Annotated in this window: 52 protein-coding genes and 7 pseudogenes (1 of these 59 cut by a window edge); 21 read left to right on the forward strand and 38 right to left on the reverse strand. The window is 68.2% G+C overall.

Annotation, left to right across the window (positions count from 1 at the left end; translation table 11 throughout):
- Positions 1-82: 82 nt before the first annotated feature.
- The 3 genes and pseudogenes from NC4_RS43470 (at position 83) to NC4_RS44205 (ending at position 3,376) form a co-directional block, all read left to right on the forward strand.
- Positions 83-2,233, forward strand: coding sequence for an arabinosyltransferase domain-containing protein (locus NC4_RS43470; RefSeq protein ID WP_281186533.1), 2,151 nt, complete (start codon positions 83-85; stop codon positions 2,231-2,233).
- Between the two features lie 17 nt (positions 2,234-2,250).
- Positions 2,251-2,763: pseudogene (locus NC4_RS44200) on the forward strand (arabinosyltransferase C-terminal domain-containing protein); the annotation flags it as partial.
- Between the two features lie 28 nt (positions 2,764-2,791).
- Positions 2,792-3,376 carry an arabinosyltransferase C-terminal domain-containing protein gene (locus tag NC4_RS44205; protein WP_281186534.1) on the forward strand — a complete coding sequence of 195 codons (585 nt, stop codon included), beginning with the start codon at positions 2,792-2,794 and terminating at the stop codon, positions 3,374-3,376.
- Positions 3,377-3,446: 70 nt separating this feature from the next.
- On the opposite strand, the gene NC4_RS43480 is transcribed toward NC4_RS44205, so the two are convergent.
- The 4 genes from NC4_RS43480 to NC4_RS31390 form a co-directional block, all read right to left on the reverse strand.
- Positions 3,447-3,638, reverse strand: a complete 192-nt coding sequence (locus tag NC4_RS43480; protein WP_245722061.1) for a VOC family protein — start codon at positions 3,636-3,638, stop codon at positions 3,447-3,449.
- 3 nt (positions 3,639-3,641) lie between these two features.
- The gene (locus NC4_RS43485) at positions 3,642-3,911 is read right to left on the reverse strand and encodes a VOC family protein (protein ID WP_245722062.1); all 270 of its coding nucleotides are present in this window, start codon (positions 3,909-3,911) and stop codon (positions 3,642-3,644) included.
- Positions 3,912-4,068: 157 nt separating this feature from the next.
- Positions 4,069-4,857 (reverse strand): hypothetical protein, encoded by a 789-nt coding sequence (locus tag NC4_RS31385; protein WP_157555343.1) that lies wholly within the window; start codon positions 4,855-4,857, stop codon positions 4,069-4,071.
- Positions 4,845-5,804, reverse strand: coding sequence for a hypothetical protein (locus NC4_RS31390; RefSeq protein ID WP_439957572.1), 960 nt, complete (start codon positions 5,802-5,804; stop codon positions 4,845-4,847). Before NC4_RS31390 ends, NC4_RS31385 begins: the two co-directional genes overlap by 13 nt.
- A gap of 123 nt (positions 5,805-5,927) precedes the next feature.
- Between NC4_RS31390 and lspA the strand changes: the two genes are divergently transcribed.
- Genes lspA through NC4_RS31405 form a run of 3 tightly spaced genes read left to right on the forward strand, consistent with a single transcriptional unit; the run spans position 5,928 to position 8,253 of the window.
- The gene (lspA, locus tag NC4_RS31395) at positions 5,928-6,653 is read left to right on the forward strand and encodes a signal peptidase II (RefSeq protein WP_245722063.1); all 726 of its coding nucleotides are present in this window, start codon (positions 5,928-5,930) and stop codon (positions 6,651-6,653) included.
- A complete protein-coding gene (locus NC4_RS31400) occupies positions 6,650-7,576 on the forward strand; it encodes an RluA family pseudouridine synthase (RefSeq protein ID WP_067545663.1) in 927 nt (308 codons plus the stop codon). Before lspA ends, NC4_RS31400 begins: the two co-directional genes overlap by 4 nt.
- 2 nt (positions 7,577-7,578) lie before the next feature.
- Positions 7,579-8,253 (forward strand): hypothetical protein, encoded by a 675-nt coding sequence (locus NC4_RS31405; protein WP_245722064.1) that lies wholly within the window; start codon positions 7,579-7,581, stop codon positions 8,251-8,253.
- Positions 8,254-8,256: 3 nt separating this feature from the next.
- Here NC4_RS31405 and NC4_RS31410 read toward each other — a convergent pair.
- The 3 genes and pseudogenes from NC4_RS31410 to NC4_RS43495 form a co-directional block, all read right to left on the reverse strand.
- Positions 8,257-8,826: pseudogene (locus NC4_RS31410) on the reverse strand (NADPH-dependent FMN reductase).
- Positions 8,827-8,878: 52 nt separating this feature from the next.
- A complete protein-coding gene (locus tag NC4_RS31415; protein WP_067545666.1) occupies positions 8,879-9,778 on the reverse strand; it encodes a serine hydrolase in 900 nt (299 codons plus the stop codon).
- Positions 9,775-10,666: pseudogene (locus NC4_RS43495) on the reverse strand (LysR family transcriptional regulator). The gene NC4_RS31415 and the pseudogene NC4_RS43495 overlap by 4 nt, the downstream one beginning before the upstream one ends.
- A gap of 163 nt (positions 10,667-10,829) precedes the next feature.
- On the opposite strand from NC4_RS43495, the gene bla reads away from it, so the two are divergent.
- On the forward strand, positions 10,830-11,882 hold the full coding sequence (gene bla / locus NC4_RS31425) for a class A beta-lactamase (RefSeq protein WP_084529950.1): 1,053 nt from the start codon (positions 10,830-10,832) through the stop codon (positions 11,880-11,882).
- A 17-nt stretch (positions 11,883-11,899) separates the two neighbouring features.
- Here bla and NC4_RS31430 read toward each other — a convergent pair whose 3' ends face one another.
- On the reverse strand, positions 11,900-12,703 hold the full coding sequence (locus NC4_RS31430; RefSeq protein WP_245722065.1) for an acyl-[acyl-carrier-protein] thioesterase: 804 nt from the start codon (positions 12,701-12,703) through the stop codon (positions 11,900-11,902).
- A 198-nt stretch (positions 12,704-12,901) separates the two neighbouring features.
- Here NC4_RS31430 and NC4_RS31435 point away from each other — a divergent pair, with 198 nt between their 5' ends.
- Positions 12,902-13,816: an ADP-ribosylglycohydrolase family protein gene (locus NC4_RS31435; RefSeq protein WP_067545669.1), complete on the forward strand. Its 915-nt coding sequence runs from the start codon at positions 12,902-12,904 to the stop codon at positions 13,814-13,816.
- 10 nt (positions 13,817-13,826) lie between these two features.
- Here NC4_RS31435 and NC4_RS31440 read toward each other — a convergent pair whose 3' ends face one another.
- The 5 genes from NC4_RS31440 to NC4_RS31460 all read right to left on the reverse strand — a co-directional run bounded on the left by NC4_RS31440 (position 13,827) and on the right by NC4_RS31460 (position 21,463).
- Positions 13,827-14,663 carry a PhzF family phenazine biosynthesis protein gene (locus NC4_RS31440; RefSeq protein WP_067545671.1) on the reverse strand — a complete coding sequence of 279 codons (837 nt, stop codon included), beginning with the start codon at positions 14,661-14,663 and terminating at the stop codon, positions 13,827-13,829.
- A 138-nt stretch (positions 14,664-14,801) separates the two neighbouring features.
- Positions 14,802-17,315: an HAD-IC family P-type ATPase gene (locus tag NC4_RS31445; protein ID WP_067545674.1), complete on the reverse strand. Its 2,514-nt coding sequence runs from the start codon at positions 17,313-17,315 to the stop codon at positions 14,802-14,804.
- Positions 17,316-17,357: 42 nt separating this feature from the next.
- Positions 17,358-18,827, reverse strand: coding sequence for a serine/threonine-protein kinase (locus tag NC4_RS31450; RefSeq protein WP_067545677.1), 1,470 nt, complete (start codon positions 18,825-18,827; stop codon positions 17,358-17,360).
- A gap of 10 nt (positions 18,828-18,837) precedes the next feature.
- Positions 18,838-20,025: a DUF7373 family lipoprotein gene (locus NC4_RS31455; RefSeq protein WP_067545680.1), complete on the reverse strand. Its 1,188-nt coding sequence runs from the start codon at positions 20,023-20,025 to the stop codon at positions 18,838-18,840.
- Entirely contained in the window at positions 20,012-21,463 is a 1,452-nt protein-coding gene (locus tag NC4_RS31460) for a serine/threonine-protein kinase (protein ID WP_245722066.1), read from the reverse strand. The genes NC4_RS31455 and NC4_RS31460 overlap by 14 nt, the downstream gene beginning before the upstream one ends.
- 225 nt (positions 21,464-21,688) lie before the next feature.
- On the opposite strand from NC4_RS31460, the gene rarD reads away from it, so the two are divergent.
- Entirely contained in the window at positions 21,689-22,585 is an 897-nt protein-coding gene (gene rarD, locus NC4_RS31465) for an EamA family transporter RarD (protein ID WP_067545683.1), read from the forward strand.
- A 42-nt stretch (positions 22,586-22,627) separates the two neighbouring features.
- Here the strand turns inward: rarD and NC4_RS31470 are convergent, their stop codons facing one another.
- The 3 genes from NC4_RS31470 to NC4_RS31480 are packed head-to-tail and all read right to left on the reverse strand — an operon-like array spanning position 22,628 to position 25,369.
- Entirely contained in the window at positions 22,628-23,680 is a 1,053-nt protein-coding gene (locus tag NC4_RS31470) for an ABC transporter substrate-binding protein (RefSeq protein WP_067545821.1), read from the reverse strand.
- 5 nt (positions 23,681-23,685) lie between these two features.
- A complete protein-coding gene (locus NC4_RS31475) occupies positions 23,686-24,573 on the reverse strand; it encodes an ABC transporter permease (RefSeq protein ID WP_067545685.1) in 888 nt (295 codons plus the stop codon).
- On the reverse strand, positions 24,563-25,369 hold the full coding sequence (locus tag NC4_RS31480) for an ABC transporter ATP-binding protein (protein ID WP_067545688.1): 807 nt from the start codon (positions 25,367-25,369) through the stop codon (positions 24,563-24,565). Before NC4_RS31480 ends, NC4_RS31475 begins: the two co-directional genes overlap by 11 nt.
- A gap of 158 nt (positions 25,370-25,527) precedes the next feature.
- Here NC4_RS31480 and NC4_RS31485 point away from each other — a divergent pair.
- From NC4_RS31485 to NC4_RS31495, 3 genes and pseudogenes are all read left to right on the forward strand, one after another.
- Positions 25,528-27,214 (forward strand): annotated as a pseudogene (locus NC4_RS31485) (ATP-binding protein).
- Complete coding sequence (locus NC4_RS31490) at positions 27,196-27,876, forward strand: response regulator transcription factor (protein ID WP_067545691.1); 681 nt, start codon at positions 27,196-27,198, stop codon at positions 27,874-27,876. Before NC4_RS31485 ends, NC4_RS31490 begins: the two are co-directional and overlap by 19 nt.
- Before the next feature lie 136 nt (positions 27,877-28,012).
- Positions 28,013-28,405, forward strand: a complete 393-nt coding sequence (locus NC4_RS31495; RefSeq protein WP_067545694.1) for a VOC family protein — start codon at positions 28,013-28,015, stop codon at positions 28,403-28,405.
- A 91-nt stretch (positions 28,406-28,496) separates the two neighbouring features.
- Here NC4_RS31495 and NC4_RS31500 read toward each other — a convergent pair whose 3' ends face one another.
- Together NC4_RS31500 and NC4_RS31505 are read right to left on the reverse strand one after the other, a co-directional pair.
- On the reverse strand, positions 28,497-29,108 hold the full coding sequence (locus NC4_RS31500; RefSeq protein WP_067545824.1) for a class I SAM-dependent methyltransferase: 612 nt from the start codon (positions 29,106-29,108) through the stop codon (positions 28,497-28,499).
- Between the two features lie 39 nt (positions 29,109-29,147).
- Positions 29,148-30,521 (reverse strand): alpha/beta hydrolase family protein, encoded by a 1,374-nt coding sequence (locus NC4_RS31505; protein WP_067545827.1) that lies wholly within the window; start codon positions 30,519-30,521, stop codon positions 29,148-29,150.
- Between the two features lie 189 nt (positions 30,522-30,710).
- Between NC4_RS31505 and NC4_RS31510 the strand changes: the two genes are divergently transcribed.
- The gene (locus NC4_RS31510; protein WP_067545697.1) at positions 30,711-31,961 is read left to right on the forward strand and encodes a serine hydrolase domain-containing protein; all 1,251 of its coding nucleotides are present in this window, start codon (positions 30,711-30,713) and stop codon (positions 31,959-31,961) included.
- Between the two features lie 40 nt (positions 31,962-32,001).
- Here NC4_RS31510 and NC4_RS44880 read toward each other — a convergent pair whose 3' ends face one another.
- Together NC4_RS44880 and NC4_RS31515 are read right to left on the reverse strand one after the other, a co-directional pair.
- Positions 32,002-32,406, reverse strand: coding sequence for an aromatic-ring hydroxylase C-terminal domain-containing protein (locus NC4_RS44880; protein WP_369690806.1), 405 nt, complete (start codon positions 32,404-32,406; stop codon positions 32,002-32,004).
- Positions 32,407-32,442: 36 nt separating this feature from the next.
- A pseudogene (locus tag NC4_RS31515) lies at positions 32,443-33,444 on the reverse strand (FAD-dependent monooxygenase); the annotation flags it as partial.
- A gap of 110 nt (positions 33,445-33,554) precedes the next feature.
- Here NC4_RS31515 and NC4_RS31520 point away from each other — a divergent pair.
- Positions 33,555-34,118, forward strand: a complete 564-nt coding sequence (locus NC4_RS31520) for a TetR/AcrR family transcriptional regulator (protein ID WP_067545700.1) — start codon at positions 33,555-33,557, stop codon at positions 34,116-34,118.
- Between the two features lie 34 nt (positions 34,119-34,152).
- On the opposite strand, the gene NC4_RS31525 is transcribed toward NC4_RS31520, so the two are convergent.
- The 12 genes and pseudogenes from NC4_RS31525 to NC4_RS31575 form a co-directional block, all read right to left on the reverse strand.
- Complete coding sequence (locus NC4_RS31525) at positions 34,153-35,043, reverse strand: sigma-70 family RNA polymerase sigma factor (RefSeq protein ID WP_067545703.1); 891 nt, start codon at positions 35,041-35,043, stop codon at positions 34,153-34,155.
- 22 nt (positions 35,044-35,065) lie between these two features.
- On the reverse strand, positions 35,066-35,431 hold the full coding sequence (locus tag NC4_RS31530) for a DoxX family protein (RefSeq protein ID WP_067545706.1): 366 nt from the start codon (positions 35,429-35,431) through the stop codon (positions 35,066-35,068).
- Positions 35,432-35,475: 44 nt separating this feature from the next.
- Complete coding sequence (locus NC4_RS43500) at positions 35,476-35,667, reverse strand: hypothetical protein (RefSeq protein ID WP_245722067.1); 192 nt, start codon at positions 35,665-35,667, stop codon at positions 35,476-35,478.
- Between the two features lie 6 nt (positions 35,668-35,673).
- The gene (locus tag NC4_RS31535) at positions 35,674-36,639 is read right to left on the reverse strand and encodes a serine hydrolase domain-containing protein (protein ID WP_245722068.1); all 966 of its coding nucleotides are present in this window, start codon (positions 36,637-36,639) and stop codon (positions 35,674-35,676) included.
- A gap of 84 nt (positions 36,640-36,723) precedes the next feature.
- Positions 36,724-38,691 carry an acetate--CoA ligase gene (gene acs, locus NC4_RS31540; RefSeq protein WP_067545709.1) on the reverse strand — a complete coding sequence of 656 codons (1,968 nt, stop codon included), beginning with the start codon at positions 38,689-38,691 and terminating at the stop codon, positions 36,724-36,726.
- 47 nt (positions 38,692-38,738) lie between these two features.
- Positions 38,739-40,342 (reverse strand): annotated as a pseudogene (locus NC4_RS31545) (monocarboxylic acid transporter).
- Entirely contained in the window at positions 40,339-40,692 is a 354-nt protein-coding gene (locus NC4_RS31550; protein ID WP_067545712.1) for a DUF485 domain-containing protein, read from the reverse strand. The pseudogene NC4_RS31545 and the gene NC4_RS31550 overlap by 4 nt, the downstream one beginning before the upstream one ends.
- A 140-nt stretch (positions 40,693-40,832) precedes the next feature.
- On the reverse strand, positions 40,833-42,365 hold the full coding sequence (locus tag NC4_RS31555; RefSeq protein WP_067545828.1) for a sodium/solute symporter: 1,533 nt from the start codon (positions 42,363-42,365) through the stop codon (positions 40,833-40,835).
- A 16-nt stretch (positions 42,366-42,381) separates the two neighbouring features.
- Complete coding sequence (locus NC4_RS31560; RefSeq protein ID WP_067545833.1) at positions 42,382-42,681, reverse strand: hypothetical protein; 300 nt, start codon at positions 42,679-42,681, stop codon at positions 42,382-42,384.
- Between the two features lie 59 nt (positions 42,682-42,740).
- Positions 42,741-43,532, reverse strand: a complete 792-nt coding sequence (locus NC4_RS31565; protein WP_067545715.1) for a LytR/AlgR family response regulator transcription factor — start codon at positions 43,530-43,532, stop codon at positions 42,741-42,743.
- Positions 43,533-43,590: 58 nt separating this feature from the next.
- Positions 43,591-44,457, reverse strand: a complete 867-nt coding sequence (locus NC4_RS31570; RefSeq protein ID WP_067545718.1) for a MinD/ParA family ATP-binding protein — start codon at positions 44,455-44,457, stop codon at positions 43,591-43,593.
- Positions 44,458-44,761: 304 nt separating this feature from the next.
- Positions 44,762-45,556, reverse strand: coding sequence for a helix-turn-helix domain-containing protein (locus NC4_RS31575; RefSeq protein ID WP_067545721.1), 795 nt, complete (start codon positions 45,554-45,556; stop codon positions 44,762-44,764).
- An 87-nt stretch (positions 45,557-45,643) separates the two neighbouring features.
- Between NC4_RS31575 and NC4_RS31580 the strand changes: the two genes are divergently transcribed.
- Positions 45,644-47,050: an MFS transporter gene (locus NC4_RS31580; RefSeq protein WP_067545836.1), complete on the forward strand. Its 1,407-nt coding sequence runs from the start codon at positions 45,644-45,646 to the stop codon at positions 47,048-47,050.
- Between the two features lie 16 nt (positions 47,051-47,066).
- Here NC4_RS31580 and NC4_RS31585 read toward each other — a convergent pair whose 3' ends face one another.
- Positions 47,067-48,257, reverse strand: a complete 1,191-nt coding sequence (locus tag NC4_RS31585) for a histidine kinase (protein ID WP_067545724.1) — start codon at positions 48,255-48,257, stop codon at positions 47,067-47,069.
- A gap of 202 nt (positions 48,258-48,459) precedes the next feature.
- On the opposite strand from NC4_RS31585, the gene dnaE reads away from it, so the two are divergent.
- The gene (dnaE, locus tag NC4_RS31590; protein ID WP_084529954.1) at positions 48,460-52,011 is read left to right on the forward strand and encodes a DNA polymerase III subunit alpha; all 3,552 of its coding nucleotides are present in this window, start codon (positions 48,460-48,462) and stop codon (positions 52,009-52,011) included.
- 53 nt (positions 52,012-52,064) lie between these two features.
- On the opposite strand, the gene NC4_RS31595 is transcribed toward dnaE, so the two are convergent.
- Both NC4_RS31595 and NC4_RS31600 read right to left on the reverse strand, forming a co-directional pair.
- The gene (locus NC4_RS31595; protein WP_067545839.1) at positions 52,065-52,673 is read right to left on the reverse strand and encodes an MspA family porin; all 609 of its coding nucleotides are present in this window, start codon (positions 52,671-52,673) and stop codon (positions 52,065-52,067) included.
- Positions 52,674-52,766: 93 nt separating this feature from the next.
- Positions 52,767-52,988 (reverse strand): hypothetical protein, encoded by a 222-nt coding sequence (locus NC4_RS31600; protein ID WP_067545730.1) that lies wholly within the window; start codon positions 52,986-52,988, stop codon positions 52,767-52,769.
- Positions 52,989-53,074: 86 nt separating this feature from the next.
- On the opposite strand from NC4_RS31600, the gene NC4_RS31605 reads away from it, so the two are divergent.
- Positions 53,075-53,512: a nitroreductase family deazaflavin-dependent oxidoreductase gene (locus NC4_RS31605; protein WP_067545734.1), complete on the forward strand. Its 438-nt coding sequence runs from the start codon at positions 53,075-53,077 to the stop codon at positions 53,510-53,512.
- Positions 53,513-53,576: 64 nt separating this feature from the next.
- Here the strand turns inward: NC4_RS31605 and NC4_RS44210 are convergent, their stop codons facing one another.
- Entirely contained in the window at positions 53,577-54,593 is a 1,017-nt protein-coding gene (locus tag NC4_RS44210; RefSeq protein WP_067545737.1) for a serine/threonine-protein kinase, read from the reverse strand.
- The gene (locus tag NC4_RS44215; RefSeq protein WP_157555345.1) at positions 54,536-54,949 is read right to left on the reverse strand and encodes a serine/threonine protein kinase; all 414 of its coding nucleotides are present in this window, start codon (positions 54,947-54,949) and stop codon (positions 54,536-54,538) included. Before NC4_RS44215 ends, NC4_RS44210 begins: the two co-directional genes overlap by 58 nt.
- 38 nt (positions 54,950-54,987) lie before the next feature.
- On the opposite strand from NC4_RS44215, the gene NC4_RS39550 reads away from it, so the two are divergent.
- The 4 genes and pseudogenes from NC4_RS39550 to NC4_RS31625 all read left to right on the forward strand — a co-directional run bounded on the left by NC4_RS39550 (position 54,988) and on the right by NC4_RS31625 (position 56,528).
- Positions 54,988-55,365, forward strand: a complete 378-nt coding sequence (locus NC4_RS39550; protein WP_169814906.1) for an AfsR/SARP family transcriptional regulator — start codon at positions 54,988-54,990, stop codon at positions 55,363-55,365.
- An 18-nt stretch (positions 55,366-55,383) separates the two neighbouring features.
- Positions 55,384-55,728 (forward strand): annotated as a pseudogene (locus NC4_RS44220) (AfsR/SARP family transcriptional regulator); the annotation flags it as partial.
- Between the two features lie 42 nt (positions 55,729-55,770).
- The gene (locus tag NC4_RS44225; RefSeq protein ID WP_281186543.1) at positions 55,771-56,130 is read left to right on the forward strand and encodes an FHA domain-containing protein; all 360 of its coding nucleotides are present in this window, start codon (positions 55,771-55,773) and stop codon (positions 56,128-56,130) included.
- A gap of 59 nt (positions 56,131-56,189) precedes the next feature.
- Positions 56,190-56,528 carry a peptidoglycan-binding domain-containing protein gene (locus tag NC4_RS31625; RefSeq protein WP_067545743.1) on the forward strand — a complete coding sequence of 113 codons (339 nt, stop codon included), beginning with the start codon at positions 56,190-56,192 and terminating at the stop codon, positions 56,526-56,528.
- Between the two features lie 5 nt (positions 56,529-56,533).
- On the opposite strand, the gene NC4_RS31630 is transcribed toward NC4_RS31625, so the two are convergent.
- Positions 56,534-57,547 carry the 3' portion of a T6SS phospholipase effector Tle1-like catalytic domain-containing protein gene (locus NC4_RS31630; protein WP_067545746.1) on the reverse strand. 210 nt of this gene lie beyond the right edge of the window, so only the last 1,014 of its 1,224 coding nucleotides appear in the window; the start codon falls outside the window, past its right edge; it ends in the stop codon at positions 56,534-56,536.

A 57,547-nucleotide genomic window follows, 5' to 3' on the forward strand; every position in this document is an offset into this window, starting at 1 on the left:
GGATGGCGGGGGTGGGGGTTTCGGGCGAATGGGAGGTGACCGGGGAGCGGGGGGTCCGGATTGCCGCTTAATATCGGCGGTCGTGACCGACGTATTGGAGAGGGCGGAAGAGTCCGCTGGGAGAGCTGGGAGCGGGGCCGGGGTGCGGGCCCGCGGGGGGTGGGAGCGGCCGGTCGCGTGGATCGCGGGATTGGTAGCGGTGCTGGCGGCGGTGGCGGTGCCGCTGCTGCCGGTCAAGGTGGAGGCGGCGACGGTGTCGTGGCCGCAGGGGAATTCGGCACGCAGTGTGGAGGCGCCGCTGGTATCCTACGCGCCGTTGAGCTTCGACGCCACCATTCCGTGTACTGCTGTGACACAGCTCGCTTCGAGCGGTGGAACGCTGGTGGCGACCACCCCGAACGGTGCGCCCGACCGGTGGCGGTACGGGTTCCTGGCCTGGGTGACCCCGGCCAGCACGGCCGAGGACGGTACCGCGAAACCGGCCCGCCTGGAAGCGGTGCTACGCGACCAGACGCTGGTCAGCGCACCCCTGGAGGAACTGGGCGCGGGCTGTGAACTGGTGGTGCACGTGGGTATGACCCAGGCCACCGCCACCCTCACCGGCTCCACGGTCGCGCCGGTCACCCTGGACGGCGACTACCGCCCGCAGGTGGTCGGCATCTACAGCGATCTGGCCACCGCCGACGGGACGAAGGTCACCGCCCAGGTCGACAGCCGCTTCTCCTCCACGCCGAGCACGCTCAAGTGGGTGGCGATCTGGACCGCGGTGCTGGGCACCATCCTGGCCCTGTTCGCCCTGTATCGCCTGGACCGCCGCGACGGCCGCCGCGCGCGGCGCTTCCTGCCGCAGCGCTGGTGGACCTTCAAACCGGTCGACGGCGCGGTGCTGGGCACGCTGGTGCTCTGGCATTTCATCGGCGCCACCACCGCCGATGACGGCTACCTGTTCGGCATGGGCCGCGCCTCGATCCCGTCGGGCTATATGGCCAACTACTTCGCCTATTTCGGCGTCCCCGAGAACCCGGTCGGCACATACCATTCCCTCTTCGGCTACCTGGCGCTCGTCTCGCCCGCCAGCCCGTGGGTGCGGCTCCCCGCGCTGCTCGCCGGGATCATCGCGTGGCTGGTCATCAGCCGCGAGGTGATTCCGCGGCTGGGCGCGCGCATCGCGCGCAACCGGATCGCCGTGTGGACCGGCGCGCTGGGCTTCCTGGCTGTCTGGCTGCCGTACAACAACGGTCTGCGCCCCGAAGCGCCGGTGGCGCTGGCGGTCCTGTTGACCTGGGTCTCGGTGGAACGCGCCATTGAGACGCGCCGCCTGCTGCCCTATGCGATCGCGGCCCTCATCGGCGCGTTCGCCTGCACCGCGGGCCCGTCGGGCATTATCTGCGTCGCCCCCTTGCTCGCCGGAATCCGCCCGGTGTGGCGCATTGTCGACGCCCGCGCCCGCGCACTGAGCAACCCGGTGCCCGAGAACGCCGGATTCGCCGCCATACTGCGTGCCCGCGGCGTCTCCTACCTGGCGTTGATCACACCGGTGGCCGCGGCCGGAACCATGGTGCTGGCGGTCGCTTTCGGCGATCAGACCCTGGCCGCCACCCTCGAGATGCAGCACGTGCACGAGATCGTCGGCCCGAATGTCGAGTGGTTCAACGAGTATCTGCGCTACCAGTACCTGTTCATGCCCACCATCGACGGTTCGGTGGCCCGCCGCTTCGGCATGTTCATGCTGTGGCTGGGCATGGCCGTGTGCGCCTTCGTCCTGCTGCGCAAGGGCGGACGGGTTCCGTTCCTCGCCTCCGGTCAGGTGCGCCGCCTGCTGGGCAGCACCGTCGGCGTCATGCTGCTCATGATGACCACCCCCACCAAGTGGACCCACCACAACGGCATCTACGCCGGGCTGGCGGGCGCGGTGGCGGTGGCGGCCGCGGTGGCCGTGGGCCCGCGGGTCATGCGCTCGCCGCGCAATCGCGCGCTCTTCGCCGCCATGGTCGCCTTCCTGATGGCGATCACGTTCTCCACCATGAACGGCTGGTGGTATGTGTCGAACTGGGGCATTCCCTGGAACGACAAGCCCGTCGTGGTCGCCGGTATCGGCGTCAACAAGCTGTTCCTGCTGCTGGCGCTGCTGCTGCTCGTCGTGGCCGGGGGTTCCATGTGCGCGCCCCGGAACCCGGTGCCCCGCACCGTATCTCGGGCCGCGCCTGGAAGCTGGTCGCGATTCCGCCATTGACGGTGGTGGCCGCGTTCATGGCGCTGTTCGAGGTGGGTTCGCTGGCCAAGGGCGCGGTCGCGCAGTATCCGGGCTTCTCCCTCGCCAAGTCGAATGTCAATGCGGTGCTGGGCAAGCCGTGCGGTATCGCCAACGAGGTGCTGGTCGAAACCGATCCGAATGCGGGCATGCTGACCCCGCTCACCGGTGACGCCTTCAGCACCTTCACGGCCGACGCGGTCGGCTTCACCCCGGGTGGGGTGGCGACCGATCTGAAGGCCGACGACGAGGTCGACACCAGCGCCATCGTGTCCGCGCTCAATAGCGCGGAGCAGAACGAGTCCTCCGGAACCACCACGGCCGCACTGCCGTTCGGCTTGAACCCGGCCACCACCCCGGTGCTCGGCAGCAATGGCGCGACCGAGGCCGCGAGCCTCACCACGGGCTGGTACCGCCTGCCCGCGGCGACCGACCGCGCGGGCATCATCGCGATCACCGCCGCCGGTCGTGTCCGCTCGGTGGATCCCTACGGTGTGGTGACCACCGGTCAGCCCGTCGAAATCGAGTACGGCATCGCCGATGCCGCGGGCGGTGTGCAGGAGCTGGGCCGGGTGGCCCCCCATCGATATCGGCCCGGCGCCGACCTGGCGCAATCTGCGGGTCCCGTTCACCGATATCCCGGCCGAGGCCACCGTGATCCGCCTGGTCGCGAGCGACCGCGATCAGAATTGGAAGCAGTGGGTGGCGTTGACCCCGCCGCGGGTGCCGCAGACGCGCACCCTGCAGGAGGTCGTCGGCTCCGATGCCCCGGTGCTGTTGGATTGGGCGGTGGGCCTGCAGGTTCCGTGCCAGCGGCCCTATGAGCACCACAATGGGATCGCGGAGACCCCGGAGTGGCGGGTGCTGCCCGACCGGGGTGGCGCCAAGGATACGAACCGGTGGCAGAACCACGACAGCGGCGGCCCGCTGGGCTGGAGTTCGCTGCTGCTGCACCCGCAGACCATGGCCACGTACTTGAACAATTCGTGGCGTACGGACTGGGGTGAGCTGCAACGCTTCACCCGGATCGATCCCTCCGCCGTCCCGGTGCGGCCGAGCCTGCACACCGAAACCCATTCGGGGTTGTGGACTCCCGGTCCGATCAACGTATTGGGCTGGCGCTGACCGTATTCGGCCGCTGACAGCGATCCGCACCCGTTTCGGCATTGAAGCGGGTGCGGAGGCGGTTAGACGGTCAGCCCTGCATCATTTGGGCCATCCGCTTTTCCATTTCCTCCGGGGTGACGTCCTCGACGTGGGTGGCGATGGTCCACTTGTGGCCGAAGGGATCCTCGAACGCGGCGGTGCGGTCGCCGTAGAACTGGGTGGCCGGGGCCTGGGTTTCCTTGGAACCGGCGGCCAGGGCGGCGGCGTGGGTGGCATCCACGTCCTAGACGTAGGTGTAGAGGTTGACGGGGGTGCCGCCGACCGTCTTGGGATCGAGGAATCCCATATCGGGCGCGGGATCGCCCAGCATGACCAGTGATTCGCCGAACTGCAGTTCACAGTGCGCGATGGTGTTGTCGGGTCCGGGCATGCGGAAGCGCTCCGCGGCGCCGAACACCCGCTTGTAGAAATCGATGGCGTGTGCGGCGCCCTGTACGGCGAGCGCGGGGCTCACGACCGGGTAGCCCTCGGGAATCGGTTTGACGTCGGGCATCGGAATCCTCCGATCGAATTGTTATCGGACGGATCCGAGCCTAGGCCCGGGTGCCGACAGGAAATGCGCGATTCTCGTATTGATCAAACGAAATGCATTGTGTGCCGGAAAAATTCCACGATATGTTGCGCAGAGTTAATTCAGGGGGCTTGACGCACTACGGCCCCGCCGCGCCCCGCAGTTTGCGCACCTGGGCCGCGGTCAGGGCGCTGAGCTGCTGCGTATCCGGTTCCGAGGCCCCGGACATGGCGATCTGCACGACCGTCGAACCGACCAGGGCGAGACTCACCGCCGAATACAGAGTGAGTCCGCTACTGGTGGTGTTCACCCGGAAAGCGGTGGACGCATCACCTTCCGCAGGCTGATCCAAACCGCCCACCCGGAATTCCACCGCGGTATCGTCGGCGTCCTTTCCGGAATATGCCGTGCATTCCCGCAACAGCGTTTGCATGGCGGAAAACGCCTGTGCCGCTCCGCCGTTCGCATACGAGGCGGCATCGATGTCCACACTGGCGAAGTCCGGTCCGCTGAACTGCGCGACGGCCTCGGCCGCCGCGCCCGGCGCCTGCTCGGTCACCGGCGCCAGCACCTTCGCGCACTGCGCCGGATCGGTCTGCGCGCCCGCGCCGGAGCTCACGCCCGGCGGCGGATCGTTCAGCGCCGCATACCCGGCGGGCAGTTGCCCCACCTCCAGCAGATCATTGCGCAGCACCACCGAATCGGTGACGGGCGGAGCCGACGCACCCTGCGGGGGCGCCACCACGGGACCGAAACCCGGCAGCGGCGCGGCGGAATCATCGGCGCCGCAGGCCGATACGGTCACCGCCAGCACGCTGGCGAGCACGGCCGCCGCGGACGAGACGGCGCGCGGTCGTCGGATCGACGGGGAGAAGGTCACCGCCACATTCTGCCCGGCGTATGCGCCGTTCGCTGTCAGGCGCCCCACTGCACCTGGGTGCGCAGGGTCTGGCGGAGCGCCACCGCGCTCTGCGGATCCCGGTAGGTCTGATTGCCGCCGACCTCCACCGCACCGGAAACCGGTAGCGGCAGACCGAGATCGACGGTGATATCGCCCGCACCGTGCATGAGGTAGTCCACGATCTCCAGCTGGCCCGCCTCATTGGGCAGCTGCCACACCGTGGATTTCGGCGTCTGCACCACATTGAGGTGAATGGTGAGCAGATTGCCCTCGCGATGGGTGAGCGTCGCGGTGGTGACCTGCTCGAGCGGCACGCTGCCGGAGACCTGCTGGCGCACCGTCCATACCGCGCCTTCCCCGACGGGCGCGTCCGGGAAGCAGATGGACTGGTACACGGCTTGATAGAAGGCCTGTTCGAGTGCGGCGCGCGCCGCATCGGAGGTGGCGGGTTTGGGCGCCAGCCGCAGCGCGGTGATCGCGCCCAGCTCGTTGATATCGAATCCGACCTGGGAACCGTCGGCCGGGAGCAGCGCCTTGGCCAGGGCCGGATCGGGGGAGGACACATTGCCCAGGGTCAGGTCGACCCCATTGGTATCGGACTGCGCGGTGAGCGGAATGGTGACCGCGGGCGGCGAGAAGTCCCGCACCGCCTGCTCGTTGATCTGCTGCTCGATATGGTGATCGGTGCGCAGGGTCACCTGCTGCGCGGTGACCGGCGCGACCACCGGTCGCAGTGGCGAGCGCGGTTCGGCCCCGGCGTCGACGACCGTGGTGGTCACCGCCGCGATGGGCATGGTGACCTCGCCTACCTTGCCGATGCCGACGGGTTCGAGACCCTCGGCATCGGCTGTCGTCTCCGACCGGGCGCTGCAACCGGTACCCAGGGCTGAGAGGGCGACGGCCAGCACCATGAGCAAGAGCCCGGGGCGGGCGTGGCGCGGGGTGGCGTTGGCCGAGCTGGGGGAGGAAGACAACACCGTCACGTCAGACAGGTTACGGCCCGTTCCTGATAATCAGCTGGGATGCGGGAGGCGCGGTTCCGGGGGAGCGCCGCGGTGATCGGCGGGCGGGAAATTCCATAGGGAATGATGTCAACCGTGAGTACCGACCGCCCGCGCGAAACCGACGCAGACGAACCCGACGCCCCGCCCGGCGCGAGCGCACCCGCGGAGAACTCCGAGAAATCAGACAGCGCCGAGCACCCGGACCGTGCCGAGAACTCCGCGAGCGCCGAGGGGGCCGAGCGCGTCGAGTCCGCCGAGCGCGTCGAGTCCGCCGCGGGCGAGGACACGGCCGCCCGGCCGTTGCGGCTGCGGAATCTGCTGATCATCGCCGTGGTAATCTTCGCGCTGGATCTGCTGACCAAATGCATCGTGGTGGCGACCATCAAGCCCGGCCATCCGATCTATCTCATCGGTGACGTGGTGCGCCTGACGCTGGTCCGCAATCCGGGCGCGGCGTTCTCCATGGCGACCGGTATGACCTGGCTGCTGACGCTGGTCGCCACCGCCGTGGTGATCGGCGTGGTCCGCATCGGGCGCACGCTGCGCTCGCTGCCGTGGGCCATCGGGCTGGGCATGGTGCTGGGCGGTGCGCTCGGCAATCTCGTGGACCGGCTGTTCCGCGCGCCGGGTCCGCTGCAGGGCCATGTGGTGGACTTCGTGGCGGTCGGCTGGTGGCCGGTGTTCAATGTCGCCGATTCCGCCATCGTCTGCGGCGCGATCCTGCTGGTGGCGCTGACGGTGTTCGGGTTCGAACCCGACGGCAGCCGCGCCGGGCACGGGCACGAGGAGGACGAGAACGCGGAGGAGAAGACGGTATGAGGGAATCCCGCAGTATGCCGGTGCCGGACGGATTGGACGGCATGCGTGTCGATGCCGGGCTGTCCCGGCTGCTCGGGCTGTCGCGCACCGCGGTCGCGGCGCTGGCCGAGGAGGGTTCGGTGCAGCTCGACGGCATTGCCGCCGGGAAATCCGACCGGCTCACCGGCGGCGCCTGGCTCGAGGTCGAATTCCCGGAGCCCAAGCGCGAACTCACCGTCGAAGCCACCCCCGTCGAGGGCATGAAGATCCTCTACGCCGATGACGACATCGTCGCCGTCGACAAGCCGGTCGGCGTGGCCGCGCACACCGGCGTCGGCTGGACCGGGCCGACCGTCGTGGGCGGGCTCGCGGCCATGGGCTACCGCATCTCGACGTCCGGTGCGCACGAACGTCAGGGCATCGTGCACCGCCTGGATGTCGGCACCTCCGGTGTGATGGTGGTGGCGCAGTCCGAGCACGCGTACACCCAGCTCAAGCGCGCCTTCAAGTACCGCACCGTGGACAAGCGCTATCACGCTCTGGTGCAAGGACATCCGGATCCGTCCAGCGGCACCATCGACGCCCCCATCGGGCGCGCCCGCGGCAACGACTGGAAGTTCGCGGTCACCGCGGACGGCCGCCCGTCGGTCACGCACTACGACACCGTCGAGGCCTTCCAATCGGCGAGCCTGCTCGACATCCATCTGGAAACCGGTCGCACGCACCAGATTCGCGTGCACTTCTCGGCGATCCGGCACCCTTGCTGCGGTGACCTGACGTACGGCGCGGACCCGCGGCTGGCCGAACGCCTGGGCCTGGAACGGCAATGGCTGCACGCTCGTCAGCTGGGCTTCAACCATCCGGCCGACGGCCGCTGGGTCGAGATCACCAGCGAATACCCCGCCGATCTCGAACACGCCCTCGACGTGCTCCGTACTGTGTAACGGTGCCGCGCATCTGGAGTGAGCCCCGGGCTCGCCGTATCGGAGCCGTCGTCCTCGCGCTGGCGTTCGCGCTGCTGATCGTCTCGCTGGGCGTGGCCATTCCGCCACGCCCAGCGGTCATATCGACCGATCGGCTCGGGCCCGAGAACGGCGAGCAGATCCCGGACTACCTCGCGCGCGCCCAGGAGTCCTTGCGGGGCGCCGATACCGACGGGCACTGGGCCCTGATCTCCTTCACCGTGGGCATCACCGCCGACCGCATCCCCGAATACAGTGCGGGCCTGCGGATTTCCCAGGCGATCTACCACGTCTCGGTGCCCCGGGCGGCCATGCCGATCGTCGCGGTCACGCTGCCCGCGGGCGAAGCCGTGGCTGTCGCTTCGGTGAGATCCGCGGCGGCCCAGGCGGGATCCCTGCGCGGCTACGACGATCGCACCATCCGCGTGAATCGCCTGACCGCCACCCGCCTCGCCGCGAACTGCGCCTGCCTGGTCGGCCTGGTCGTGCACGGCACGCTCGACGAACTTCGAAACCTGGCCGGTCTGCCGGGAGTTCGCGCCGTCGAAGCCCTGCCCGCGGATGCTCCCGCGGGTGTCTTCGCGGTCGCCCCTCTCCTGCCCGAATACCAGACTTCCGCCAACCCGGGCCCGGACGACGCCCCCATTCCCGACAACTGACGGTTACGAGTTGGGGTATGGGGTGGTGGTGCGCGGGTGGCGCAGGGCTTTGGACCACCACGACAGCTCGTCGAGCATCGCTTTCGCGGCATTGTCCACTGACGGTGCGGGTTTCAGGGCGTCGTCGGCCGTGACGGAATTCCAGTACTGGGGCAGGCTGACGGTTTCGCGGATCGTCACCGCGCGGAGTTCGGCCAGGACGGGACGCAGGTGCTCGACGGCGCGGAGGCCGCCGGAGATGGCGCCGTAGCTGACGAAACCGATTGGCTTGGCGCGCTATTCGGGGCCGGCAGAGTCGATGGCGAGCTTGAGGGCGGCCGGATAGCTGTGGTTGTACTCCGGGGTGACGATGACGAAGGCGTCGGCGGCGTCCAGGCGGGCGGACAGGGCGTCGAGGGCGGGGGAGGCTGAATGGTCCAGGGGGATCGGGAAGTCGGCGAGATCGATGGTGTCCAACTTCATTTCGGGGTGGTCTTCGATGTGTCCGCCCATCCAGGAGGTCACGGTGGGTCCGAAGCGGCCTTCGCGGACGTTGCCACAGATGAGTGCGATCTGAAACTGGTCTGATGCCATGGGTTTACGCTAAAACCTCAATGAATATTGAGGTCAAATCGAGAGATTCGCGTCACTCGGGCAGCGGGCGGCGCAGGTCGGTGACGGCTATGCGGGCGGCCTCGGCAATGGCGGCGTCGACGGCGGGCAGTACCGGATCCGGCCGTGCCGCGCGGGTGAAAACCGCCACGGCGACCGGGATTTCGCCCGGGAACTCGATGACGGCGACCTCGTTGCGGATGATGCCGATGGTCCCGGTCTTGCCCGCGACGGCAATATCGCGCTGCGGGAATGCCGAGGTGATGCGATGCGTCCAGGCCTGGGCGCGCAGCACGATCTGGGTGAAATCGGTCTGCGCGGGCGACAGGACGGACCCGGACCAGAGCGCGGTCAGGAAGCGGGTCATCTCGTGCGGGGTGGTCGCGCTGGTGTACGACGGGTCGTAGGCGGATACCGACCAGGCTTCGTCATTGTCGGCCAGCGCGGCGAAAGCCTCCGCGGTGGTGTGGGTATCGGTGTCGCGGACCAGGCTGTCGAACACATCGGCGGTGCCGCCCACGATCCGGGTCTCGGTCAGCCCCAGTTCGGTCAGCAACGCGTCGATGGCGGGCAGCCCGATCTCGCCGAGCAGCACGTCGGCGGCGGCATTGTCGGACACGGTCATCATCGAGGTGGCCAGATCACGGCGGCTCATGGTGATCGGATCGCGGAAGGCGGCGATTCCCGTTGGACCGGGCGTGCATTCGGACGGCGTGACCGTAATGCGGGCGGCCGGGTCGATATCGCCGGTGTCGATCGCCCGGCAGAAGGCAATGAACAGCGGCAGCTTGTACACCGACGCCGTGACCACGCGTTCGCCGCCGCCGACGGAGATCTCGGTGGCCGAATCATCGCAGCGGCGCGCATGCAGCCAGCCCGTGCACCCCGCATCGGCGAATACGGCGCGAATGCGCTCCTCGATCGCTGAATTCATCGCAGCCGCTCCCGATAGAGAACCCGATCGATCACATCGGCGTGCACCGCCGCCTCCGGGCGGCGAATCACCCGCAGCCGCAAGGCAATCGCCTGCGGAGCCAGCCGCACCCAAACGACTCCGGGCGTAGCGCCGGGCGGTGTCGCGGTCAGCCCGAAACTGGTCCCCGCCGCCACCGCCGCGAACATGCTCCGATCATCCCGCGCCACCTCGGTCGCCGCATCCAGCCCGCGCTCGCGCAGCAGATCGACGACGGTGTCGAACGCGGCCGGATTCGCCGCCCGGGGCGGCCCCGCGAACGCCAGCCCGGCCAGCATCGGAAACGTCGGCCGCTCCACCCCCGCACTGCGATGATCCGCCGGAACCACCAGCCACCGCGGCAGTTTCACCACTGGTCCCGCCTCCACCCCGTCGACCAGCGCCGGATGCTCCACCACCGCGAAATCACGCACCCCCGCCCGCACGTCGTTCACCAGCTCGATGGTCGTGCCGATGGTGGTGGAAACCGCTGCGGGGGCGCCGTGTCCGGTGGCCGTGAGCTGGGTTCGGAGTGCGGTGACGCAGGCGGTGATGATGGAGTCGGGGAGCGCCGAGGCGGCGCCCCAGTGGATGGCGCCGCGGGAGTTGGCGAGGCGGTGGGATTCGGCGTGCAGGCGGTCGGCGTCATCGACCAGGAGGCGGGCGCGGGGGGAGGAGTTGGGTGCCCGCGGAGGTGAGGACGGCGCCCTGGCGGGTGCGGTGAATGAGGTCGACGCCGAGGTGTTGCTCGAGGCGGCGCAAGCCCTGGGAGAGCGGGGGCTGGGTCATGTCCAGCGCTGCCGCCGCGCGGCCGAAATGGCCCTCGTCGGCGACCGCGACGAAGAAGCGGAGGTGGCGGACTAGATCCATGCCGTCATTGAACCAGCCGGGATGGCGGCGGCCGGGTCGCCGGGGCGGGGCGACTCGGCGTATGGGCGAATCACGGTGTCCGGACCTGCGGCGATAGTGATCGCAACTGGTGCGGGGCGGGCTGGGATATTGGCGGCGGCACGTCGGGCGGTGCTGTGCTGCGATGGTGACTTTCGCAGTGTTCAACCGTCTCTGCCCGGCTCGCCGCCGGGCCTCTCAGTCCGTTCGCTCCGGCTCGGCCGGGGCCCGCACCGCGCGGGATGCCGCGCCGCACGCTGCACGGTTCCCGATCGCCTATCGCACGGCCGTCGCCACCGTGCTGGCCGTGTCCACGCTGTCGATGTCGGCGTGCTCGTCCTCGGAGGCGGGCACCACGCCGGGCTCGGTCGCGCCGAGTTCCGCCGCCGCCTCCGCCGCCACGTCGAGATTCGCCGACCTTGAGACGAAAGCCGGTGCACGGCTGGGGGTTTACGCCCTCGACACCGGGAGCGGGCATACCGTCTCCTATCGGGAGGGCGAGCGGTTCCCGATGGCGTCGACGTTCAAGGGCCTCGCGTGCGGGGGACTGCTGCGCGATCATTCGCTGGCGAGCGGGTATTTCGATCAGGTGATCCGGTATCCGGCCTCGGACCTGGTGGAGTTCTCACCCGAGACGGAGAAGCATGTCGAGGACGGGATGACCGTGAGCGCATTGTGCGATGCGGCCATCACGCTGTCGGACAATACGGCCGGTAATCAGCTGTTGAAACTGCTCGGCGGGCCCGCCGGATTCACCGCGTTCCTGCGCAGTATCGGGGATGACGTCTCGCGGCTGGATCGCTGGGAGACCGAGCTGAACACCGCCATCCCAGGCGATGAGCGCGATACGAACACGGCGGCCGCGCTCGTCTCCGACTATCGCAAGCTGGTGCTCGGGGATCTGCTGGGGCAGGCCGAGCGGAAGCGGCTGCAGGACTGGCTGATCGCCAGCACGACCGGCGGCAAGCGCATTCGCGCGGCCATGCCGGGCCACTGGGTGGTGGGCGACAAGACGGGCTCTCCGGCCTACGGTTCGGCGCTGGATGTCGCGATCGCCTGGCCGCCCAACAGCGCCCCGATCGTCATCGCGGTGCTGACCACCAAACCCCAGCAGGATGCGAAACCCGACAATGATCTCGTCGCCGATGCCGCCCGCGTCGCGCTCGAGACATTCGGGTACACACCCCGCGCGCGGTAGGTCCGGTGCGGTGAGCGCTACTTCCACCCCGTGGGAGTAGCGCTCAGCCGCGCCACCGCCCGCACATCGCCGTCGACGGCGAACCAGATGCCGAGCCCGTCCGTACCGCGCTCGGTGTGGATATCGAGGTTCTCGCCGTAGCGGATGGGCTTGTTGTACTCGAGCACGAACCGATGCGGTCCTCGCGTGAGATCGGCTGCGTCCGTCGCGAATTCGTGCACGGCATGCCAGTAGGCGGTGTTGTTGACATGCTGGAAGTGGTCCAGATCGGTGCGCCGCAAGGGAAATCGGACGCCGTCGGCCGCGGGCAGCGGCGCGTCGATCCACTGCTGCCAGCGCAGCCGCTGCTCGCTGGTGGTCGTGGTCATGAGGTCGAAGAACTTGTCCGACACCCGGGACGGGCTCATCGTCTCCTTGTTCATGTGGATCCAGAAGCCCTCGGTCTCCACCAGCCCGCCATTGTCGGAGTCGATTCGGCAACGCATAGTGCACCAGCGCGGTGAGATCCCCGAACACCACCGCCGCAATCGCAATTGCGCGGGCCAGGCGATGGGCCGCAGCACATCGATGACCGTGCGCCGCACGATCCAGTGCGGATGCGTGTCGAGAGCCCCGGTGTGCCGCAGGTGATCGACCCCGGCCTCCTGGATGTGCCGCGCGATGCCGTCGATGCGCAGGTTCTGGTCCTCGTCCATATCCACGGTGCCCAGCCGCTTGCCGATATCGAAGATGTGCCCGGATGACGGCACTGGGGCGAGCGGGCGCAGCATGGGATGCGCCGCGTCCGCCGGGGTGGCGGGTTGGGTGAGCTGATCCATCATCGGCAAACCTCCGAAATCTTCCATCGGCGTGGGGGAGCGGAGTGCGCTGAACTCGTGGTGGCGACGCTGCGCCGGACGATCACGAGCGTAGTGCAGGCGCGGCGCGGTCCCGGGTTCGGCGCGCCTCCGTGACCCCGGGCTGTCGTACCGTGGTGGCATAGTGGCGGGACTCGATCATCGATACGGATGGGGGAACGGATGAACCTGAGCGTGGAACAGGCCGATCGGGCGGCGGGGGTGCTGCTGGGTACGGCGGCGGGGGATGCGCTGGGCGCCGGATACGAATTCACCCATCCCAAGCCGGAGGTCGAGATCTTCATGAAGGGTGGGGGATCGTTCAACTGGGCGCCGGGTGAGTGGACCGACGACACGTCCATGGCGGTCGCGGTGGCGCTCGGCGCGGCGGAGGCCGGGAACCTGCACGAGCAGACGGGTTTGGACGCGGTGGCGGCGCAGTTCGTGGCGTGGTGGGATTCGGCGCCGAAGGATGTCGGGTTCCAGACCGGTCAGGTCTTGCAGTGGCGCAGTGCGACCGGCCGGGAAATGCAGATCCACGCACACGATCTGGGCGGATTGAAGGCGGGCAACGGGTCGCTCATGCGGACCGCGCCGGTGGCGCTGCTCTATCTGGACGATATCGAGCACTGCGCCAAGGCGGCGGCGCTGATCAGCTCGCTCACGCACTACGACCCGCAGGCCATGCAGGCGTGCACGCTGTGGTCCATCGCCATCCGGCACGCCGTCCTGCACGGGACGTTCGATGGTGTGCGCGAGGGACTTTCGTGGGTCGACTCCGGATTCTGGGGGCCGCTGCTGGATACGGCCGAGAACGGCACGCCCGCCGACTTCCCGAAGAACGGCTGGGTGGTGCACGCATTGCAGACGGCGTGGTGGGCCATCGCGCATTCCGATTCCCTACCCGGCGCACTGGAACTCGCGGTGCGGGCGGGCGGGGATACCGATACCACGGCGGCGATTGCCGGTGGCCTGCTCGGTGCGCGCTGGGGTGCTGCCGCCATTCCGGCCGACTGGCGGCCCATCCTGCACGGCTATCCGGGCATGCGCGCCGACGATCTCGCCGATCTCACTCGAAAGATCCTCGCGCACAACTGATATCGCACCGCTACTCGGGTCGGTCCGGCAGCCGCACCACGCCGTCGAGGTAGCGGCGGCAGCGTCCGGCGAGGCGGACCCGGTCTCCGGTGAGGGTGCATCGCATGGCGCCGCCGCGTTGCGAGAGCTGGCGCGCGGACAGGGTGGTGCGCCCGAGTTCCTTGCTCCACAGCGGGGTGAGCTGCGCATGCGAGGAACCGGTGACGGGATCCTCCGGAATGCCCTGTCCGGGCGCGAAGAGGCGGGAGACGAAATCGGCGCTGTCGCCGGAGGCGGTGAGAATGGCGGCGCGATTCAGCCGCGGGAAGGCCGAGAAGTTCGGGCGCGCGTCGCGTACCTCGTGTTCGGCGGTGAGCATGAGCACCACATCGGTGCCGTCGAAGGCGCGCAGCGGGCGCACCCCGAGGGCCGCCGCGAGCGCGCGCGGAACCTCGTCGTGCACATCGATTTCCACCGAGGACACCACCGGCAGATCCAGCACGAGATCGTCGCGGTCCCGGTCGACGCGCAGCCAGCCGCTGCGGGTGTAGAAGTGCACGCGGTCCGCGCCGGGATGCATATCGTCGAGAATCTGCTGTGCCGCCGCGAGCGTCGCATGCCCGCACATGTCCACTTCCACCGTGGGCGTGAACCAGCGCAGGTGAAACGCGGGCGAGTTGTCCGGCGGCGCACCGGCGTCCACGGGTAGCGCGGAGGTGTAGAAGGCCGTCTCGGCGAGATTGTTCTCCTCGGCGAGCTGTTGCAGCAGTGCATCCGGCAGCCAGGACAACAGCGGCATGACCGCGGCGGGATTGCCCGAGAACGGTGCGTCCGCGAACGCGTCGATCTGGTGCAGCAGGACCTCCATGCTGCTGAAGGTACCCGGATTTTCAATGACCGAACGGGACAAGGGGATTCACGGCGAGCCAAAGCATGCGACCAGTTGGTCCCGAGCTGTCCGCCCGGGACCCGCGTCATATGTTTCCGGTCCGGAAACCTTTTCGGCTCAGGGCTTCTCGCCGGGCGAGCTGGGCAGCAGGTGCGGTGCCTCGCCTTGTAGTCGCGCGCTGATCCACCACGCCAGCTCCACCAGCACGATGCCGATGCCGCCGCAGATGAACGCGGAGGTGGTGAGCGCGATATTGGACGGATCGAGTTTGAAGAACTCGCGGGTGAAGGGCAGCGAGAACAAGATCAGGTATCCGGCAACGGAACCCGCGACCAGCAGCACCTTCCACCACACCCAGGGCCGCGCCACGATGGCCAGCACCCAGACCGCGATAATGAGCAGGGTGATGAGCGCGGTGGTGCCCGCCTGCACCTTCTGCGTCTCGCTGGCCTCGGGGCCCTGATAGGCGAGCAGGTAGGCGATGAAGGTCATGACGCCGATGACGATGCCCGACGGAATGGCCAATCGCATGACGCGGCGGACGAATCCGGTGCGGGCGCGCTCGTTATTGGGCGCCAGCGACAGGATGAAGGCCGGGATGCCGATGGTGAACCAGGCCGCGATCGTCACGTGGCGCGGCAGGAACGGATAGCCGATGGCCTTGTAGTGGAAGATCTGCGAGCCCACGCCCGCAATGCCGATGAGGAAGGCCAGCACCACCGAGTACACGGTCTTGGTGAGGAACAGGTTGGAGACCCGCTCGATATTGCCGATGACCCGGCGGCCCTCGCCGACGACATACGGCAGCGTGGCGAACTTGTTGTCCAGCAGCACGATCTGCGCCACCGCGCGGGTCGCCGGGGAGCCCGCGCCCATGGCGACGCCGATATCGGCGTCCTTGAGGGCGAGCACGTCGTTGACGCCGTCGCCGGTCATGGCGACGGCGTGCCCGCGCGATTGCAGCGCGCCGACCATGGCGCGCTTCTGATCCGGGCGGACCCGGCCGAAAATGGTCTCGCGTTCGAGCACATCGGCGAGTTCGCTCTGGTCCGAGGGCAGGGTGCGGGCATCGACGGGATGATCGCCGCCCGGCAGCCCCAGCGAGGACGCCACCGCGCCGACGGAGACGGCATTGTCACCCGAGATGACCTTGTTGGTCACGTTCTGCGACGCGAAGTACTCGAGGGTCGCCTTGGCGTCCGGCCGGATGCGCTGTTCCAGCACCACCAGCGCGGCGGGAGTCACCTGGCCGGGCGCGTCCGCCGCGTCGACCGGCCGGTCGCTGCGTGCCAGCAGCAGCACGCGCAGGCCCTTGGCGCCGATTTCCTGTGCGACAGCGGCAGTTTCGGTTTCCGGATCCAGCAGCACATCGGGTGCCCCGAGCAGCCAGTTGCCGTGCTCGCCGAAGGAGAACCCGCTCCACTTCTTGGCCGAGGAGAACGGCGCGACCCCGGTGACCGGCCAGCCCGGTGCGTCCGGCAGCGCCTCGGCTAGAGCCACGACGCTCGCATTCGGCCAGGGATCCTTGGCCGCCATGGCGGCCAGCACCTGCCGCAATTCCTCGGTGCCGCCGATGGATTCGGCTCCCGCGGTCGCGGGCCCGCCGGACTCGGCATCGGGGGCGTCGCCGTTCTTCGACAGCACCGGCGCACCGTCCGGACCGACCACCCGAATCTCCGACAGTCGCATCCCGTTCTCGGTGAGCGTGCCCGTCTTGTCCGCGCACACCACATCCACGCGCGCCAGTCCCTCGATGGCGGGCAGTTCCTGGACCAGGCACTTGCGCCGCCCCAGCCGCACCACGCCGACCGCGAAGGCGATGGAGGTCATGAGCACCAGGCCCTCGGGCACCATCGGCACCAGCGCGGCCACCATCCCGTTGACGGCCTCGCGCCACGGCTCCTTACTGGAGACCAGCTGGTTGTAGATGGACAGCAGACCCGCCGGAATCAGCAGGTAGGTAATGACCTTCAGAATCGTGTTGATGCCATTGCGCAACTCGGAATTGACGAGGGTGAACTTGCTGGCCTCATCCGCCAGCTTGGCCGCGTACGCGTCCTTGCCCACCTTGGTGGCCCGGTAGGACCCGCTGCCCGACACCACGTAGGAGCCCGACATGACCTGCGCCCCAACGGTTTTGTCAATGGGATCGGCCTCACCGGTGAGCAGCGACTCGTCGACCTCGAGCAGCTCGGCCGCCACCACCTCGCCGTCCACGACGATCTGATCGCCCGGCCCCAGCTCGATGATGTCGTCCAGCACCACTTCCTGTGGCGCGACCTCCGCGGTCTTCCCGTCGCGGCGCACCACCGGTTTGGTCTGCCCGACAATGGCCAGCTGATCGAGCGTCTTCTTGGCCCGAACCTCCTGAATGATGCCGATCGCACTATTGGCAATGATCAGCAGCCCGAACATCCCGTCGATGACCGACCCGGTCGCCATGACGAGAATGAACAGCACACCCAGAATCGCATTGATACGGGTGAACACATTCGCCCGCACAATGTCCCGCACGGACCGCGAAGCCCGCTCCGGAACATCATTGGTCAACCCGTCCCGCCGCCGCTGCTCGACCTCGGCCGAAGTCAGCCCCATCGCGGGCAAGCTCTCGTGTGTCGCGGTGATCGACATGACCGACAGCCTAGAGTGCCCGGCTGAGAATGCACCTAAGCGCTAGATGGGCGCGGTGTTCCACCAGCGGTCCACGAGTTCCTGCCCGGTGGTGGCGCCGAGCACGCTGATGGTGCAGAATCCGCGCGCATCGTCGAATCCGATGACGAGCTCCCCGCTCTGCGGGAACTTGTCGTCGGCCGGGCTGTGGCTCCAGATGATGCGGCCTTTCCCGGACTGCCGTGTCCAGTCCTGTTCGCCCTCGATAATGTTGGTGGACGCCGCCCGCGGTGGCCACTGCGATGTCCGGTCCGCATTGCATCGGATGTAGAGGGATTGGACCGGGTTCCGGTCTCCCCGGCACATGAGCTGGCCGACGGCCGCCTCCTCGCCGAGTGGTACCGGGCGGAAGTCGTCCGCACCGATCGCGCTGCAGCTGACGCTGCCGACCACCGCCTCACCGGGTGTCCGCGGTACCAGATCCGGAAAGGTGTCGGCGATGTATTGATGAGCGGCCCAGGGGCCGGACGGTGCGCTCGTCCCCGGCGGTGTCGCGGTTGCGGTGCCCCCGGTCCCCGGCCCCCGGTCGGGCGCTCGGCTCACCCCGGCGATCACCGCGGCCAGCGCCGTCACGAGCAGCACGGTGCCGCAGGCCAGCGCGATACGGCGACGGCGGATGCGACGCGGTGTGGGCGCATCGGCTTTGCCGTGCAGTGCGGCGTGCGCGGCCGCGGCCAGCTCCCCGCAACTGTGGTACCGGTCGTCTGGATTTTTCGCCAGCGCCGCCGCGACCACCCGATCGAGCTCCCGGGGCAGCCCCGGAACGACGGTGCTCGGCGGTGGCGGCGGCTCGGTGAGATGTGCGTACATGACGGCTGCCGCGGTAGCCTGGGGGAACGGCGTTGCGCCGGTGAGCATCTGGTAGAGGGTGCACCCCAGCGAGTACACGTCCGCGCGGTGATCGACGGTGCCGCCGTTGATCTGCTCGGGCGCCGCGTAGGGCAGTGTGGCCAGTACCGAACCGTCCTCGGTGAGGGCCACGGAATCGTCGGCGGCACGCGCTATTCCGAAATCGGTGACGAGTACGCGGCCGTCGGTCTCGGCGATCAGGAGGTTGGCGGGTTTGACGTCCCGGTGCACCAGCCCGACGCGGTGCGCCTCGTCCAGTCCGGCTGCTGCCTCGCCGAGTATTCCGGCCGCCCGTTCGGGTGGCAGTGTTCCCCGCTCGATCAGCTGTGCCACATCGGATCCCGCGACGTACTGCATGGCGATCCAGTAGTGCTCCAGTTCGACCCCGCGGTCGTACACGGCGACGACGTTCGGATGATCCAGGCGCGCGGCGAGTTCCGCCTCCCGTAGAAAACGCGCGCGGAACTCCTGGTCGGCGCCCGCGCGGGCCGACAGGACTTTCACGGCATCCCAGCGCGGCAGTCGAGGATGCCGTGCGAGATACACGGAACCCATTCCGCCCGCCCCGAGTTTGCGTTCGATGCGGTAGCCCGCGAAAACCGTGCCGGGGCGAAGCTCTAGCATGTCCGGCTCCTCAGCGGCTGTTCACGAGCAGGACGTATTGGGCCGCGGCCCGCTGGCGCACATCGTCCTCGTCCTCGCTGAAGATGGTCGCGACATAGCGATCGACGGGGATGATGCAGTTGTAGCGCAGATAACGATCGAAGTCCGCCTGCTCCGCTGCGCGGCTGCGGAAGCATTTCACGTCGGGCGCCGCGGGCGCGGCGATCGAGTCGAACCCCTCGGCGCGCCGTCCGGCCAGGAAGTCGGCGAATTGTTTCGCGGCCGTGGCGCTTTTCAGCCGGCTCAAGACGTTCGTGATGCCGACGACGGCGCGCCGGTCGTAGCCCAGCTCGGCGGCCTTCGCCGGATCCCCGAGGATCGCGGCCGCGGCGTTGGGGCCGTACGTCACGCCGGAGGCCCGCAGTACTCCGTCGGCGATTTCGTCGACCGCCGGATAGTTCCATCGGCCGGTGCGCGCCGAGATCATCCGGCGCACCATGTCGTCGGGGTCGAGCGCCAGCGTCGCCAGTTGATCCACCGGAGTCGGCCGGAAGGTGTCGAGCAGCGTCAACTGCCGGTCGAAGGCCTTACGCGCCAGATCGGTGAGCGCGGTGAGATCGGGTGCCGGGAGTACGAGATACATCGATACGACGTAGCTGCCGTGCGCGATGGTCGTCCCGAGCGTGGGCACCGTCGGTCGCCAATGGCTGTGTGCGCCCGGATATCCGGAAATCTCGACCGCCACATTGTCGGGGCTGACCGCGAAGTCGGCGGCATCCAGTTCGGCGGCGGCCAGCCGTGCGGTCGACTCGTCGCGGAAACGCAGCAGGTTGATCGTGATGCTGCGTTGGCCCTCGGATTCGGTGCGGCCGGTCTCGGCACCGCCGCCGACGGCCTCGGCCACCATGTCGTATCGCTGCAGGACCGGCCGCACGGGCGTGGCCAATGTCGCCATCGCGAATCCGGAATTCGGTACCGGCTGTGGTATCTCGGTGTAATCCAGCTCCGCGGCGATATCGGCTGGACGTGCGAGCACCTCCGTCAGGCGCGTCGATTCGAGGATCCGGCCGTAGTACTCGCCGGTATTCGGCGGTGCGCTCAATGGTTGTGCGCTGTAGCCACCGAGATCGAGGGCGTCGAGGTCCGGGGACGGCTCACCACCGCAACCGGTGAGGGTGACCAGTGCGACGACCGCGAGGCAGAACTCAGATCGGCGCATTCGGCCACCAGGAGTCGTACAGGGCCTTGCCACTGGTGCCGCCGACTACGTCGATATAGCAGGCGTTGCGGGGTGCGTCATCGAAGAAGATGCGCAGATGACCGGTCACGGTGCCGTCCTTCGCCGGGGCCTCGAGCCAGAATATGTGCCCGCTGCCGGACGGCCTGGTCCACTGTTCCGTCCCGTATTGCTGCCCTCGGCCCGGCGGCTTCGCGGGCTTGGGCAGGCCGCTGGCGTAGCAGGACACCAGGAAGTTGGGGACGGGGCTGCCGGTATGTGAGCAGGTCAGCTGGAGTCGTGAGGCCGGGAGGTCGATCGCGGCATCGGGATTGTCGTCACCGTGGGGGTCACAATGGTGTCCCAGCGCCGTGGGCTCGGAGGGGGCGGCGGGCAGCAGATCGGGGAAGGTCTCGACCACCAAGCTGTACTGCTGCCACGGTTTGCCGCTGTCGTCTACGGGTGCGACCGGCGTCAGCGCGGCCGGTTCGCTACCCGATCGCATCGTGAACACCACTGCCGAGGCCGCGGCCAGCACCGAAACCGCCACGGCCGCACCTATTCCGATCGCCCGGCGGGTGCGGCGGGGAGGTTCGAGTTCGCCGCGCAGGGCCGCCGCGGCGGCCTCGGCGAGCGTACGGCAGTCGGGGTAACGATCGGCGGGATTCTTCGCCAATGCCCGCGCGATCACCCCGTCCATCCCACGCGGAATCCACGGCGCCGCACCGCTGGGCCGCGGCGGTGGATCCGACAGGTGCGCGTGCATCAGGGCCATCGGAGTTTCGCGTACGAAAGGCTTGTTGCCGGTAAGCATCTCGTAAAGCGTGCAACCGAGCGCGTACACGTCCACGCGATGATCCATGGCCGCACCGCGCAGCTGCTCGGACGCGGCGTACGCGAGGGTGGCGAGCACATCGCCGGCGACGGTGAGGGCGCCGGAATCGACTATGGGACGGGCGATTCCGAAGTCGGTGACCAGGACCCGGTCCGTCCCGTCCGGTCGCGGCGAGATCAGGATGTTCGCGGGTTTGACGTCGCGGTGCAGTAGGCCCGCGGCGTGCACGGCGTCGAGCCCGCGTGCCGCCTCGGCGATGATGTGCACCGCGCGCTGTGGCGTCAGCTCGGCCGGACCCCGCTTGATCAGTTGTGCGGCATCGAAGCCCTCGACGTACTGCATGGCGATCCACAGCGTTTCGGCCTCGATGCCACGATCGTGCACCGCGACCAGATTCGGATGCGCGAGTCCACCCGCGATCTCCGCCTCCCGGATGAATCTGGCCCGGAACTCGGCGTCGCCCCCGTTCCCGTCCGCGAGGACCTTCAGTGCGATTCGGCGCGGTAGTCGCGGATGCTGCGCGAGGTACACCGCGCCCATCCCGCCCGCGCCCAGCCGACGGACTATTTGGTATCCAGCGAAAATCTCACCTGGCAGCAACGACACCCCCCAAAAAAAGTCATCCTCGTCCAGTCGCGCGGATGCTAGCACCGGAATGCCCCGGTCCGCGCGGTGATCGATGGGTGCCGGGGCCGGACGACCGCTACGACAATCCGGTGATGATCGGATGATTATTCGATGTCGCTGGATCGTTGCACAGGCTAACGTTGAGGGGTGTCAGAGCTGTCCTCGAACCCGGGCGCCGGGGGTACCGAACTATCCGATGGCCGTATGGGGAGCGCGGGGCGTAGTGGGCGGGATGTGGGGGTGGCTTTCGGGGCGGGGGCCTATTTCATCTGGGGGGCGTTTCCGGCGTTCTTCGGGTTGCTGACGTTCGCGAGTCCGGTGGAGGTGTTGGCGGATCGGATTCTGTGGACGTTGGTGGTGTCATTGGTGGCGCTGGTGATTGCGGGGCGGATGCGGGAGTTGCGGCGGGCCGATGGGCGGACCTGGCGGCTGGCGGCGGTGGCCTCGTTCGCGATATCGCTCAACTGGGGCGTGTACGTGTACGCGATCATGTCGGATCAGGTGGTCGAGGCGGCGCTGGGGTATTTCATCAATCCGCTGGTGACGGTGGCGTTCGGGGTGCTCATCTTCCGGGAGAGGTTGCGCCGGATGCATTGGGCGGCACTGGGTTTGGGTGCGGTGGCGGTGGTGGTGCTGACCGTGGACTACGGGCGGCCGCCGTGGATCGCGCTGGCGCTGGCGTGCTCGTTCGCGACCTACGGGCTGGTCAAGAAGGTCATCCGCCTCGATGCGCTGCCGGGGCTGGCGGCCGAGGGGATCGTGGCCGCGCCGTTCGCCCTCGGCACCGTGATCGTGCTGGCGATCACCGGCCAGGCCACCTTCGGTTCGAGCGTGTCGCATTCGGTCCTGCTCATGATCACCGGCCCGTTCACCCTGGTCCCGCTGATCCTGTTCGCCCTGGCCGCACCGCGAGTCCCGTTGTCCACCATGGGCCTGCTGCAATACCTCACCCCCGCCTTGCAGATGGCCTGGGGCGTCCTCGTGGTCCACGAGGCCATGCCCCCCTCACGCTGGGCAGGCTTCGCCCTCATCTGGCTGGCCCTCGCCATCTTCACCGCCGACGCCCTGCGCCGCGCCCGCCGCACCCCCGTCCCCGCATGACTTCACACCCCGTGCGGGCACGGGGTGTGAAGTCGGCTCTGGCTATGGCGCTTTCGCCTGGAGAGCCTTTTCGACGAAGGCGTTGGTGTACGTCTTGTCGAGGTCGATGCGGTCGCGGACCGGTTTCACATTGCGGGAGTACTTGCCCAGGATGCGGAGGACGTTCTCGGCGCCTTCGCGTTTCATCAAGCCGTCGCCATTGAACATGACGATGGAGTCGCGGACGGACTTGGCGTAGAGCTCCGGATCGCCGCCCGCGTACTGGGAGGGCATCTTGGCGGCGATCTCCTCGGGAGAGTGGGTGTCGATCCACTGGAGCGTCTGGACGAAGGCATTGGCCAGCTTCTGGACGATATCCGGATGGGCTTCGACGGTTTCGCAGCGCATGTAGAGGGAGGCGGCGGGGTAGAGGCCGCCGAGGGCGGCGCGGGTGCCCTCCTCGTTGCGCATATCGATGAGGATCTCCGCCTCGCCCGAGGACACCATCTTGGCCACGGTCGGGTCGGTGGTCATGCCCGCGTCGATGCCATTGTGGTTCATGCCCGCGATAAAGGTCTGTCCCGCACCGACTTTCACGCGGGTGTAGTCCTCGGTGCTCAGGCCCGCCTGACCGGCCAGGCCCTGGGTGAGGAAGTCGGTGGACGAGCCCAGCGAGGTGACGCCCAGGTTCTTGCCCGCGAAGTCCTTGGGCGACTTGATGGTCGCCGCGTCCTCCTTGGACACCAGCTCGACTTCGCCAGGCACATCGGCGAATTGGACCACGGTCTGAATGCACTGATCCTTGGCCTGCAGGTCGATGGTGTGGTCGTAGAAGCCGACCACACCCTGCACATCGCCGGTGAGCAAAGCGGTTTCGGCATTCGCGCCGGACTGCTCGCCGAGCAGCTTCACATCGATATCGTTGCGTTCGAAATTGCCCAGCTGCTGGGTGAGCATGGCGGGCAGATAGATGACCTTCTCCAGACCGCCGACCATGATGGTGATCTGCGGACGGCCGTTCTCGACCGGAATGCGCCGGGAGTCACGACAACCCGTGACCAGCAGCAGCGAGGAGACGGCCAGGGCGATGACGGCGACGGACTTGCGGTACTTCATGGCGCTCACATCCCGTGCCCGGCGGAGCCCTGCGCGGGACGCCACTTCAGCAGCCGGTTCTCGGCCATGCCGATGATCCATTCGGCAATGAGCGCCACCGCGGTGATGATGATCATGCCCGCGTAGATGCCCGCCGCGTCGAAGGTGCCCTGCGAGTTCGAGATGAGCAGACCCAAACCCTTGCTCGCCCCGGCATATTCGCCGACCACCGCGCCGATGGGCGCGAAACCGAAGGCGGTGTGCAGGCTCGACAGAATCCAGGTGGTTGCCGAGGGCAGCACGATGGCGGTCAGCACCTGGCGGCGGCTCGCGCCCAGAATGCGCGCATTGTTGATGACATTGCCGTCCACCTCGCGGGCGCCGGTGAAGGCATTGAAGAACACCGCGAAGAACACCAGCACCACCACGGTGGCCACCTTGGAGCTCAGCCCCAGGCCGAACCAGATGATGAACAGCGAGGCCAGCACGATGCGCGGAACGGCATTGAGCGCCTTGATGAACGGTGCCAGCACATCGGCCCAGTAGCGGCTGCGGCCGAGCAGCACGCCCAGCACGACACCGGCCACGGTGCCGATGACGAAGCCGAGCACGGCCTCCTGCACGGTGGTGTACAGCTGCAGCCAGATGGACCCGAACTGTGTTCCCTCGGTGAACCATTCGACCAGCCGATCCCAGATGAGGGAGGGCTTGGAGTAGAAGAACGGGTCGATCCACAGCGAGGCGGTGAGCTCCCAGGAGCCCAGCCACAGGGCCACGAGGGCGATGCGCAGACCCCAGGTGCGCGCCTTGGCCTTGCGGGCGGAATTGCGGACCCGGGCGAGGATCTGCTCCTCGGTCTCCACCACGTATTCCGGTGTGGCGGTGGCGGTCTTCTCCATGACATCAAGCGACACGGGCCGCTCCCTTCGTGCGGGCCGCCTCGACCTGATCGCGCAGCGTTTCCCAGATTTCCTTGTAGAGGTCGCGGAATTCCTCGGTGAGCCGGACTTCCTCGACATTGCGCGGCCGCTCCAGGGTGACCCGGAAATCGCCGCACACGGTGGCCGGGCTCGCGGTCATGACGACCACGCGATCGGCCAGCGCGATGGCCTCCTCCAGATCGTGGGTCACGAAGATGACCGCCGATCCGGTGCCCGACCACACGCGCAGCAGCTCGTCCTGCATGAGCTGGCGGGTCTGCACGTCGAGCGCGCTGAACGGCTCGTCCATGAGCAGGATCTCCGGCTCGTTCACCAGGGTCTGCGCCAGCGCCACGCGCTTGCGCATACCGCCGGAGAGCTGATGCGGGTAGTAGCCCTCGAATCCGGCCAGACCGACCTTCGCCACCCAGGCCGCGGCGCGCTCGCGGGCCTGCTTCTTCGAGACGCCCTGGAAGTGCGGGCCCAGCGCCACATTGTCGAGCACGGTCTTCCACGGCAGCACGGCATCCTGCTGGAACATGTAGCCGATGCCGTCCGGAATGCCGCGCACATCGGCGCCGCGCACCAGGGTGCGCCCGGCCGAGGCGGGCTCGAGACCGGAGACGAGCGACAGCGTGGTGGACTTGCCGCAGCCGGTGGGGCCGACGACGGCGACGAATTCTCCGGGGGCGACCGTGAAGTTCAGGTCGCGCACCGCGGTGTGCACGCCACCGTTGGTCCCCGGGAAGCGCTTGGTGGCGCCCCGAAGTTCGATGAGCGGGTTGGTCATTTTCTAGCTCCTGTGTCCTGCCGCACATGCGGCGCGGAATGGAATCTAGGTAACCCGGGTCACACCGTGCCGAGTTGTGCGCACTACCCGCGCAAGTGGCAATTCGGACGTTTTGCGCGTTCTGCTCGAGGTTGCGATGCGTTGTCTAGACTGACGCCGTGTTCTCGCTCGGCCCCCGTTCCGTCCGCCTCCGGACCCAGATCGTGCTCTTGCAGATCGGCGTGGTCGGACTGACGCTGGGCCTGGCCTTCGGGGGTTCGCCTCCGTCAGCAATCAGCGGCTCGCGGACGAGTACGGCCAGCGGGCCCTGGCCATCGCCCGCACCGTGGCCTCGGATCCGGAGGTCCGCCGCGAGGTCGCGCACTACGCCGCGACCGCGCTGACGCCCGGCCCGGAATTGGAGCACGAGCTCTCCGACGGCGATCTGCAGCGCATTGCCGACGAAGCCCGCCTGCGCACCGGCGCCCTGTTCGTGGTGATCACCGACGACCAGGGCATTCGCCTGGCGCATCCGGATCGGGCCCGGCTGGGCGAGATGGTCAGCACCGACCCCTCCCGGGTGCTGGCCGGATCCGAGGTGGTCACGGCACCCTCGGCGAGTCCGTGCGCGCCAAAGTCCCTGTGCTGGAACCGACCGCCGGTGAGCGCGTGGTCGGCGAGGTGAGCGTCGGCATCTCCACCGCCGCCGTGCGGGAACAGTTGCTCGCTGATCTGAGCAAGGCGGGCCTGCTCGTCGGCGGCGCCCTGCTGGCGGGCATTGCCGCCTCGGTGTTGCTGGCCCGTCGCTGGCATGGTTTGACGCTCGGCCTGGAGCCCTCCGAGCTGCGCGAGCTGGTGCGCGAACAGGACGCCGTTCTGCACGGCATCGGCGAGGGCGTGGTGGCCGTCGACACCCGCTGGCGCATCACCGTCGTCAACGACGAGGCCCGCCGCCTGCTCGGCATCGACCCGGGCAATGGCGACGCCGTCGGCGAAATCGACCTCACCCCACGGATATTGGAAGCGTTCCGCACCGCCGACGGCCTGCCCGTCCAGGCCGCGGTGGGTGAGCGCATCGTGGTCGTCACCGCGCGCACCGTGACCCGCGACGGCCGTGCGCTCGGCGCGGTGCTCAGCGTGCGCGATCGCACCGATGTGGAATCCCTGACCCGCCAACTGGATGCGGTCCGCTCCATGAGCACCGTGCTGCGCGCCCAGCGCCACGAGTTCGCCAATCGACTGCACCTGCTCAGCGGCCTGCTGCACACCGGCCGCCCCGAGGAGGCGGCCCGTTATCTGGACGGTTTGCTGAGGTCGGGCCCGCTGGGCGCGGCCATGCCGGGCGTGGATGCCATCCGCGACCCCTACCTGCAGGCCTTCCTCGCGGCCAAGGCGGCCCACGCCCGGGATAAGGGCGTGCAGCTGCGCCTCGGGCCGAACACCTGGGTGGTCGGCAATCTCGTTGCGCCCGTGGATGTCACGACCGTGCTGGGCAATCTCCTCGACAATGCCATCGACGCCGCCCGCGCCGACGACACCGCCGACCGGAAAATCGTGGAGGTGGAACTGGTCGAGGAGGGCGATACGCTCCATATCGCCGTGGTCGACAGCGGCGGGGGAGTGCCACCGGAACTGGTGGACTCGGTATTCGCCGAAGGCGTTTCCACCCGCCCCGACAGCGGCTTGCCCGGCGGTCGCGGCGTCGGCCTGGCATTGTCGCGTCAGGTGGCGCGGGCCTTGGGCGGCGATGTCCGGCTGGCCGATCCGGCCCGCGGCGCCGAGTTCGAATTGCGGGGCGCGGAATTCATTGCCCGCCTGCCCTGCGTATTGAAGGAAGGTGAATCGGCGTGGGCCGAGGAGATCTGAACGTCCTGGTCGTCGACGATGACTTCCGCGTGGCCAATCTGCATTCCGGAATCGTCTCGGCGCTACCCGGATTCGCAGTCAGCGCCACGGTGAACACCCTCGCGGCGGCGCGCGAGGCCATTGCGGCCATGCCCTTCGACCTGGCCCTGGTCGATGTCTACCTGCCCGACGGCTCGGGCGTGGAACTCGTGCGCGAGATCCGCTTCGACGCCATGATGCTCACCGCCGCAACCGAATCCGAGACCGTCCGGGCGGCGGTATCCGCCGGTGCGCTCGGCTACCTGGTCAAACCCTTCGACCACGCCGTTCTCGCCGCCCGCCTGGCGGCCTATGCGCGCTATCGGCGCATACTGTCCGCCCCCGAGGTCTGCGCGGCCGAGGTGGAGTCCGCGCTGGCGGCGCTGCGCCCGGCCGCCGCCCCGGTCGGCGCGTCCGCCCCCGCCAACCCCGCCGCCCTGTCCCCGACGAAAGACCTTGTGCTACAAGCTGTCCGGAGTTCCGCCGCGCCCATGTCCGCCGCCCAGGTGTCGGCCGCCATCGGTATCTCCCGGGCGACCGCCCAGCGTTATCTGGCGGCTCTCGTCGCCACCGGCGGCCTGCGCATGCAGTTGCGCTACGGTTCCACCGGACGCCCGGAGCAGGAATACTCCGCTCCCCGCTGAATCCGATGTGGCCCCTGCCACATGGGGGTTGGCGAGCCGGGCGATGTTTCGATAACTTCGAAGGCGTGGCGGTGCTCCTGTCGGCCGACTTGTACCGGTCCAGGGTCGGGACCGCCACGAGCACAGGAGAAATCCAATAACTATTCAGTTCAACCACACCATTGTCGGATGCAAGGACAACCGGGAGTCGGCCGAATTCTGGGGCGACATTCTCGGATTGGCAGTGGGAGATCAGTGGGGGCCGTTCATCCCGATCGCGGTCGGTAACGGCGTCACTTTCGATCTCGCGACGGTGCCCCCGGATCTGCCGGGCGGCATTCAACCGCAGCATTACGCCTTCCTGGTGACCGAGGACGAATTCGATTCGGCCTACACGAAGATCCGGGACCGCGGACTCACCTACTGGGCGGATCCCCGCAAACAAGGCGTGAACGAGATCAACCACAATGACGGTGGCCGCGGAATCTACTTCGAGGATCCCAGCGGGCACTACATGGAGTTGATCACGGTGCCCTACGGCGGCTGGTAGCCCCAACTCTCGGGACTCTCAGGGGGCTGCGCCCCCCGAACCCCGCGCCCGCTGCGCGTACGCGCAGCGGGCGCTGCGCATTTCGGAGCGTTCACGCGGAGACGGCGACGCCCCGCGTCAAGGAACCCACCGTCTTCGGCCACTGGTAGAAGCGATCCGCCTCGCGAATCTCGAAGCCCGCCTCCTCGACGAGGCCGCGGATATCGCGATTCAGATGGCACCCGCCGAACAGCGTCTTCTGCACCGGATTCAACCGGTTCTGCCAGACCTGCACCTTGCGGTCCGGCGCGAGCCCGTGCTCGACGAAGTGAAAAGTGCCGCCTGGCACCAGCACTCGCCGCACCTCCGCCAGCGCCGCTTTCACATCCGGAATCGTGCACAGCGTCCAGGTGGACAGCGCCGAATCGAAACTGTCGTCCTCGAACGGCAGCGATTGCCCGTCCAGACCCGCCCGCTCGATCGGGACTGTGGCCTTGGCCAGCCGTCCGGCGGCCATGCGCCAGCCGAGATCGGCGGGCTCCACCGCGCTCACCGATTTCACCCCCGCCGGATAGAACGGCACATTGCGCCCGGACCCGAAGCCGATTTCGACCACGCGCCCGTGCAGCCCGGCGCAGGTCTGCTCCCGGACCGGATCGAGGAACTTCGCCCCGCACGATTGATCGACGATCCGGGGCAGCACCCGGTCTTCGTAAATTCCCACCACACCACTCTCCCAGCGGAGTCCGGTGTGCGCCACGATCTAGCGCGGCGGGGCCACCCCGCTCACCCAGGCTGTGAGGTAGTCGAGAACCTGCGGGTCGATGGTGGTGTCGATGGTGGCGTACTCCTCGGGCAGACCGGTGCCCGCCACCTGGAACAGGTGATTGAGACCGTCGAAGACATGCACGGTGGCCGCGGGATCGGCGGCCAGCAGGGCCCGCATGGGCGCCTCGTTCTGGGCGAGCGGCACCTGAATATCCTTGCTGCCGTACAGCGCGAGCACCGGAATCCGCAGCGCGGACAGCGCCGGAGCCGGGTCGTAGACCACCAAGGACGCCATGTACTGGGTCACTAGTGCGTCCACGGCCTCCGCGGGTGCGCGCTGCTCGGCCGGAAGTCCGGCATTGTGCTGGTGCGCGTACCGGATCGCCTCCTCCAGATCGCCGATGCGGAAGATATTGCACAGCCCGGACAGGAAGCCGATCTCGCTGGAGACCTCCTGCGGGGTGGCGCCCTCGGCGGCCAGCATGAGCTGGGTCTGTTCGAGAAGCACTTCCGCCCCGGTCACCGACGGTCCGGAGAGCAGGATCACGAAGGCCACGCCGCTCTCGGGCCGGGCGGCCGCCAGCGGGGCCAGATAGCCGCCCTCGCTGTGCCCGAGCAAACCGATGCGGTTGCCGTCGATCTCCGAGCGGGTCCGCAGGTAGGTCATTCCGGCGGCGATATCGTCGGTCAGATCCTGATAGGTGGCGTGGTCGAGATTGCCGCCGGTCCCGCCCACCCCGCGATCATCGGTGCGCAGCACGGCGTATCCGGCGCGGGTGAGCACGTCCGCGAGCAGCAGGAACGGCTTGTGCCCGAGGATGTTCTCATTGCGATCCTGCCGCCCGCTGCCGGTGATCAGCACGACGGCCGGATGCGGTCCGGGCGTCTGCGGCAGGGTCAGCGTGCCCGCGATGGTGATCTCCCGGCTGGGATAGCCGACCTCCTCCGACCGGTAGGGGAAGGGCGGCTGCGGGTCCTGCGGCCGCGGCGGCGTGAGCGCGCGGCCGGGTGTCAGCGTGAGCGGCAGTTGCTGTCCGGACTGGGTGAACTCGCCGATGATGCTGTTCGAATCCGCGTCGTAACTGCCCTGGAAGGACGGCTCGCCGGGCACCTGGGGAATCGCCCAGGTCACCAGGTTCCGGTCGGTCCGCACCCCCGTGAGCGGCAGGCTCATGACGTTCTGCACCGGAATGTCGATGGTGGCCCGGTTGTCGTTGGTGAAGTTGACCCCCACCGCCAGCGGGCTGTCGGGCACGTCGATGGTCCCGGTCCAATCCCCGGTCAGCCGCGGCGGCGGTTCCTGCCGGGACTGCGAACATCCCGGCACGAAGGCGACGATGACCAGCAGGGCCAGCAGCAGCGACCGCATAAGCCCAGGGTACGCACGGACCGAGTAGTCCGGACTCGATACGCGATTGTCCGCCGTGATCACGACACCGCCGGTCCAGGTCACATGTCCATCACCACTCGGACACTCGAAATAACCTCTGAGCCATGGGGAATAACTGTCTGGTCCAGTCATTGCCGCACGTCACATTCCGCTCGTACCGTGGTGAGGGTGAGCAATGTCGCTTCCTCTCCGGGACTCTCGGACCTCCCCGCCACGGTGGGCGGGTACGCGGTCGACGGATTCGGTCCGCTGGTACGAACTTTCGCGCGCCTGGTCGGCGGTCATCCGGGAGGTGGGGGAGCGCTCACGGTGCTGCGGCACGGCGAACCGCTCGTCGAGATCCGGGTCGGTGAGTCCGCACCCGGCCGGGAGTGGGAGCCGGACACCGGATCCATTGTCTTCTCGGCCACCAAAGGCATTGCCGCCACGGTCATCCACCGGCTCGCCGATCGCGGGCTCATCGACTACGACGCGCCCGTCGCCGCCTATTGGCCGGAATTCGCGGCCGGGGGCAAGGAGCGGATCACGGTGCGGCAGCTGCTCTCGCACCGTGCGGGCCTGTCCGGATTGCCGCCCATCGCGCGCGGCATCGACGACGTCCTAGACCACCGGCTGATGGAAGCGCGCCTGGCCGCCGCGGAACCCGATCACCTGCTGGGCATTCCGACCTATCACGCGCTGACCTTCGGCTGGCTGCTGGCCGGGCTCGCCCGCGCCGTCACCGGCCGCGGCATGGGCGAGCTGTTCCGCACCGAGATCGCCGAACCGCTCGGCACCGACGGCATTCACCTCGGCGCGCCGCCCGCCGGGAGCCCGACCTCGGCGGCCGTCCTGCTGGGCAATCGCCTGGCCCTGGTCGGCACCACCTATGTCTCCCTGATGCTGGGCCGCGCCTACGGCATCCCGGGCGCCGCGGGCGCGGCTGCCCGCGCGCTGTTCCTGCCCGGACTGGACGGTTTCCTGGAGGGCGATGTCCCGGCCATCCTCGACACCGAGCTCCCCGCGGGCAATGGCGTCTGCACCGCCACCGGTCTGGCCACCCTCTACAGCCCGCTGGCCAATGAGGGCATGATCAACGGCCGCCGCTTCCTGTCCTCGCACACCGTCAAGGCCATGCGCAGGATCGAGTCCTACCGCCTCGACCACGCCCTGTTCTACATCCCCATGCTCTGGCACATGGGCTACCACTCGCTCCCCATGCCGGGGGCGCGGGCCGGTTTCGGCCATATCGGCCTGGGCGGCTCCTTCGGCTGGGCCGATCCCGGCAGCGGAATCTCCGTCGGATTCGTGCACAACCGATTGGGCCTCGGTTCGCTCGGATCCGATCAGCTGGCGTCAGCGTGGGTGCTGCCGCTGGTGGTGCGGGGCGCACGTGCCGCGCGCCGCACCACCACAAGGACCGAGCGCCGCGCGGCCTGAGCCCCGCGACGCCCGGTGTGAACCGTCCCGCCGGTGTGCGCTATGCCGTGCGGACCCAATCCGTCAGGGCCGCATCCAGATCCACCGTGCCGGGCTCGCCCGCCCAGGCGATGTAGCCGTCGGGGCGAACCAGTATCGGGCGCTGGGCCGGATCGGCGGGTACGGCGACGCGGACGTGCTCGGCCTGGCCGTCGAGCGTGACCGGAGTGGAAGTCACCAGGACGTAGGCGCCCTCGAGCAGGGCTTCGTAGAGCCGCGGGGTATCGCCGGTGAGCGCGATATCCGAGGCGCGCGTGCCGACCAGATGGTCCGCGCCGTGCGGGTGCGGGTAGGTAAAGCCGATGCCCGAAATGGATCCGGCGACCTTGTGCGCGATGGGCGGCAGCGACAGCGCGCCCCCGGCAAGGGTGTTGCGGACCATGCGGCCGATCTTGGACTCTAGCATGGCGCCGCGAATGATGGCGCCGCTGCTGCGCAGCACCTCCTGGCCGATCGGATGCCGTTCGGCGTGGTAGGTGTCCAGCAGGCCGTCGGGGGCCCAGCCCTGTACGGCCGCGGCGAGTTTCCAGCCGAGGTTGGCGGCGTCCTGCAGACCGGTGTTCATGCCCTGGCCGCCCGCCGGTGAATGCACGTGCGCCGCATCGCCCGCCAGGAAGACCCGGCCCACCCGATAGGACTCGACCTGGCGTTCGTCACTGTGGAAGCGCGAGAGCCAACGCGGGTCGTGCATGCCGAAATCGGTGCCGAGGGCGCGCTGGGTGACATCGCGCAGCTCCTCGAGGTCGACCGGTTCGGTGTCGGGGACCTGGTTGCGGCGGTTCCAGGCGAAGATCCGGTACCAGCCGTCGCCGAACGGGGCGATGAAGGCGAAGGCGTCGCCCACGCCATTGACCGTCAGCACGGCGGTGGGCGGTTCGCTCAGCCGCACATCGGCCAGCATGATCGACTTCAGCACCGACTTGCCCGGGAAGTCCAGGCCCAGGGTCTCGCGCACCCGGCTGCGGTAGCCGTCCGTGCCGACCAAGTACTTCGCCCGCACGGTGCGTACCGAATCCTATTGCCGCACTTCGGCTTCGACGCCGTCACCGGTATCGGTGAAGGTGATCAGCTCGCCGCCGGGCACCAGGGTGGCGCCCAATTTCAGCGCGCGCTCGCGCAGTACGGACTCGACGTGGGTCTGCGGGGCGATGAGCAGGTAGGGGAAGCGGGTGTCGAGCAGATGGCCCAGATCGACATTGACGCTGGCGAACAACTGCAGCTTGTCGATGGTGGTGCCACCGGCGAGGACCTGCTCGGCAATGCCGCGCGCGTCGAACTGTTCCAGGGTCCGGGCGTGGACGGCGAAGGCGCGGGTGAGGTCCGAGCCGTGGGCGTGCTTCTCCACCAGGGTCACGGCGACCCCGGCCCGGGCGAGATCCCCCGCGAGCAGGAGTCCGGTAGGTCCGCCACCGATAACAAGGACATCGGTCTTTTCCGGAATCATAATGTGCTCCAAGCTTTTCGATCAGGTCAACTCGTGTTGGCCAACGCTTGTTGACAACTGTAAGCGGCCCGCCCTGGTTGGTCAACACTTGTTGGCCTACACTCGTTGACATGACTGCGGAACGAACCAGAAGGTCCGATGCGACCCGCGCCGCGATCCTGACCGCCGCCCGCGAACGCTTCGCCCGTGACGGCTACGAGCGCGCCACCATCCGGGCCATCGCTGCCGAGGCGGGCATAGATCCGGCCATGGTCATGCGCTACTACGGCTCCAAGGACAAACTCTTCGCCCTGGCCGCGGAATTCGATCTGCAGCTACCGGATTTCGCCGACGTCCCCGACGACGGCCTGGGCGAGGCACTGATGACATTCGCCATGCAACGCTGGGAATCCGATGAAACGCTCCCCGCCCTGCTGCGTGCCGCGGTCACCAATGAGGGTGCGGCAGAGAAGATGCGCGGCATCTTCGCCGGACAGGTGGTGCCCATGCTGCTGGCCCGCGGCATCGACCCGGCCGAGGCCGTGTCCCGCGGCGGCCTGATCGGCACCCAGTTGCTCGGTCTCGCCCTGTGCCGCTACGTCTTACGGGTCCCGCCGGTGGTGGCGATGCCCCCCGCGGAACTCGTCGACTGGCTGGGCCCCACGGTGCAGCGCTATCTCACCGGACACCGCTAGCCGGTCCGGCCTTGGGGCACAGTCGTTCTCGCGGTCAGCCGATGATCTCGGCGAGATCGAGGCGGGCGAGGCGGTCCGGGGCGGACAGCAGATCGATGGCCGCGATGCGGCCGCCGGTGACGGTGAAGCTCATGACGGACACCAGCCCGCCGTCCGCCGCCGTATTGACCAGGCCGGACAGGCCGTTGACCAATACCGGATGGGTGGTGCACAGCAGGGCCATGCGCTGGAAGGTCTGGGCCTGTCCGGCGACCACGGCCGCACCGCGCAGCACCTGCAGACCACCCGGCAGGGCCGCCCCGATATCGGCGCGCAGCACCACATCCGGATCGAGAATGGTCAGCAGGGCATCGAAATCCCCGTCCCGGGCCGCGGCCAGGAAGGCGTCCACGACGCGGCGCTGCCGGATCCGGTCGGTATCCGGCATCGGCGCCTCGCCCTGGACGCGGCGGCGCGCCTGACTGGCCAGCTTCTTGGCGGTCTGCGGCGTGCGATCGACGATCGGGGCGATCTGCTCGAAGGGCAGGGCGAACATATCGTGCAGGACGAAGGCCAGGCGCTGCGCCGGGCTCAGCGATTCGAGCACGACGAGCAGCGCCATGCCGACCGAATCGGCAAGCAGCGCTTGCTGTTCCGGATTCGACTCGCTGTCGCGGGTGATCACCGGATCGGGCAGTTGCCGCGCCTCCAGAGATTCCTCCGGGTGGGCGCGGCGCGAGCGCAGCACATCCAGGCAGACCCGGCTGACCACGGTGGTCAGCCAGCCGCCGAGATTGTCGATGGCGTCGGCCCCGGCCAGCCGCAGCCACGCCTCCTGCACCGCGTCCTCGGCCTCGGTGACCGAGCCGAGCATCCGGTAGGCCACGGCGCCCAGATGATCGCGGTGGTCCTCGAACCGGTCGGCCAGGAACTCGAGCTCGTTCACGTGTTTCCTCTCTACACGACGGTCAGGGTTTACGCAGTTGCCGGGCGGCCAGAGCGCTGGCTACGAAAACCAGCGGCGTCGCCCACTTGTCGGGCTTGTCGCCCACCGCGATATGCGAGACAGCCGCGCCGCCATAGACGAAAACCAGTCCGGCATAGGCCCATTCCTTGGTACGGGGATGCCCCGGCGTGACCAGCGCGGCAATGGCCGCCACCTTGGCCGTCCCCAGGATCGTCGCGAAGTACATCGGATATCCCAAGCGGTCGAACACATCCCGCACATAGGAGATCCGCGCGAAATCCCAGTACGACCCCACCGCCGTCTCGGCCAGCAGCACCGTGCCCGGAATCCACCGGATCGCCGTCAGCGCCCGCGCCCGGGCGGTCACGAGTCGCCCGCTTTGGTCATAGGCTGCGCCATGATGAATTCTCCTCAGTGAGTATTGATTTCGGTGGCTGCGCGGTGCAGCGCGGCGGCCAGCCGCTGGTTTTCCGGGGCGTTGAAGGCGAAGGCCGCGCGGCGGCGGGTGTAGCCGTAGGTGAGGCCGCTGTGCGGATCGGCGAAACCGTCCGATCCGGCGGAGCCGGTGTGGCCGATGGCGTGCACACCCAGGAACGGGTACATCAGGCCCTAGGCCTCGAAGCCCACGGCACAGGGGGCGTCCTCGCCGCGCACCAGATCCTTTCCGCCGGAATGGATCATGGCCACCTCGGCAATGGTGTCCAGCTTCAACAGCGGCTCGCCGCCGTCGAGACCGGAGATGGCCGCGGCGTACAGGGCGGCCAGGCCACGGGCGCTGCCCACACCGCCGCTCGATGCCGGACCGAGGCGGCGCACCGCCGGATCGTTCGGTACGGCCATCACATCGGCGGGGGTGAACCCGCGGGCATTGAGGTTGTAGGCGATGCCCGGAATGCTGTGCGGGTTGGGCGAATTCGCCGCGAATGGGGCCGCCATCTCCGGCGTGGCCCGCCACGGCTGGATCTCCAGGTAGCGGTGGTCCAGCTCCTCCGGCAGGCCCAGGTACACGTCCAGCCCGTACGGCGCGCGAATGCGTGCCTCGAAGATCTGCTGGATGGTGGCGCCGGTGATGCGGCGGATCACCTCGCCGACAATGGCGTAGGTGACGAAGCCGCCGTAGCCGTGCACGGTGCGGGGCGCGAAATAGGGCCGCTGCCCGGCCACGCGGGCGGCGATGATCCGGTCGTCGGCGATCTCGGCGAGGCCGAACCCGCCGTCGGCGCCGATCAGTCCCGACCGGTGCACCAGCACGTCCCGCACGGTGATGTGGGCCTTGCCCGCCGCCGCGAACTGCGGCCAGTAGTGGGCGACGGTGCGGTCGATATCGAGGACGCCGTCCTGTATCAGCAGTGCCACGACCAGAGCCGACGCGCCCTTGGTCGACGAATGCAGGCCCGTCAGGGTTTCGCCGGTGATCTCCGGTCCGGCCCACAGATCCACCACTCGTCGTCCGCGCACGAACGCGGCCAGCTGGGCGCCGGACTCACCGTCCTCCTCGGCCACCACGGCCGCGAATTCCGCACGGACGGACTCGAATCCGTCCGCGACGGTGCCGTGTACCTCGATCTTGCTCATGGTGCTCGCTCCTTCCGTCTGAATCGGTGTGCCGATTCATTGACGGAGGGCGGAGCGAAAAGGTGACCGCGCGAGTGCGTGGACCTAGTTCTTGTCGGCGCGGATGGCTTCGAAGACGTTCGGGTCGACCAGGGTCGAGGTGTCGCCGAGCTCGCGGCCCTCGGCCACATCCCGCAGCAGCCGGCGCATGATCTTGCCGGAGCGGGTCTTGGGCAGTTCGGGCACGACGTGGATCTCGCGGGGGCGGGCGATGGGGCTGATCTCGCGGGAGACCTCGGCCTTGAGGTCGGCGATCAGCTCGTCGCCGGTGTTCTCCGCTTCGGCGGTGAGGATGACGAAGGCGACGATGCCCTGGCCGGTGGTCTCGTCGGAGGCGCCGACGACGGCGGCCTCGGCCACGCCGGAGTGGCCGACCAGGGCCGACTCGACCTCGGCGGTGGAGATGCGGTGGCCCGACACGTTCATGACATCGTCCACCCGGCCCATGACCCAGAGATCGCCGTCGGCGTCCAGGCGGGCGCCGTCACCGGCGAAATACCAGCCGGTGGCGGCGAATCGGGCCCAGTAGGTTTCGCGGAAGCGCTCCATATCGCCCCAGATGCCACGGGCCATGGACGGCCAGGGCTGATCGAGGACCAGCAGGCCGTCGGCATTGCGGTCGCCGAGATCGGTGCCGTCCTCGTCGACGATGCGGGCGGAGATGCCGGGCAGGGGAGTCATGGCCGCGCCCGGTTTGGTCGCGGTGACGCCGGGCAGCGGGGAGATCATGATGGCGCCGGTATCGGTCTGCCACCAGGTGTCCACGATGGGGGTCTTGTTGCCGCCCACCACATCCCGGTACCAGCGCCACGCCTCCGGGTTGATCGGCTCGCCGACCGAACCCAGCAGCCGCAGCGAGGACAGGTCGTGGGCGTCGGGGATCTCGCGGCCCCACTTCATGAACGTGCGTACCAGCGTCGGAGCGGTGTAATAGATGCTGACGCCGTATTTTTCGACGATCTGCCAGTGCCGGTGCTCGTCGGGGAAGTTCGGGGTGCCCTCGTAGACGACCTGTGTCGCGCGGTTCGAAAGCGGGCCGTAGACGATGTAGGAGTGGCCGGTCACCCAGCCGATATCGGCGGTGCACCAGTAGATGTCGGTATCCGGCTTGTGGTCGAAGACATTGTGATGGGTGTACGACGCCTGAGTCAGGTAGCCGCCCGAAGTGTGCAGGATGCCCTTGGGCTTACCGGTGGTGCCGGAGGTGTAGAGGATGAACAGCGGGTGCTCGGCGTCGAAGGCCTGGGCCTCGTGCCGATCGGAGGCATCGGCGACGGTCTCGTGCCACCAGAGGTCACGGCCCTCGGTCATGGCGGTGTCGATGCCGGTGCGGCGCACGACCAGCACGTGCTCGACGGTCGAATCACCTTCGGCGGCAAGGGCTTCGTCGACCGCGGCCTTGAGCGGGGAGGGTTTGCCGCGCCGCCACTGGCCGTCGGTGGTGATGACCAGTCGCGCCTCGGCATCGTCCACCCGCTGCCGCAGTGCGCTGGCGGAGAACCCGGCGAACACCACCGAATGCACGAGTCCCAGGCGAGCACAGGCCAGCATGGACACGATGGCCTCGGGAATCATCGGCATGTAGATCGCGACACGATCACCGGCCACCAACCCCAGCGCCGTGAGCTGGTTTGCGGCCCTGGACACTTCGGCCAGCAGCTCGTTGTAGGTGATGGCGCGCGAGTCGCCCGGTTCGCCCTCCCAGTGGATGGCGACCTGCTCGCCGTGCCCGTCGAGCACATGCCGGTCCACGCAGTTGTAGGCGACATTGAGCTGTCCGTCGCCGAACCAGCGCGCTACCGGAGCACCGGACCAGTCCAGCACCTCGGTGAAGGGCCGGTGCCAGTGCAGTCGCCGAGCCTGTTCGGCCCAGAACGCCTCTCGATCCGAGATCGCCCGGTCGTACAGCGACGATCCGGCATTCGCCTGCGCCACGAACTCCTCGCTCGGCGGGTAGGCCACGGGCACGCGCTCCGCGGTCACGGTCTCGTCGGGCTGGGTCGTGGTGGTCACTGCGACAATCTCCTATATCGAATCGAGGGGCGTTGCTGGGCGTGAAATCAGTGCGCGACAGCCTTTTCGGCGCCGACACCGGTGAGGGAGCGAACCTCCATCTCGGCGGCCTTGGCCGGATCCTCGTCGTCCTCGCCGAGGAAGGTGCCGACAATGCCGAGCACGAAGGCCAGCGGGATGGACACGATGCCCGGATTGGACAGCGGGAACCAGTCGAAGTCCATGCTGGACAACATGGCCGTCTTGGAACCGGACACGGCGGGGGAGAACACGATCAGGACAATGGTCGAGATCAGGCCGCCGTACATGCTCCACAGCGCGCCGGTGGTGTTGAAGCGCTTCCAGAACAGCGAGTAGAGGATGGTCGGCAGGTTCGCCGCGGCCGCGACCGCGAAGGCCAGCGCCACCAGGAAGGCGATGTTCTGGCCATTGGCCAGGATGCCCAGGCCGATGGCGAGAATGCCGATCACGATGGCGGTGATGCGGGAGACCCGCACCTGCTCGTTCTCACCGGCCTTGCCGCGCTTGATGACTCCGGCGTAGATATCGTGCGCGAAGGAGGTCGAGGCGGTGATGGTCAGACCCGCCACCACCGCGAGAATGGTCGCGAACGCCACCGCGGAGATGACGCCCAGCAGCACCACGCCGCCGAGTTCTGTCCGCCCGCGGCGGCCAGAATGCGGTCCGGGCCGACAATGGCGGCCGCGCCGTAGCCCAGCACCAGGGTGAACAGGTAGAAGGCGCCGATCACGGCGATGGCCCAGACCACCGAGCGGCGCGCCTCCTTCGCGGTCGGCACGGTGTAGAAGCGCATGAGCACATGCGGCAGACCGGCGGTGCCCAGCACCAGGGCAAGGCCCAGCGACAGGAAGTTCAGCTTCGACATGGAGGTGCCGCCGTACTGCGCGGCCGGCGCCAGCACATCCCGCTGCGCCACCGCCTTGTTCGCCGACTCCGAGACGAACTGCTGTGCGGAACCCAGGATGTCGGACACATCGAAGCCGTACTTGGCCAGCACCAGCACGGTCATGAAGCCCGCGCCGGCGATCAGCAGCACGGCCTTGATGATCTGCACCCAGGTGGTGCCCTTCATGCCGCCGACCAGCACGTACAGGATCATGAGCACGCCGACCACGGCGATCACGACCGCCTGCCCGGACTTGCTGCTGACATTGAGCAGCAGCGCGACCAGACCACCCGCGCCCGCCATCTGCGCCAGCAGATAGAACAGGCACACGGTGAGCGTGGTGAGCGCGGCCGCCGCGCGGACCGGGCCCTGCTTGAGCCGGAAGCTCAGCACATCGGCCATGGTGAATTTGCCGGTGTTGCGGAGCATTTCGGCCACCAGCAGCAGCGCCACCAGCCAGGCGACGAGGAATCCGATGGAGTACAGGAACCCGTCGTAGCCGTACACCGCGATGGCGCCCGCAATGCCGAGAAAGCTTGCCGCGGACAGATAGTCACCGGCGATGGCGACGCCGTTCTGCGGTCCGGAGAAGCCGCGGCCACCGGTGAAGAAGTCGGCGGCGGTGGCATTGCTGCGGCTGGCGCGAATGACGATGACCATGGTCACGGCCACGAACAGCGCGAAGATGCCGATATTGGCGGCCGGATTGCCCACGGCCGCCGCGGCGAGATAACCGGTGCTCATGCGTGCGTGCCCTCCATGTGCTCGCGAATGGCGGCGGCGCGCGGATCCAGCTCACGGTTGGCGAAGCGCACGTACAGGCCGGTAATGAGGAAGGTCGAGGCGAACTGGCCCAGGCCGAGCAGCAGTCCGACATTGATGTTCCCGACCACCTTGGTCGCCATGAAGTCGTGCGCGTAGGCGCCGAGCAGCACGTACACCAGATACCAGGCCAGGAACAGCGCGGTCATGGGGAAGACGAAGCGGCGCAACCGGTGTAGCAGTTCCTGGAACTCCGGGCTGGCCTGTACGGCGGTGAATTCCGCTGCCGTCGGCGGGCTCGGCGGGTTCGTGCCGAGATCGGTGCTGCTCATCGAGGGGTCCTAGCGTGTGACGTGGCTTACGTACTCCGGGACGTTAGCGAGGTCATCGTGACCGAAACATGATGTGGCGCGGGTCACTCGGCGAAGGTGCCCGGCTGTGCGGTGAACGGTCGGTTCGGTGCGGTGAGCGGTCAGGGCTGACGCAGGCCGGGTTCGCGGTCCGCACCCAGGCCCAGGCCCTCGGGGGCGTGCATGCGCACGAAGATGCGGCCCACCTCGCGCGCTGGTTGGCCGCTGCTCAGCCTGCTGACCACGATCATCGTGAGGAACGACAGCGGCACGCTGACCGCCGCCGGATAGCTGAGCACGGCCGTGAGCCAGCCTCCGGCCAGATGCGCGGGGACGCCGCCGGACACCGAGACGACGGTGGCCGTGCCCGCCGTGAGCCCACCGGCCAGCAGGCCCGCCGCCGCGCCCCGCGCCGTGAGGCCGCGCCACCAGATGCCAAGCACCAGCAGCGGGCACAGGGTCGACGCCGCGACGGCGAAGGCCAGGCCGACCGTGCGGGACAGGTCGAGCGAGGCCACGGCGAACGAAAGTCCCAGCGGCACAGCGCCGGGCACCAGCGCCGCCACCCGGAAGTCGCGGATGCGGCCGCGCAGGATATCGGTGCTGACCACACCGGCGATGCTGACCAGCAGTCCGGAGGAGGTCGACAGGAAGGCCACGATCGCACCGGCCGCGACGAGCGCGCCCAGCAACTGCCCCGGCAGGCCGGTCAGCACCGAACCCGGCAGCAGCAGCACCGCCGTATCCGATTTGTCCGCGCTCACCAGGCCCGGGACATACAGTCGCGCGAACACCCCCAGCAGGGTCGGGAACAGGTAGAACAGGCCCACCAGGCCGATCACCGTGACCGCCGTCGAACGGGCCGCTCGCCCATCGGGATTCGTATAGAACCGCACCAGCACATGGGGCAGGCCCATGGTGCACAGGAAGGTCGCGGCAATGAGCGAATACACCTGGAACATGGGATGCGGGCCGCCCAGTCCGCCGCCGGGCAGCAGCCAATCCGCGCCCGCGGCGGAGAGTTCCGTCGTATCGAAGACGCGATCCCCGCGCAGGAAATGCGCGGCCAGCACCAGGGCGGGCAGGGCCACGGCGGTCAATTTCAGCCAGTACTGGAAGGCCTGCACGAAGGTGATGGAGCGCATGCCGCCGTTGGCGACGGTCCCGATCACAATGGCGCCCACCGCGACCGCGCCCACCCAGCCCGGGACGCCGAGCAGAATGCGCAGCGTCAGGCCCGCGCCCTGGAACTGCGGAATCAAATACACCGCGCAGATGAGCACCACCGTGAGCGCCGCCAGCCGCCGCAATCGCAGTGAGCCGAGCCGGAATTCGGCGAAGTCGGGCACCGTGTAGGCGCCGGAGCGACGCAGCGGCGCGGCGACGAACAACAGCAGCCCGAGATATCCCGCCGTGAATCCCACCGGATACCAGAGTGCGTCGGCGCCGTATTTGGCGATCAATCCCGCGACGCCGAGAAAGGAAGCCGCCGAAAGATATTCACCCGAAATGGCCGCGGCATTCCAGCCCGCGCCCACACTGCGCGAGGCCACCAGGAAATCCGAGGTGGTGCGGGCCAGTCGCACCCCGTACACCGCGATACCCACGCTGGCGACCGCCGCCAGCAACAGCGCCACCAAGGTGATGCCCGGCATGGTCGGCGAATCCACCTCAGTCACCGGTCAATTCGCCGAAATCGTGTTCATTGCGATCCGAGAGCCGCACATAGATCCGGCCGATCCCGAACAGCAGCGGATAGGCCGCGACACCCAGCAGCACCCACGGCACCCTTACGCCCGCCACCTCCGCCGACCCCAGGCCGGTCGAGAACAGCAATGGCAAGGCCCCCAGCACCATGACGGTCACCACCGCGAGCCGCACCGCCAGCCCGAACTGTGCCCGGATCAGCCCGCCGATGAGGACCGCGCCCACCTCCGTCTGCTCCGCGACCTCGACCCGGGTCCGCACCATCCGCGCGCCGCGCCGTTCGGCGAGCACGACCCGTTCCCGGGGGCGCGGCCGTTCCGTGCTCACCGCTGTGTCCGATGCCGCGGCGAAGTGGGCACCAGCCGCTGTTTGAGTTCCTTCACCTGCCGCCGGGCCACCGGGAGTTCGACGGCGGGCGAATCTCCTTCCGCCCGCAGGCATACCACGGTCCCGGTGCCCACGGTCCGCAATCCGGTCACCTGCCGCAGGGCGACCAGATAGGACCGGTGCACCCGCACGAATCCCGCCTCGCGCCACCGATTCTCCAATTCCGACAGGGGAATTCGCACCAAATGCGATCCGGCGCCGGTATGCAGTCGCGCATAGTCCCCGTCGGCCTCCACCCAGCTGACCGCGGCCCGATCCACCAATGTCGTCACCCCGCCCAGTTCCACCGGAATGACTTCGTGCGGATCGGTTTTGCCCGCCTCGGGCGGCGGCGCGCTCCGGCCGACGGCAATGCGCCGCACGGCTTCCGCCAATCGCGCCTCGCGCAACGGCTTCAACAGATAATCCACCGCGCCCAGATCGAACGCGGCCACGGCTTTGTCGTCATGTGCCGTCACGAATACGACCGCGGGGGGATTCGCGAACTCCGACAGGATCCTCGCCAACTCCATCCCATCCAATCCGGGCATATTGATATCCAGAAACACCGCGTCCACCGCATGCGCCCGCAACTCCCGCAAGGCCGCCGTGGCATCCCCCGCCGCGTATATCTCCCCGACCTCACCCTGGGCCCGCAGCAAATACACCAGCTCATCCAAGGCCGGTTTCTCATCGTCCACGGCCAACACGCGCAGCACGCCCGGCTCCCTGTCGGTGGTCTGAATCACAACTGATCCATCCTACGGTGCAAACCAGACGGTCGAGCTCGGCCCTCGGCCGGCGCTCTCAGCGCAGCAAGTTGATGATCTTGCGATAGGCGAGACGGGTCGGTGGCGAGAGTTGGGTCCAGGTAATGGGACCGCCCTCGGCCAGATGGGTGTCGTAGGGGATCTCGGTCACGGCGCGCACGTATTTCCCGAGGTAGGTGCGGGCGTGCTGGGCGACGCCCGGACCGTCCGTGGGGTGCTGGCGGGTGATGACTATGACGGCGTCGGCCAGGTGGTGCTCGCCGTAGTTGTCGTCGAGCCAGATGAGCGCGGGCTTGAGGCGATTCACCGCGTCCGGGCGGGCGGCGAGGGTGATCACCAGGGCAATGCGCGGATCCGACGGCAGGGGGGTGACCATGCGATTGGTGACCGGCGAGCCGCCGTCGTAGATGGGCAGGCAGCCCGCCGCCGACAGGTCGCGATGGACCGAGGAGTAGCTCTCGCGGCGCGGCAGCGCCTCCGGCCCGCGCGGCAGCACGCCGAAGCTGGAACTGTTCTCGCCACAGCTGTCCAGCACGGACGGGGCCAGCCCGCGCGGGCCCATATTCAGCCAGGTCTGCACGGTGCCCGCCGGATCGATCTTGTCGCAGCCGCGCCGGGCCAGATCCCCGCCGGTGGCGCTGGCGTCCACCACGATCGGTGACCGCTCCTCGTAATCGGAGGCCACCGCCGAGGCCACGCCCAGCGCGGTGGTGGTCGTCCCGGCGCCGCCGGAGCTGCCCATGACCAGGATGGGCGGAACCTCGGCCCAGAGCAGGAATCCGTCGGTGTCGTGCAGGCGTACGACATCGGTGGGCGCGCCGGGCGGAGGCTGACGTAGTAGCAGCGATAGATCCGTGGGAGTGGCGGAAAGCTCGGCGGGGTGATCGGGGTAATTATCGAACACTCGAGATCCCTTTGTGTGAGCAGCATTCGGTCCAGCGGATTTCGCAACGCCTCCGACCGGCCCCGTCCACACCCTCACCGCGTAGACGAGATTCCCCCTGCGCCACGACATCTTCGATGAGTCGATCAGTTCTTGCCCGCGTACCCCCTAGAGCCACGCCTGTTCGAGCACTCAAAAAACATGCAGTGCAATGTTTTTCAATAGGGCCAAATACTACACCGAACCCGCCCGCAGGATGGTTCGATCTTGTCATCCATCAAGGGCGTCCGGAATCACTCGCGGGCAGTGGATTTCCCGATACCGATCACCGCTGGGCCGCTGTTGTTTCGTGCAGCAGGGCACGGATTCGGGCGGGGGTGTGGCCCAGTTCGTGACGCAGCACCCGGGTCAGGTGCGATTGATCGCTGAAGCCCAGGTCGGCGGCCAGGGCGGCGAGATCGGTTTCGCCCCGTTCCAGGCGCGCCAGGGCGCCGCTGATGCGGATTCGATTGCGGTAGCGGCTGATCGGCATGCCGATGTGATGGTGGAAGGTGCGGCTCAAGTGGGCGGGGGTGGTGTCGAGCAGGCTCGACAGGGCGATCAGGTCGGCGGCGGCGGGCACTCCGGCGAGGATCGCCTGGCGGGCCCGGTCTGCCAGGGCGTAGCGACTGGGCGCGGGCGTGGTTCCGGGTTGTTCGCGGAGGGTCAGCGCCAGCAGCCGGACGACGGCCTCGGCGGCGGCGAACTCCGGATCGGGCGCGGTGCGCAGCAGTATGCGATGGGCGAACTCCAGCCGGGCATCCACGCGGATCGCCGGTGCGGGTGCGGCGTCGAGTTCGGCGGCGAGGGCGTGACCGGTGAAGGTGATGGAGGTGCAGCTGTCACCGCCCGCGGGGTGGGCGAAGCGGATCTCCTCGCCGGGGCGGTGCCGATAGCCGGTGGTGGGGTCGACCGTCACCCGGTGGCCCCGGGCCTCGAGGCGGAAGCGGCCGTGGCGGACGAGCACGATCTGGGGGCCGCGCGGCATCTCGGCCGGAGACCAGCGGGTGTGGTCGGCACTGCATTCGACCGCACGGATCACGAAGTGCGGGTTGGTGATCACCGTTCCTGTACGGAGCACCCGGTGATTCTAGGCGCGGCCACCGACAGGTCCGATGCGCATATTTCTTCAAGACCGCGGGACGAGGCGCGGGCAATGCTCGGGTGCATGATCGCTCTCGACACTTCGACCACCTCGGCCGCGCGCCGGGGGTGGATCCTGGCCGTATTGCTCATCGGGCAGCTCATGGCGACCCTGGAAAGCTCCATCGTGTCGGTCGCGGCGCAGACCATCCGGGAGGAGTTGGGGGCGAGCGGGGCGGCGATCCAATTGATCGTGTCGGGCTATCTGCTGACCACCGGCGTGCTGCTGGTGACCTGTGCGCGGCTCGGCGATATCGCCGGACATCGGCGGGTATTCCTGGCCGGGCTGGGCTGGTTCACCGCGGCCTCGCTGCTGTGCGGGCTGGCGCCGAATCCGACCGTGCTGGTACTGGCGCGGATCGCGCAGGCCGTGGGTGCGGCTCTGCTGATGCCGCAGGTGTTCTCGCTGATCCAGCTGTACTGGGACGGTGAGGCGCGGCGGCGGGTGGTCGGCATCTACAGCATGGTGCTGGCGCTGGGAGTCGTGCTGGGACAGGTCGTCGGGGGATTGGTGGTCGGCGCCGATCTGTTCGGACTCGGTTGGCGCCCCGCGTTTCTGCTCAATATTCCCATCGGCGTGATCGCGCTCGTGATCGGCGCGCGCACCCTGCCGACGGGGCGGACGGACGGTGCGGCGCGCCTGGATCCGGCCGGGGTGGCGCTGCTGCCCGTGGCGATGACGGCGTTCACCCTCCCGCTCATTTTCGGCCGGGAGTACGGCTGGCCCGCCTGGGCCTGGATGGCGCTGGCGGGCGGCGGCCTGCTGCTGGCGGCATTCGTTCGCTACGAACGGAATTCGCGGCATCCGGTGCTGGACCTGGCGGTACTGCGCCCGCCGGGGGTGAAGCCCGGGCTGATCGCCTGCTGCCTGGTCATGGGCTGTTACAGCGTATTCGTGCTCACGCTGACCCTGCATCTGCAATCCGCGCTGGGATTCTCGCCACTGCGCGCGGGATCGGCCTTCGCGCCGTTCGCCATTGGATTCGGTGCGCTGAGCCTGACCTGGACCCGATATCCGCAGCGCGTGCAGCGGCTGTTGCCGACGATGGGCCCGATCGCCTTCGCGGCGGGCTCGATCACGCTGGCGCTCATACTCGTTCGCGATCAGTGGCATCCGCTGCTCGCGACGCCGCTGCTCTTGTTCGCGGGCGCGGGGCACGCCGCGGGCTACAGTCCACTGATCGCGCGCCTCACCACGCTGGTGGAAGCACGCCATGCCTCGGCACTCTCGGCCCTCGATTCCACCGGCCCGATGCTCACCGCGGTGACGACCGTCGCCGGGCTCGGCAGCGTCTACTTCGCCGCCCCCTCCTCGGCCGACGGCCTGCTCCGAGTCGCGATCGCGGTCGCGATCCTGCTGGCGGTGACGGCGGTGTGCGCGGCCCGCTCCGGAATGGCGGCGGTCGGCAACCGGGCCGGGGCCGCCGCGTAGGCCGACGGGTGCGCCCTCAGGCGTGGATTCCGGCCCGGAACTTGGGGATTCGCATGCTTACCTTGGTGCCCGCACCGGGTGCGGTGTCCACGATCAGGCCGTAGTCGTCCCCGAAAGCGGCGCGCAGCCGGTCGTCCACATTGGCCAGGCCCACGTGCGCGGACTCGCCGGAAGTGGCTGGGCCGGTCCCGGTTTGGACGGAATCCAGCGCACCGGACCGCAGCAGTTCGGGATCCATGCCGACCCCGTCGTCCTCGACGGTGATGACGCAGTCGGTGCCCTCGTCAGCCGCCACGATGGTGAGCGTCCCGCCCTTCGGCTTGGCGGCCAGCCCGTGCCGGACGGCATTCTCCACCAGCGGCTGCAAGGCCAGGAACGGCAGCACCACCCCCAGCACCTCGGGTGCGACGCGCAGCCGCACCTGCAGGGAATCGCCGAACCGCGCCCGCTCCAAGGCCAGATAACGGTCGATATTCTTCAATTCGTCGGCGAGAACGGTGAATTCACCCGCGGCCCGGAACGAATACCGGGTGAAGTCCGCGAAATCCAGAATCAGTTCCCGCGCCCGCGCCGGATCGGTGCGCACGAACGAGGCGATGGTGTTCAACGCGTTGTAGATGAAATGCGGGCTGATCTGCGCCCGCAGCGCCCGCACCTCCGCCCGGTCCAGCCGCGCCCGCGAGGCGTCCAGCTCCGCCAATTCGATTTGCCCGCAGGCGTATCGGGCCACCTCGGCCACGGCCCCGAGCAGGCCCGGCCCCGGCTGATCCGCCGTGACCACGCCCAGCGCGCCGATCATCCCGCTGTACTCGGTGGCCAGCGGCTGCGCCAGCAACGTGTAGCCGTCGCTGCCCGGTCCGGCCACCAGGACCGGCCGCCCGCTGGCCATGGCCCGGCGCGCGGTATCGGCGAGCAGCGGCCCGAGTTCGGGATGCGGTCCGTCCCAAGCAAGCATCTCGCCGTCCGGATCGATGACGCCCAGCGCAAGCGTTCCGGTGAGCGCGCGCAGAGGCGGGGCCGCCTCCTGCGCGGATTCGGCGGTGAGCCCGCGCCGCAGCGGCCGCGCCGCCTGGGACGCTGTCTGCAACGCTTGGTGCACGGCGCGTTCGGCGGGTGTGGTGACCGTGCGGCGAGTACGCGGCCAGGCCAGCAGGGCGGCGGCAATGAGAATGCCGGTGACGAGGATGGCCGCGGCGGTCGCGGTCACGGCGCAGCCGTCCAGACGGTGCGGGCAGCGCTGCCGGGCGGCGACCAGATCATCTCCGGATTATCACCTGCCCATTGCCGCAGTGACATTCGCCACGACACGCGGGGGCGGCACGCCGTTGTCGCAGTCCGGCCACCTCGTCGTTCTCGATTGCCTCCGCGTGGCGTCCGAAGGCGTCGGTGGGGGCGCTTAGTATGTCTGCGTGTCAGCCTCGTCGGGATCATTCGTTCATCTCCACAACCACACCGAGTACTCCATGCTCGACGGCGCGGCGAAGATCACGCCTCTGTTCAAAGAGGCGAATCGCCTGGGGATGACCGCGGTGGGCATGACCGACCACGGCAATATGTACGGCGCGTCCGAGTTCTACAACTCCGCCAAGAAGCAGGGCATCAAGCCGATCATCGGCATCGAGGCCTACATCGCCCCCGACTCCCGGTTCAACACCAAACGCGTGCAGTGGGGCGATCCCTCGCAGAAGAGCGACGACGTCTCCGGCTCCGGCGCCTACACCCATATGACCATGGTCGCCGAGACCGCGCAGGGTCTGCGGAACCTGTTCAAGCTGTCCTCCCTGGCCTCCATCGAAGGTCAGCTCGGCAAGTGGGCGCGTATGGACGCCGACATCATCGCCGAACACGCCGCGGGCATTATCGCCACCACCGGTTGCCCGTCGGGCGAGGTGCAGACCCGCCTGCGCCTGGGCCAGGAACGCGAGGCCCTCGAGGCCGCCGCCAAATGGCAGGAGATCTTCGGCCCGGAGAACTTCTTCCTCGAGATCATGGACCACGGCCTGTCCATCGAGCGCCGGGTGCGCGAGGGCCTCCTGGATGTCGGCAAGAAACTGGGCATTCCGTCCTTGGCCACCAATGACTGCCATTATGTGCACGAGCACGACTCCGGCAACCACGAGGCGCTGCTCTGCGTCCAGACCGGCAAGACCCTCTCGGATCCGACCCGCTTCAAGTTCGACGGCTCCGGCTACTACCTCAAGTCCGCCGACGAGATGCGCGCCATCTGGGATGCCGAGGTCCCCGGCGCCTGCGACAACACCGTCCTCATCGGCGAGCGCGTGCAGTCCTACGACGAGGTCTGGAACCACCGCGACCGGATGCCCATCTTCCCGGTCCCTGAGGGCGAGACCCAGGCCAGCTGGCTGCGCCACGAGGTCCTGAAGGGCCTGGATCGCCGCTTCCCCAACGGGGTTCCGGAGGAATACCTCACCCGGGCCGACTACGAGATCGGCGTCGTCAACGAAATGGGCTTCCCGGCCTACTTCCTCATCGTCGCCGACCTCATCACCTACGCCCGCTCGGTCGGCATCAATGTCGGTCCAGGTCGTGGTTCGGCGGCCGGTTCGCTGGTCGCCTACGCCATGGGCATCACCAATATCGACCCCATCCCGCACGGGCTGCTGTTCGAGCGCTTCCTCAATCCCGAACGCGTCTCCATGCCCGATATCGATATCGACTTCGACGATCGCCGCCGCGGTGAGATGGTCCGCTACGCCACCGAGAAGTGGGGCAGCGACCGCGTCGCCCAGGTGATCACCTTCGGCACCATTAAAACCAAGGCCGCGCTGAAGGATTCGGCGCGCGTGCAGTTCGGCCAGCCCGGTTTCGCCATCGCGGACCAGATTTCGAAGGCGCTGCCGCCGCCGATCATGGCCAAGGACATTCCGCTCTCGGGCATCATGGATCCCGAGCACGAGCGGTACAAGGAGGCCGCCGAGGTCCGGGAGCTCATCAATACCAACCCGGATGTCAACAAGATCTACGAAACCGCCCGCGGCCTCGAAGGTCTGATCCGCAATGCGGGCGTGCACGCCTGCGCGGTCATCATGTCGAGCGAACCGCTCACCGATGCCATCCCGGTGTGGAAGCGGCCCCAGGACGGGGCCATCATCACCGGCTGGGACTACCCGTCGTGTGAGGCCATCGGCCTGTTGAAGATGGACTTCCTGGGCCTGCGCAACCTCACCGTCATCGGTGACGCCCTGGTGAATATCAAGAACAACCGGGGCATCGAACTCGACCTCGACACGCTGCCCCTGGAAGATCCGGCGACCTACGAATTGCTCGCCCGCGGTGACACTCTCGGCGTGTTCCAGCTCGACGGCGGCGCCATGCGGGATCTGCTGCGCCGCATGATCCCGACCGGCTTCGAGGACATCGTGGCCGTGCTCGCGCTGTACCGCCCCGGCCCCATGGGCATGAACGCCCACAACGACTACGCCGACCGCAAGAACGCGCGGCAAGAGGTCAAACCCATCCATCCGGAGCTTGAGGAGCCCCTGAAGGACATCCTGCGTGATACCTACGGCCTGATCGTGTATCAGGAGCAGATCATGCAGATCGCGCAGAAGGTCGCCGGATACTCCCTCGGCCGAGCCGATATTCTGCGCCGCGCCATGGGTAAGAAGAAGGCCGAGGTCCTGGAAGCCGAATTCGAGGGCTTCGAGAAGGGCATGCTGGACAACGGCTTCTCCAAGCCCGCCATCAAGGCGCTGTGGGACACGATTCTCCCGTTCGCCGGATACGCGTTCAACAAATCGCATGCCGCGGGCTACGGCCTGGTGTCGTTCTGGACCGCCTATCTCAAGGCCAACTATCCGGCCGAGTACATGGCCGGTCTGCTCACCTCCGTCGGTGACGACAAGGACAAGGCCGCCGTCTATCTGGCCGACTGCCGCCGCCTGGGCATCCAGGTGCTGCCGCCGGACGTCAACGAGTCCGAGATCGAATTCGCCTCCGTGGGCAATGACATTCGCTTCGGTATGGGCGCGGTCCGCAATGTCGGCGCGAATGTGGTGTCCTCGATCATCGCGGCGCGCAAGGAGAAGTCGAAGTTCACCGATTTCTCGGATTATCTGAACAAGATCGACGCCATTGCCTGCACCAAGAAGGTCACCGAATCCCTCATCAAGGCGGGCGCTTTCGATTCGCTCGGGCATCCGCGCAATGGTCTGCTGCTGGTGCACTCCGATGCCATCGACGCCGTCATGTCCACCAAGAAGGCCGAGGCCATCGGCCAATTCGACCTCTTCGGCGGGCTCGACGACGGTGACGATTCGATTGCCAGCGTCTTCAATGTGAAGGTCCCCGACGAGGAGTGGGAGACCAAGCACAAGCTCGCCCTGGAGCGGGAAATGCTGGGCCTCTACGTGTCCGGGCATCCGCTCAATGGCGTGGAGCACGTCCTCGCACAGCAGTCCGACACCCAGATCCCGGCCATTCTCGAAGGCGATATCAAGGACGGCGCGCAGGTCACCATCGGCGGCATCTTCGCCAATGTCGCCCGCCGCGTGAACAAGAACGGCCTGGCCTGGGCGTCGGCGCAATTGGAGGATCTCACCGGCGGTATCGAGGTGCTGTTCTTCCCGCAGTCCTATTCGGTGTACGGCATGGATGTCACCGAGGATGCCATCGTCCTGGTGAAGGCGCGCGTCTCCGCCCGCGACGACCGCGTCTCGCTCATTGCCAATGACCTTGTGGTGCCGGATCTTTCGTCCATCGGCGTGGACAAGCCGCTCTCGGTGGTCATTCCGACCCGGCTGTGCACGCCCGACAAGATCGGCGCGCTCAAGCGGGTGCTGAGCAGCCATCCCGGCACCGCCGACGTCCATGTCCGCCACGTCGGCTCGCGCGAGCGCACCACGGTGCTGAAGGTCGCCGACAATCTGCGGGTGTCGCCGTCCTCCGCCCTCATGGGTGATCTCAAGGCCCTGCTCGGCCCGGGCTGCCTGGCGGGTTAGCGACTGGGCGAGGCCCCCTCGAAACCGCGAGGGGGCCTCTTATGTACGGAGACCTACAACCATGTTGGGTGGCCGAATACGGCGCCGCTGTCGTCGATCTCCGCGGACTTGGCGTACAGGTAGGCGTATTGGCGGATGGTGACCGGGCCGGTGCACTGGTTCACCACGATGTGGAAGTCGCGGATGACGGTGGTCGCGGTGATGCCCGGGGCGACCTCCTTCTCGGCCAGTGGAACCTCTTTCACCTCACCGGCATTGAGGTTCAGGGTCGCGACGGGGTTGGGGTTGATCGCGAGGTTGGGCTGCGGGCCGACCAGCAGTGTCAGGTCGGGGGTGGCGCCGACGGTGCCCGCGCCGATGGTGACCGCGCAGCCGACGTGGTAGCCGACCTTCAAGGTTCCGCCCGCCATTCCGTTGATCCGGCCGTAGGCGGCGGTGCTGATGAATGCCTCGCGGGTGGTGCCCATCTGATTCAGGGGCGCGATCCGGTTGATGAACTCGACGCCGTGCCCGACGGTGAAGCTGCCGAATGTCGATTGGTAGGTCTGCTCGTGCGCGGGCAGGGTGATCACCTCGGCATGCCCTTGCGGCAGGAAGCTCAGCGAGGCGCCGATCGATAGGAGGGCTATGGATAACGGTCTGAACCGCCTGAACAACCGCATGTCATTACGGTAATAGAGGACATGCATGACCAACCGGCATGACACACGGGCCGACGGGCCGCTATTCGATGACGTTCGCGGAACCGGTCCCGGTCAGCCGCGCAGCGCGCCCGTGATCCAGCGCAAGGCCGCCACGGTCGCCGCCGCCAGCACGGCGGTCTGCGCGGACCCGGTGATGAGGGCGAGCAGCAGTGCGGTCACCAGCCCGGCCGCGACGGCCTCGAGCTTGTACACCGGCCAGGCCGTACCCGCGATATCCACGGTCGGCGCCTGTGAGCGAACCCGCTCCACCTGCGTTGGGTGAACCACTGCCATACCGTCAGGCTACCCGAAGCCAAAAAGTTCGGTCCACCGAACTTTCTGTCGGGAACATAACAACGCACCATGCTGTTGGCGGATTCATGCCACTAATCGGAGAATATCAACCCGGCACCACCGACTGGGCCGTGGAGCAGGCGGAAGGCTACGAGTCGTCCAACGGCTCGACCCACACGACGATCCAGGGCGCGCCCATCATCCTGGTCACCAGCGTGGGCGCCAAGACCGGCAAACTCCGCAAGACCCCGCTCATGCGCGTCGAGCACGACGGCGAGTACGCCATCGTCGCCTCGCTGGGCGGCGCACCCAAGCATCCCGTCTGGTACTGGAACATCAAGAAGAATCCGCACGTCGAACTCCGTGACGGCGCGGCGGTCAAGGACTACGACGCCCGCGAGGTCACCGGCGACGAGAAGGCGCTGTGGTGGAAGCGCGCCGTCGAGGTCTGGCCGGACTACGACAACTACACCAAGAAGACCACCCGCGAGATCCCCGTCTTCGTCCTCACGCCCCGAAACTGACGGGTTATCGGCCGCCTATCCCGAGCACCAGGAGACCCCACCGCCAACCACGGTCGGTCGCGGCTCAGCCCGCTTGGACCTGACCGCAACCGACCTGGTTGCCGGTGGCGTCGTATACCGGCCAGAGCATGGCGGCCGAGGTTTTCGGGCCGTACACGCCGTCCTGGGTGAGGTGGTACTTGTCCTGGACGAACTGCACGTCGGTCTTGGTGTCCTGGCCGTACATGCCGGTGGCGTCGGTGATTTCACGGCCTTCGCACAGGCGCAGCGCGGTCTGGAGGGCGGTGACACCGGCCAGTGGCTGCGCGGTTCCACCGGGTGGGGAATCGTTCGTGGACAGGATGCAATAGCGCCCGCCATTGTTGGTGCTGGGTATGACCGCGTGGGCGTTCGCCGCGACCGGCACATCGGTGACGAAGTGACAGCGCGAATACGAGGGCGGCACCGAGGTCGTGCTCGTCGCGGCGGGTGGGCCCAGATCGGCGTCGGCGCGCAATATCAGGAACAGGACCGCCGTGGACACCGTGACCACCGCCCCGGCCCTCAGCGCGAGCCGGGTTCGGGCGCCGGATCGCCGCACCGTACGAGACAGCCATGCCGGTCCCGCCATGACGCGTGTCGTGGCGGTCTCGGTGTGCAGCGCCGCGGTCGCGGCGGCGGCCAGTTCACCGCAGCTCGGATAGCGTTCGGCCGGATCCGCGGCGGTGGCCTTCGCGATGACCGCGCGCATGGCGGGCGGGAGCCGATCGGTGTCGGTTCCGGGCAGTCCGCGAGGCTGGCGGCCGGTCAGCAGTTCGTAGAGGGTGACGCCGAGGGCGTGCACGTCGGCGCTGTAGTCGACCGGCAGACCGGCCCGTTGCTCCGGCGGCGCGTACGGTGCGGAGAAGGCCCAGCGTTCGGTGACCGTGCGGGTGCTCTCGGTTTCGGTGCTGCGGGCAATGCCGAAGTCGCCGACCAGCACCCAGTCGGTGTCGCCATGGTCGGCGGAGAGAAAGATATTGCCGGGCTTCACATCCCGGTGGATCACGCGTTTGCGGTGGGCGTGATCCAGGGCCTTGGCGGCTTCGGTGACGATGTGCACGGCCCGGGCGGGTCCACGCCGTCCGGATTGGCTTCGATCAGCGCGGCCAGATCGCCGCCCGGCACGTACTGCATGGCCAGCCACAGCACGCCGTTCTCCTCGCCGAACCGCTTGACGTCCACAATGTTCGGATGCTCCAGGCCCGCCGCCAGTTCGGCCTCGCGCCGGAACTGCGCGGCATGGAAGGGCCGGTCGCGCGAATCGCGGAGCACCTTGAGCGCCACCTTCATGGGCATCTCGGGATCCTCGGCCAGATACACCGTGCCCATCCCGCCCGCGCTCAACCGGCGTTCGATCACATACCCGGCGAAGATCGAACCACGCGGCAGCTCTTCGGGATACAACCTCCGCTGCACCTCCTCGGACGGCCGTCGCGACGAGAATAATGCGTGGGGTGGAGTCAGCCAACCCGCCCGCACTCGATCTGCGGGTGCTCGGGCCGGTGCGCCTGTTCGTGAACGGGAACGCGATCGTGTTGCCCGGCACCAAACTTCGCGCGCTACTGGCCGTGCTGACCTTGAATCGCCGACGCGCGGTGACCCGCACGGCGCTGCTGCGGCTGGTGTGGGAGGCCGATCCGGGCCGCTCGGAAAGCGTTGTCTACGGCTGCGTCTCGAGCCTGCGCACCGTCCTGCACGAGGCCGGGATCGACGATCGTGCGGTGCTGCGCAACGTGCCCGCCGGGTACCTGCTCGACATTCGCGATACGGATTGCGATGTGGGGCGCTTCGAAAACGCCTGCGCGCAAGGGCGCATCGCCTGCGCGGCGTAGGCTTCGGAGCAGGCGGCCCGGCATTTCGCGAACGCTCTGGCCGAATGGAGCGGCGAGGCCGTGGCCGATCTGCGCGAGCTGGGCTTCGCCGCGAATTTCGCCACCGATATGGATGAGCGTCGGCTCAATGCCCGCGCCGACCGGATCGAGGCCGAGATCGACGGCGGTGCGGCGGGTGCCGTGATCGGCGAGCTCACCGCCCTCACCGCCGACCATCCGCTCGACGAACGGCTGTGGCGGTCGCTCGTCACCGCCCTGTATCGCGCCGGGCGGCAGGCCGACGCGCTGACCGCCTGCCGCGCCGTCCGCGACGCGCTGCGCGCCGCCGGAATGGATCCCGATCCGAACACGGTGGCCCTGGAGGCCGCGGTGCGCGCGCAGCGGCCCGTGCCGACGGCAAAGGTCGTGCGCCGCACCACCGTCCGCGACGGCCCGGATATCCGGCGATCGGCCTGGCTGCGCATCGGGAATGCCGCGCCCATTCCGATTCCGCCCGCCGGTCTCTCCCTGGGCCGCGATACCGCCAACGATGTGGTGCTCGACGATTCCCGCGTCAGCCGCCGCCATGCCCGCGTGCTGCACCGCGACGGCGGAGTGTTCCTGCGCGACCGCGATTCGGCCAATGGCGTCTACCTCAATGGCGCCCCGATCGTCGCGGACACCATGCTGTCGGACGGCGACGAGATCGTCATCGGTTCCACCACCGTCGTCTACGAGCTGCGCTCCGAAGAATTCCGGGAGAAATCCCCGAGCAGCGGCGCCTAGCTTCGTGGACGGGAGCACCGCTCCCGTCCACGAAAAGCACACGATCCCGGGGGAATTCCATGAAACTCCGCTCCATCGCCGCGACGTCCGCACTCGCCGCCGCCATGCTGACGGGTGCGGCCGTACCCGCCTTGGCCGCGCCCGGCGCGGCGCCGCTCGCCACCGCGGCGAGCGGCTGCGACTACACCTACGGAACGCCGACCCTCGCCGAGGGCAGCCGGGGCGACGCCGTGAAGCAGCTGCAATGCCTGCTCTTCGATCACGGCTACGATCCGGGCTTCGTGGACGGCGCCTTCGGCCCGCTGACCGCGAGCGCCGTCTACTTGTTCCAATACGACCACGGCTTGGTGACCGACAAGATCGTCGGCCCCAAGACGTGGACCGCCCTGTACTCCTGAGCCCGCTAGGCGGCGGACTCGCCACCGGCATTGGCACTCGCCATGAGCGTGGCGAGCCCGCCGCCGCGGCCCGGGCCCGGCTGTTCGGCCGGGTCCGGCAGGACCGGCTCGAAATCGGTGCGTTCGACCAGCTCGGGCAGGATGTCGCCGCCCATCGCCTCCAGCCGCCTGCGCAGGTTGACCGGGCGGTAATTGCCCACCGAGGAGGCCAGATAGCTGTTCTGGTCACCGGGCTTGAGCAGCCGCCGCCAGGAATCCCAGTAGAACCGGCCCCGGCTGCGGCGCGGATGCCGGATCATGCGGAACACATTGAGGACTCGATAGGCCGTGCCGAGCGAGTCGTGCCGCTCGTGATGCTCACCGGCAGCCTGCGGGCACTGCGCCATCAGTTGCGCCAGCCGCGGATGATCGAAGGCCAGCCCTTCCTTCGCCGCCTCGTCGATCATCCAACGCAGGGTGACATCGGACAGCGCGCATTCGGGATACCCGCCGCCGATATCGCTGTGCACACCCTCGAACCAGACCTGCTTCACGCGATCGTTGCGCCGGTATTTCTCGCCGAGTTCGACCGGCACCTCCCACAGGCAGGGCTCGAAGGCCCGGCGGCGTTCGTCGAGGGCCAGGGCCTGCCGCGCGCAGTACACGATGCGCGACAGCCGCACATCGTGGAAGCGGTGCCGCCACGAGGTGATGCCCGGAATGCCCATGGCGCCGACGGTGTCGAAGACGCCCAGGAAGTTGATCTTCACCGGATCCGGGTAGCAGTACTCGGCGCGGAAATCGATCCACTCCTGCGGATCCGGCGCATCCGGATCCTTGCGGGTCTGATAGATCTTCAGCGCGTCGGGATACTTGCCCTGGATCATGCCCTTGTAGTTGAGGATGCCCAACCGGCTGATCATGCCCGCCAGGCTGCGGGCGGTGTACGCGCCGCGACTGAATCCGAAGATGTAGATCTCGTCGCCCGGCTCCCAGTTGGAGGCCAACTGCCAGTAGGCGGAGGAGAGATTCGCTTCGAG

Source organism: Nocardia crassostreae, from assembly GCF_001613405.1.
Lineage (GTDB): Bacteria > Actinomycetota > Actinomycetes > Mycobacteriales > Mycobacteriaceae > Nocardia > Nocardia crassostreae.

Excerpts from the sequence above, each read along its gene's own strand:
- NC4_RS44205 (WP_281186534.1), top strand. The coding sequence starts at position 2,792 with ATGCCGCGGGCGGTGTGCAGGAGCTGGGCCGGGTGGCCCCCCATCGAT.
- NC4_RS43485 (WP_245722062.1), bottom strand. The coding sequence starts at position 3,911 with ATGCCCGACGTCAAACCGATTCCCGAGGGCTACCCGGTCGTGAGCCCC.
- NC4_RS31400 (WP_067545663.1), top strand. The coding sequence starts at position 6,650 with ATGAGGGAATCCCGCAGTATGCCGGTGCCGGACGGATTGGACGGCATG.
- NC4_RS31415 (WP_067545666.1), bottom strand. The coding sequence starts at position 9,778 with ATGAATTCAGCGATCGAGGAGCGCATTCGCGCCGTATTCGCCGATGCG.
- bla (WP_084529950.1), top strand. The coding sequence starts at position 10,830 with ATGGTGACTTTCGCAGTGTTCAACCGTCTCTGCCCGGCTCGCCGCCGG.
- NC4_RS31430 (WP_245722065.1), bottom strand. The coding sequence starts at position 12,703 with ATGATGGATCAGCTCACCCAACCCGCCACCCCGGCGGACGCGGCGCAT.
- NC4_RS31435 (WP_067545669.1), top strand. The coding sequence starts at position 12,902 with ATGAACCTGAGCGTGGAACAGGCCGATCGGGCGGCGGGGGTGCTGCTG.
- NC4_RS31440 (WP_067545671.1), bottom strand. The coding sequence starts at position 14,663 with ATGGAGGTCCTGCTGCACCAGATCGACGCGTTCGCGGACGCACCGTTC.
- NC4_RS31445 (WP_067545674.1), bottom strand. The coding sequence starts at position 17,315 with ATGTCGATCACCGCGACACACGAGAGCTTGCCCGCGATGGGGCTGACT.
- NC4_RS31450 (WP_067545677.1), bottom strand. The coding sequence starts at position 18,827 with ATGCTAGAGCTTCGCCCCGGCACGGTTTTCGCGGGCTACCGCATCGAA.
- NC4_RS31455 (WP_067545680.1), bottom strand. The coding sequence starts at position 20,025 with ATGCGCCGATCTGAGTTCTGCCTCGCGGTCGTCGCACTGGTCACCCTC.
- rarD (WP_067545683.1), top strand. The coding sequence starts at position 21,689 with ATGGGGAGCGCGGGGCGTAGTGGGCGGGATGTGGGGGTGGCTTTCGGG.
- NC4_RS31470 (WP_067545821.1), bottom strand. The coding sequence starts at position 23,680 with ATGAAGTACCGCAAGTCCGTCGCCGTCATCGCCCTGGCCGTCTCCTCG.
- NC4_RS31480 (WP_067545688.1), bottom strand. The coding sequence starts at position 25,369 with ATGACCAACCCGCTCATCGAACTTCGGGGCGCCACCAAGCGCTTCCCG.
- NC4_RS31505 (WP_067545827.1), bottom strand. The coding sequence starts at position 30,521 with ATGCGGTCGCTGCTGCTGGCCCTGCTGGTCATCGTCGCCTTCGTGCCG.
- NC4_RS44880 (WP_369690806.1), bottom strand. The coding sequence starts at position 32,406 with ATGCTAGAGTCCAAGATCGGCCGCATGGTCCGCAACACCCTTGCCGGG.
- NC4_RS31520 (WP_067545700.1), top strand. The coding sequence starts at position 33,555 with ATGACTGCGGAACGAACCAGAAGGTCCGATGCGACCCGCGCCGCGATC.
- NC4_RS43500 (WP_245722067.1), bottom strand. The coding sequence starts at position 35,667 with ATGTACCCGTTCCTGGGTGTGCACGCCATCGGCCACACCGGCTCCGCC.
- NC4_RS31535 (WP_245722068.1), bottom strand. The coding sequence starts at position 36,639 with ATGAGCAAGATCGAGGTACACGGCACCGTCGCGGACGGATTCGAGTCC.
- NC4_RS31550 (WP_067545712.1), bottom strand. The coding sequence starts at position 40,692 with ATGAGCAGCACCGATCTCGGCACGAACCCGCCGAGCCCGCCGACGGCA.
- NC4_RS31555 (WP_067545828.1), bottom strand. The coding sequence starts at position 42,365 with ATGCCGGGCATCACCTTGGTGGCGCTGTTGCTGGCGGCGGTCGCCAGC.
- NC4_RS31560 (WP_067545833.1), bottom strand. The coding sequence starts at position 42,681 with ATGGTGCGGACCCGGGTCGAGGTCGCGGAGCAGACGGAGGTGGGCGCG.
- NC4_RS31580 (WP_067545836.1), top strand. The coding sequence starts at position 45,644 with ATGATCGCTCTCGACACTTCGACCACCTCGGCCGCGCGCCGGGGGTGG.
- NC4_RS31595 (WP_067545839.1), bottom strand. The coding sequence starts at position 52,673 with ATGCGGTTGTTCAGGCGGTTCAGACCGTTATCCATAGCCCTCCTATCG.
- NC4_RS31600 (WP_067545730.1), bottom strand. The coding sequence starts at position 52,988 with ATGGCAGTGGTTCACCCAACGCAGGTGGAGCGGGTTCGCTCACAGGCG.
- NC4_RS31605 (WP_067545734.1), top strand. The coding sequence starts at position 53,075 with ATGCCACTAATCGGAGAATATCAACCCGGCACCACCGACTGGGCCGTG.
- NC4_RS31625 (WP_067545743.1), top strand. The coding sequence starts at position 56,190 with ATGAAACTCCGCTCCATCGCCGCGACGTCCGCACTCGCCGCCGCCATG.